This window comes from Bacillus sp. FSL H8-0534 (assembly GCF_038005885.1).
Taxonomy (GTDB): Bacteria; Bacillota; Bacilli; order Bacillales; family Bacillaceae_G; genus Bacillus_A; species Bacillus_A pseudomycoides.
Genome location: NZ_JBBOUC010000001.1, coordinates 3,213,015 through 3,270,685 on the forward strand (window position 1 = coordinate 3,213,015; position 57,671 = coordinate 3,270,685).

Genomic DNA, 57,671 nt, shown 5'->3' on the forward strand with positions numbered 1-57,671 from the left:
AGGGCAGGACTGTCGTGCATCGTTATTATTCCAAACGGGAAGATTGCATACGGTAAATTAGCGCAAGCTGTCATGTATGGTGCTGAGATTATAAGTATGGATGGGAATTTCGATCATGCTTTGCAAATTGTACGTAAGCTTAGCGAATCATCACCAATTACACTTGTAAATTCTGTTAATCCATACCGAATTGAAGGGCAAAAAACAGCTGCATTTGAGATTTGTGATGCGCTTGGGAAGGCGCCGGATATTTTAGCAATTCCAGTTGGTAATGCAGGCAATATTACAGCGTATTGGAAAGGTTTCAAAGAGTATCACGAAAGACTTGGTACGGGTTTACCAGAGATGCGCGGCTTTGAGGCTGAAGGAGCAGCGGCGATTGTGCACGGACATAAAATTGAAGAGCCAGAAACAATCGCAACAGCAATTCGAATTGGAAATCCCGCAAGTTGGGAGCAAGCCGCCCTAACTGCAGAACAATCTCGAGGTAAAATTGACGAAGTAACAGATCGTGAAATTCTTGAAGCGTATGAATGGCTAGCCAAGTATGAAGGAATCTTTGCAGAACCGGCTTCATGTGCTTCTCTTGCAGGTGTTTATAAACAATTGCAAAGCGGGGAAATTACAAAAGGAAGCCAAATTGTAGCGGTATTAACAGGTAACGGTTTGAAGGATCCAAATATCGCCATTGATACGAAGGGAATTCAACCAGTCGTGTTACAAAATGATGAGAAGGTTGTCTTTGACTATATTCAGGGAGCTGTCTTTCGGTAAAATAGATGAAAAAAGCCTATTGTAGCGTTATTCGCTCAATAGGCTTTTTTCATGTGGAGGATTTTTGTACCAATCTGAATAAATGCTTGAATGATCCAGCCTGTTGTAAAGGAAAGGATAATTGTTCCGAAGTAAATAGGCCCATCTAATAAGAAACTGAGTGTCAAAAATAGCAAAGCTAATGAAATTTCTGTTCTGCGAAACGTCCACTTTTTCTTTTCAGACATTGTTAAGACAAAGGCCTCTTGTGGTGCTGCACATAATTGTGTGGAGACATAAATTCCAATTCCAGCGCCAACAAATAGATTTCCGCACACAAGTGTTATATATTTTGGAAGAGAGCGGATTGAATCCATAATGATAGTAATAGAACCAATCCAATCAACAAAAACAGAAATAAGAACCATAGTAACAATTGTTCCGATTGTAATATGCTTCTTATTCAAAAATAGCACAATAAGTGTAAAGGCGAAGTTAATCATAAAAATCCAAAAGCCAATACTTACTCCAAAGTTTTGATATAGCGCAATAAAAAACGAATCATAAGGACTAAGGCCAAATGAAGTAATAGTTGTCATCATGTTAATTCCAAGAGATAGGATGAGTAGTCCGCTAATAAAAAATATATAGTCTAGTTTTAGACGTATCATATGTTTCAAATCCTTTCTGAATGTATTTGCTAGAAAAGGATATATTGTGGAAAGCTTACCAGGTCAAGAAAGAATTTTTTGATGAGGTTTATTTAAATGATGGGAAGGGGAGGAAATAAGATGACAAATATAAAAAAGATTGCGGAAATTGCCGGTGTATCAGTGTCAACGGTTTCACGTGTATTAAATAATCATCCGTATGTAAGTGATAAAAAGAGGCAGGAAATTTTAGCAATCATTGAAGAGCTAAATTACACCCAAAATGTGAATGCGATTCATTTAGTAAGAGGAAAGACGAATGTGATAGGTGTTATTTTGCCGCATGTAAATGATCAATATTACAGTGCAATTATTGAGGGGATTTCTAAAGAAACGGCCAAAAAAAATTATAATATGATGCTCTGTCAGACGAACTATAGTGCCGAAAAAGAACTTGAAATTTTGCATATGTTAAAAATGAAGAAGCTTGATGGTGTAATTATATGCTCGAGAATGAATGGCTGCAAAACAATAGAAGAATATACAAAGTTTGGTCCGATTGTAACATGTGAAGAAATAGAATCTAAGTGTATTTCTAGCGTACATATTGATCACTATAAGGTGTTTTCGCAGGGGATGAAATACGTAATAGAAAACGGACACGCCCACATTGGATATTGTATTGGCAGAAGTCATAGCGTAAATAGTCAAAAACGAAAACAAGCTTATGAGGAAGCGCTTCAGGAGATTTCTATAGAATCTCGAGAAGAATGGAAGTTTACAGAGCATTTTACAGTAGAGGATGGTCGTGAAGTGATAAGAGCGTGGATTAACATGTCTGTGAAACCAACAGCATTTCTCGTTTCTTGTAATCCAATCGCAGCAGGTATGGTAACGGAAGCAAAAAAACAAGGAATTCGTATTCCTGAAGATCTTGCAATTATTGGGTGCGATGACCAAGAGGTGGCTGATGTGTTAGGAATTACAACAATTGCTCATTCTAGTAAAGTAGTTGGTGCGAAAGCATTTGAAATATTATATGAGAAGATAGAGGATGAAAAAATAGATGTGAAGAACATTGAACTTTTACCACAGTTGACCCTTCGTGAAACTACATAATGCATAAAGTATGAAAATCGCTTTTCGAAAAGGCGTTTGGTATAATTAGGGACAATCTATGAGGCTAAAAGGGGTTTTGACATGAGATCCAAATTAGTAAAAGGAATTTTACTCATTACAATTGCATCTTTTTGTTTATTTGCATATGGTTTTATTTCGGGGATTAATGATGTATTAAATCCGAAAGCTTCAAATTTAACTATGAAGACAGCACAAAAACAAGTAAAGGGGAAACAGCACCCTGGAACATTACAAGTTGTCAGTTTAGGCGATTCTTTAACGCGTGGCGTTGGAGATAAAGAAGGAATTGGCTATGTGGGACGAGTGAAAGAAAGTTTGCAGAAGGACTACAAACAAAAGGTAGCGTTAACGAATTTAGCTGTTAGTGGTGCGAAAATGCCGGATTTGTTGAAACAAATAGCAAGTAGTGGTGCACAGTACTCAATTAAGCAAGCGGATCTTATCATTTTAACAATTGGAGGAAATGACTTATTTCCAGGATGGGAATCACTTGGAAAGATAGATCTAGAAACATATCGCCCTAATACAGAAACATTTCAAAATCAGGCAAAACAAATTTTAACAGAAATTCGAAAGCTAAATCCAGATAGCCCGATTTTCTGGCTCGGTTTATACAATCCTTTTGAGGATGTTGAAGATTTAAAAGGTTCTTCATCCATTGTTGTAGATTGGAATGCATCTTTAGAGAAGTTAGCAATAGATAATAAAAATGTATATATAACGCCAACGTTTGATCTGTTTCAAAACCGAGGGAAAGAATTATTATACTCAGATCATTTTCATCCGAATGAAATTGGCTACTCATATATGGCGGATCGCTTATTACAAGGCGTTGTAAGTAAGCTGAAGCTAAATGAAGGAGGGGCGAAATGACGACGGTACTTTCAGTACGAAATGTGAAAAAGGTCATTGGGAAAAAGACGCTTGTTGAAAACATTTCATTTGATGTGAACCAAGGAGAAGTGTTTGGATTTTTAGGACCAAATGGAGCAGGGAAAACAACAACAATTCGGATGCTAGTTGGTCTTATTAAAGCGACTGAAGGTACGATCTCTATTGGTGGTTATAATATTAAAGAGAACTTTCGAGAAGCGATGCGGCAAATTGGTAGCATCGTGGAAAATCCAGAGCTCTATACATATTTAACAGGGTGGGAAAATTTAAAGCAATTTGCACGTATGCTTGGCGGTATATCAGATGAACGTATTTTAGAAATTGCAAAAATGGTTCATTTAGATGAACGTATTCACGATAAAGTGAAAACGTATTCTCTGGGTATGAAACAACGCCTTGGAATCGCGCAGGCTCTTCTTGGAAACCCGAAACTCCTTATACTAGATGAACCAACAAATGGCCTAGATCCAGCTGGTATAAGAGAGATGAGGGAGTTTATACATAAGCTTGTGAAAGAAGAAAACATGAGTGTCTTTATTTCGAGTCACTTACTAAGTGAAGTACAAATGATATGTGATCGTGTCGCTATTATTCATAAGGGAAAAATGATTACAGTTGCACCTATTGAAGAGTTGATTAAAACTGCGAGCGATCGTGTTGAATGGATTGTTACACCGATTTCCCGAGCATTAGAACTTTTAAAAACTTCAAAAGAAGTTAGGGAAATTAGCATAGATGATGAACGTTTATTGTGCCGAATGGATATTAATACAATTAGTGCTTGGAATAAACGCTTTGTAGAAAACGGAATAGATGTACATAGCGTGAAGGAGCTTGTATTTACACTAGAAGATTTATTTATTGAACTCACAGGGAGTGAGAAACATGCGTGAAATTGCGAATCTTGTTTTAAATGAATCAGAAAAAATCTATCGAAAGAAACGTATTGTTGTCGTCATGCTCATATTGGCAATCTTAATTCCTTTGTTTGTTTATGCACAGTATCGTGAAGTGCAGACAACGCAAAAACGCCTTGGTACGAGCGATTGGAAGGTAGCACTTCAGCAGCAAATTGTTGATTCGCAAAATCGTTTAAATAATTCTAGGTTGCCAGAAGAATGGCGGGATTGGCTGAAAGTACGAGTGGAGCAGCAACAATATTATTTAGATCATGATATTAATCCAACAGCACCAGGAGCACCAACGTTTGTACGAGCATTCATTGAACAAGGAATTACATTGTTTATTCCGCTACTTGTAATGATTGTTGCAATTGACATTGTATCGGGAGAACGAAGTGATGGAACGATGAAGATGCTTCTAACGCGGCCGATTCGACGCTTTAAAATTCTTCTCAGTAAATATGTGACGATGTTGTTATTTATCTCACTTATATTGCTCTTGGTGGGGATTTTCTCCTATGTATTATCGGGCGTTGTTTTCGGATATGCCGGGTGGAATTTACCGGTACTGACGGGTTTTGGAATTGATAAAGAAACATTGAATACAAATTTTGTCCACCTCATTCCGCAGTGGCAATATATTTTAATGGCATATGGATTAGCTTGGTTTGTTGCGATTGTTGTGGGAACCATATCCTTTATGGTTTCTGTGTTAATTCGTAATACACCAGCTGGTATGGGAGTCATGCTAGCGGCGTTAATTGCAGGTGGTATCTTAAGTTCCTTCGCAACGTCTTGGGAAGGGGCAAAATATATTTTTAGCGTAAATTTATCGCTCACAGATTATTTATCAGGGAAGTTACCGGCATTGCAAGGTCTATCGATGAGCTTTTCATTGATGAATTTAACAGCTTGGGCTGTAGTTTCTCTTATCATTTCATTTGTCGTATTTACGAAGCAAGACATGGTCAATTAAATGAATAGGAAGTGAAGAGATGGAACATATTTTAAAGAATGATTGGGAGCCGTTACTTGCACCAGAATTCGAGAAACCATATTATCAAAAACTAAGACAGTTTTTAAAAGAAGAATATAGTACCCATGTCATATATCCGAAAGCCAATGATATTTTTAATGCACTACATTATACAAGTTATAAGGATACAAAGGTTGTTATTTTAGGACAAGATCCATATCATGGACCAGATCAAGCGCATGGGTTAAGTTTTTCTGTGCAACCTGGCGTGAAAACACCACCATCACTGCAAAATATGTATAAAGAATTGCATGCAGATCTTGGTTGTGAAATTCCGAATAACGGTTATTTAGTGAAATGGGCAGAGCAAGGCGTATTATTACTTAATGCGGTGTTAACTGTGAGACAAGGGGAAGCAAATTCTCATAAGGGAAAAGGATGGGAGCATTTCACAGATCGTGTTATTGAACTGTTAAATGAACGTGAAAAACCTTTAATTTTCATATTGTGGGGGCGCCATGCACAAGCAAAGAAAAAACTGATTACAAACTCGAATCATCATATTATTGAATCTGTACATCCAAGTCCTTTATCAGCAAGACGAGGTTTCTTTGGCAGCAAGCCGTTTTCAAAAGTAAATGACCTCTTATCTAGTATGGATGAGAAAAAAATTGATTGGCAAATTCCAAATCTATAAAAAAGGTAGCTAACAGTCATTCTGTTAGCTACCTTTTTTAATCACTGCGGTTCATTTTTTAATTTTGCATCTAGTACAAATGTACCAAATGGGATAACGGAAGCAATCAACGCACCTAAAGCCCATAAGATAGACTTACGATGTACGATTGTTACTTGAATCACGGCAAAGATGAATAATATAAATAGAACGCCATGAGCCATACCTGTAATTTTAACTGCTGTTGCAAACCCCGCAAAGTATTTTAACGGCATCGCTACAAATAATAGTAGTAGAAAGGAAATCCCTTCGACTAATCCAATTGCTCTTAATCTTCCGATTGGTGTAGATAACATAAAAGTGCCTCCTTAAACATGCGCTTGTATATAGTAAATTTGTATTCTTATTCCAAATAAAATAGTATGTTTTGTTTCATTATATACAAAAACAAAGTTTACACTACGAGAATGTTGTAAAGTTCAAAATATCTTCACAAAGCTACGTACATTTAAATAAAAACCCATTTGAAGTATTTGACTTCAAATGGGTTTTGTGAATGCATCTATATAAGTACAAAAAACCTTTCCTTTTAGATGGGAGAGAGCATCCGTCCATGCATAGAAGCGGTTAGGTCCTTTTTTAGCCCCATGCCCCAAGTTAAAAAAAGGGGGAAAATGAGTGCAGGTCACCTTTTGTTTTCAAAGCAGTAACTTGTATGTTGAAAAATTTATATATTAAACAAGAACTTCGGTTTTTAGCACAAATTTCTCTACAACTTTAGCAACGCCATCATTCATATTTGTGTCTGTTACGTAGTTTGCAATTTCTTTAATGTCATCTGGAGCATTGCCCATCGCAACACCAAGGCCAGCGAACTCGATCATTGTTTGATCGTTGTAGCTATCGCCCATTGCGATTACTTCCTCACGCTTAATACCAAGTTTTTGAATCAATTGATTTAAGCTTGTTCCTTTTGTTACACCAGCTTCTGTGAACTCTAAGAAGTATGGTTTTGAACGCATTACACTTAGTTTGCCTTCTAGTTGTTTTTGAAGTTTTTTCTCTACTTCTACAAGGCGTTCAGCTTCTTTATTCATTAATACTTTTACAACAGGTTCTTGTACAGCAGTGATAAAGCTGTCTACTTCAATAATTGACATGCCTGTAAGAGTTCCTTCAATTTCTGTATATGGATTATTTTCTTCCGTTATAATATCATCGCCCATATACGTATGAATCCAAACATCTTCTTCTTTACTAATTTCATATAGATTGTGAACGATTTCAGGAGATAGTGTACTGCTGAATAATTCTTCATCCGTTTTACAATTAATAATTTTTGCACCATTAAACGATAAGATGAAGCTTCCATATTCTTCTAGACGAAGCTCCTTTGCAATATGACGCATACCAAATGTTGGGCGGCCAGAAGCAAGCACAACTTTTACACCTTGTTCTTGAGCAGTCATTAAGGCCTGTTTTGTACGTTCTGAAATCGTATGGTCATCACGTAGTAAAGTATCATCTAAATCTAAAACAATCATTTTATAAGACATATAGAAAGTTCCTTTCTTTGTTGAAAGTTGATATTGTTAGAAATTCGTTCTAGCAAAACGATGAGGATTAAATAGTAAGACATCGAACCTCTTTAAAGGTACATAAATTGAAAAAAAGATAGAAACCCTTCCTTTTTAGATGGAAGAGAGTATCCGCCCATGCATAGAAGCGGTCAGATCCTTTTCCTGCCACCACGCCAAGTTAAAACAAAGGAAGAAAATGAGTGCAGGTCATCTTTTGTTCTTAAAGCAGTAATGTATATGTGAAAAACCAAAAACCTGATTGGTGATGGAAGTTTCATTTTATATAGTGAGCCTGATTACTGTATTGTTAGTATATATTATCATGGGCATATTGCCCATGATAATTCTATCCTAACAACTCTGAAAGTAGAGTGCAATAATGGAAGTTTTCCAATTTACGATGGTTGTTTTTCCTTTGAACGGGAAAATAAAACTTCAAGCAAAATAGCCATGACAGAACCAAGTACAAGGCCATTGCTTAAAAATGATGCTAAAAATGGTGGCAGGGTCGAAAATGCCTGCGGCGGGACAAACATAACCCCGATTCCTGTGAAAAGAGACAGACCAGCGACGCGGAATAAACGCTCTTTATTTTCTACGGTGTCATATTCACGGAAGGCAAGACCAATCATACTTGCAAATACAGGATAAATAGCAGCATATCCAACGGCGACAGGAATAGCGGCGAAGAATGATGTAATCTTTGGAAATATACTAATTACAATAATAAAACTTGATCCTAATAGGAAAGGAAGGCGTTTATAAATATTTGTTGTTGCAATAAATCCAGCTGAACCTGAAATAGCTACTGGTCCAATTGCTGAGAAAAGACCACCTAAAAGCTGATTTATGCCCGTTATAATTCCGGCATGTTTGAATCGATTTTGAACTGCACCTTCTTCATATGTAGAAACAACCTTTTGCACAACACGGATGCTTGCCAACATGTTCGTTAAGAGCAACAGTGTGACAAAGACAACGGTAATTGCCATGTTCCATTCGATACGAGGCAATCCAAACACGAATAGAGACGGTAGACGGATGAGATCTGTTACCGGTGTAACCTGATTAGATAATCCGAAGCATGCAAATAGGATCCATCCAAAGACAATGCTGAACAGAACAGAGTATTGTCCAATAATAGGTAGCTTCAGAATAAAAAAAGATAGTAAAATAACAATGAGTGAAAGAATAAAGACGTTTGCTTGTACTTCAGTATGTTGTCCATCAAGGCCGAACATTCCTTTTAGAAAAGAACCGCTGAGCTGGGCAACGAGAAGGAATAAATATGTTCCAATTACTGTTGGTGTAAAATAACGGACAAGTTTATCAATAAGTCCAAAAATACTAAGGATAATACAGATGATGCCGCTTAACAGAAATGCGTATTGTAAGACGCGGAGTGTTTCATTATTTGATCCAAATAATACGACACCTAAACTCGCGTATAGTGAGAAGATTCCCCACCAAAGACCAGCTGGCCCTTCTTGAATCGGTAGCCTATGACCAAATATAGCTTGCAGAAGGCCAGCAAAGCCAAGAACAAATAACGTTCGTTGTACAAATGCAATTGCTTCAGCACCTTCAAGGCCATAACTAGCAGCAACACTAATTGGTACAATGAGGCTACCGGCCAAAATAAATAATGCCCATTGCAAGGCAGAAAGAAATGTTTTCATTATATCAACCTCTTTCGTAGATTCCGCTTCTAGTATATACGTATTTCATTTCCTCTGGCAAAGATTGTAGTAGAGAAAAGAGTTGAAGAATGAGATGAATGCACGCAGGCAATTATGGATTGCAGTTATATGTATGTGTTTTGTTGTAGTTCTTGGAACAATCGGATTTATGATGATAGAAGAGATTAGTTTGTTTCAAGCCTTTTGGATGACAATGATTACAGTATTAACGGTTGGGTATGGAGATGCAGTTCCATTAACACAAGATGGGAAGATTTTTGCGCTTCTTATTATTCCTGTTGGTGTAGGAATTGTTACATATGCAATCGGGGTAGTAGCAGCAATGATTATTGAGGGGAATTTATTTCATGCAGTGCGGAGGAAGAAAATGGGCAAACAAATAGCGCAAATACAAGATCATATTATTGTATGTGGTTGTGGTAGAGTAGGACTTCAAGTTGTACACGAATTACAGGAAAAGAATATTCCATTTGTTGTTGTTGATAAAGAAGAAGAAGTACTAGAGAAAGAAAAGCTTTTATATGTACATGGTGATGCCACGGAAGATCAGGTGTTACGTAAGGCGGGAATTACAAGGGCTGCTGGCTTAGTAGCGATTGTTGCAAATGATGCTGAAAATGTATTCATTACATTAACAGCACGAGGATTAAATAGTACAATTAAAATTGTGGCTAGAGCTGAAAAGCCAGAAACGGAAGGGAAATTACGCCGTGCTGGTGCCAATAAAGTTATTAATCCATCCAGTATGGCTGGAATTCATATTGCAAAAGGAATCGCAAATCCGTTAACGGTTCATTATATTGATACGGTACTTTATGGAACAGATCAGGCTTTTGCAATAGAGGAAGTTCAAATTGGCGAAAGGTCTTTTTTAATTGGAAAAACATTGATAGAAAGCAATGTGAGAAATCAATTTGATGTTACAATTTTAGCGATTTTACGAGATGGAAATATTATTCATAATCCAACAGGGCAGGAAAAATTACAAGAACATGATATGATAATAGTATTTGGTCCAGTAGAGAAGCTGGGGCAATTTGAGAAAGAACTACAAAGTACGAGGTGATTAGGAATGCAAATATCGAGCGATAAAATTTTAAATAAAATGGCAAATGAAGTTGCGAAAGCAAAAAATAGTGAAGGACGAAAGGCAAAAGAACATCTTTTAGTGGTTCGTGCTTTATGTGATTTATTATTAGATGAACAGATTGAAACTTCTGCATATGTAGAGCCAAGGCTACAATCACAAGTTATAACACCACATCCGACGATGACGGTTCAACCGATTGCGGCGGTTTCTGGAGAACCTGTCTATATAAAAGAAGATGGTGCAAATGGTAATTCGTTATTTGACTTCTAAAAGCTAAATTGGTTGGCTAATATGTAAAAATTTCTTATTATAAAGATAAAAAAGGGGAATTCCAATGAAAATTTTCTTCTTATTGGGCTGTATTACAGCCGGGTTATCTGTCGCGTTAGGTGCTTTTGGTGCACATGGTTTAGAAAATAAGGTTTCTGCAAAAATGTTAGAAGTTTGGAAAACAGGTGTTACATATCAAATGTTTCATGCTGGAGGATTATTTGTTGTTGCGTTATTAATGGATAAGATTCAATCTTCTCTTGTAAGCACAGCAGGCTGGTTTATGGTAGCGGGAATTATTATGTTCTCTGGAAGTCTATATGCATTAAGTACGACGGGGATTAAGTTTTTCGGACCGATTACACCACTTGGTGGTGTAGCGTTTATTGTAGGCTGGATTTTACTAGGAACTGCAGTTGTAAAAGGATTATAAAGACAAAAACAAAAGCTGGCAAATGCCAGCTTTTTTTATGGTCTTGGAGCATAGGTTGCTGGTTGGCTAGGTAAATACGTGATTTCTCCAGGGAATTCTACATAATCTAAGTAAATCATAAGTAGTAAGAATCTTTTTCCGGATTTTGGTTCGCTGATGACGATGTGATCACGTCCAGCTGCTTCAATAATACCTGTATAGGATTGTGTGCCAAGTGAACTGCCGCGCTCATATGTCATAACAATAGTTGCTGGTTTTCCTTTGTTTAAGCGAAGGATGTTTTCAATATATGATTGCTCTAGTGGGAGCATACCTTGAGATACTGCAAGTTGTGCTTGGGCAGTTTGTTGCTGCATAGCTTGCTGTTGCATAGCTTGTTGCTGCTGCGGCGTCATTTGTTGTTGTGGTTGCATATATCCCCCTGAAGGTTGATAAAAACCCGTTCCATAGTATGGATTTTGTTGCTGTGCCATTACAAGTCCCTCCTCATTTTCATTCCTTAATATACTGCTGGGCAATCCCCGGCGGATGGTTGAAAGAAGCAGTGTTTTTTAAAACGGCCTGAATTTTGTTGATTATACCAAGTTGGTGGACAAGCACCTTCGGGCCTAAAAAACCATAAAGCAAAATTGGCAGGCCAAAAACGTTGCCCTTCAATTGTACGCCTTGCAAGGGCAATGTCCTGTTCACGGGCTCGTTGATAAAAGTATCCTTTTTGCGTTGCTTCAAAACCACCCGGATTTTGATAAACCATTTGGCGTAAATTCCGTATTTGTTTAAAATCTAAGCAATTTCCTCGAACTCGATTTACACCTACATTTCCAACCATCAGCATGCCTTGTTGCCCTTCGCCTTCAGCTTCTGCACGCATGAGTCTAGCTAATAATTTTACGTCTTCTTCTGTATAGTTGATAACGCCCATTATGTCTCACCTCTCTTTATGGATTGCACTAGAGAAAGAGGTTTATTTCTAGATGAATTGTGGAGCAATTACTAGTTCATACGTATGAGGAAAAGGACCCAGATATGACAACCAAACAAAGTTTTAGGGAGGGGAATTTTAGCGTTAGAGGGAGAAAGATAATGAAAAAGCTAGCAAATGTGCTAGCTTTTTTATGAATTAGAATATTTTTGACCACATATTTGAGAAGAAATCACCGATTGATCGCATTGTTAATACGAACCAATTTTCCTTTTCTACTTCTTCTGTTGTTTTTGCAGCGATTTTCATCTTCTTACTTCCGTCTAAGAAACCGTATTGATCAGTTGATTCTAAAACAAGTGAACCTACTTTAGCATCTTTTTTGATTGGCGCAACTAATTTCCCATCTTCGGCAAGTGATTTATCTGCCTCAGTAGAAACTTTATAAGATGGTTTACTTCCTTTTTTTGAGATCACCGTTATCTCTTTTTCAGGTGTCACAGTTACAGTATCTTCTTTTCCTTTTACAACAGAAATTGTATTGTTTTTATCTATTTTTAATTTCTGCTTTTCAAAGTTATTAAATCCGTAATCAATTAATTCGCGTGATTCTGTGAAACGTTCATCCATTGATTTTGTTTTAATAATAACGGAGATGAGACGTAGATCACCGCGTTTTGCAGAAATTGTAAATCCATACCCAGCTGTATCTGAACTTCCCGTTTTTAAACCATCTGTTCCTTCATAAGCAAAAGCAGCACCTGGTAACATCCAGTTCCAGTTTTCCATGCGAATTGGTTTTGGATGGTTATCTGGAAAGTTTCTAAATCTTTGTTTTGTATCCTCTAGTATTTCTGGATACTTTGTAATAATTGTTCTTGATAGAATACCCATATCGCGAGCTGATAAGGAGTTTTCTCCATTCGGATCTGTTCCTTCCGGATGTTTTCCTTTTAAATCAGCATTATTTAATCCAGTCGCATTTACAAATTTATATTTCTTTAACCCTAGTTTTTTTGCGTGTTCATTTGCAAGGTTTAAGAAATTTTTTTCACTTCCCGCAAGAAGTTCAGCAAGCGCAATGCTGGATCCATTTGCAGAGAAGATAACAATAGAATGATATAATTCTTTAACTGTATATTGTAGGCCTTTTTCGAAAGGAACGTTAGAGAATTCATTATTACGGGAAATTTCATAAGCGTAATCAGAGATGTTTACTTTTGTATCCCATGTTATTTTTCCTTCTTTAATTGCTTCCAAAACGGAGTAAACAACAATAAGTTTTGACATGCTAGCAATAGCTAGTAATTCATCTGGATTTTGCTCATGCAGTATTTTTCCTGTATCTGCATCAAAAAGAATGGCAGCCGCCGCTTCTATATGTATTTTTTCTTCTGCATGGGAGGTTGTTACTCCTAAGGAAGAAAATGACAATAGAAACACTAGTAAAATAGATAAAATTTTCCTCATATACATTATCACCTTCGCATCGTTATTAGCATATAGCTCGTACCATTTTAGCATGATTTTGAATATAAGAAAGTTATAATTTAACAGGGGATTTGACGATTTCTTGTCTAATATTGCTTGAATTTGACGAAAAAAGAGGATTTTGAAGAGTTTTGATAGGATATTAAGAAAAAGGAACGAATTTCGTTCCTTTTTTGTACTATACGTATAAAAATTTTGCTACTTTTTCGCGTGGTAAGATGTTACCAACAAAGAATGTTCCGAATTCACCATAGCGAGCACTTACTTCATCAAAGCGCATTTCGTATACAAGCTTTTTAAATTGAAGGATGTCGTCAGCGAATAGCGTTACACCCCACTCGTAATCGTCAAAGCCGACAGAACCTGTAATAACTTGACGTACCTTACCTGCATATTGACGACCAATTTTACCATGGCTGTACATAAGTTTTTTGCGTTCTTCCATTGGAAGCATGTACCAGTTATCATCACCTTGACGACGCTTGTCCATTGGATAGAAACAAATATGATTTGCTTCTGGTAATTCAGGGTATAAGCGTGCTAGGATTTGAGGGTTTTGGTATGGATCTTCATCAGCTGGAAGGTAGTTACTTAACTCAACAACAGATACGTAAGAGTATGCAGGAACCATATATTCAGCTAATGTTGTTTTATTTAATTCTGTTTCAATTTCATTTAATTCTTCCATTGTTGGACGTAAAATCATAAACATAATATCCGCCTTTTGACCAACGACTGTATACATTGCATGACTACCTTGTTTTGAGGATGCGACCTTGTTCCATTTTTCGATGACGTTTAAAAATTCAAACATTGCTTGTCCGCGTTCGTCACTAGATAATGTTTTCCAAGCTGCCCAGTCGATAGAACGTAAATCATGTAAACAATACCAACCATCTAACGTTTTTGCTGCTTCACTCATTCTATTCACCTCAGTTAATGATATTTTACACGTTAACTATAGCATATATAGGTTTAAAGTCACCTGTGTAAAGCTTGGGTGCATAAAATTGTCACATTTTAAAAATGCTAGGAAGAGAATATGTATAAATCCATTTTGTTTTCACTTGGCATGGGGTGGAAAAATTTCCTGATTGCTTCTATGCATAGCCGGATGCTCTCTCCCATCTAAAAAGAAAGGTTTTTCATCAATGTTTTATAACAAATTAACCATGCTGAATTTTATGAAAATATAATCATTTTTATTTTGCCTATTTTTTAAGAGCTATAAGTTTAAAATATAGATGAAAAGAAGTATTCTTAAAAGTAGAGTTTTTTTAACATTTGTAGGAGGGTTTATTCGTGAGCGATTTATTTACAGCAGTAAAAGAAAAAGTTCAAGGAAAAGGTATTTCTATCGTACTTCCTGAAGGAACTGATGAAAGAATTTTAGGCGCTGCAGAGCGTTTAGCAAAAGAAGAGTTAGTAAAGCCAATCTTAGTTGGGAATAAAGAGGAAATTAGTGCAAAAGCTGCTAGCATGAACTTAACATTAGCAGGTGTTGATATTTATGACCCAGCTACATATGAAGAAATGGATGCAATGGTAGCATCTTTCGTTGAACGCCGTAAAGGGAAAGCGACAGAAGAAGATGCACGTAAAATCCTTAAAGACGAAAACTACTTCGGTACAATGCTTGTATACATGGGTAAAGCACACGGTTTAGTAAGTGGTGCAGCTCATTCTACAGCTGACACAGTTCGTCCAGCACTTCAAATTATTAAAACAAAACCAGGTGTTACAAAAACTTCAGGCGTATTCATCATGGTACGTGAAGATGAGAAGTATGTATTCGCTGATTGCGCAATCAATATTGCACCAAACAGCCAAGATTTAGCTGAAATTGGTATTGAAAGTGCGAAAACTGCTGAGTTATTCGGCATCGATCCACGTGTTGCAATGTTAAGCTTCTCTACAAAAGGTTCTGCGAAATCTCCAGAAACAGAAAAAGTTGTAGAAGCAACTCGCATTGCGAAAGAAATGGCTCCTGAATTAACATTAGACGGTGAGTTCCAATTTGACGCTGCATTCGTACCATCTGTAGCTGAGAAAAAAGCACCAGGTTCTGTTATTAAAGGTGATGCTAACGTATTTGTATTCCCAAGCTTAGAAGCTGGTAATATCGGTTACAAAATTGCACAACGCCTAGGTAACTTTGAAGCAGTGGGACCAATCTTACAAGGCTTAAACATGCCAGTAAACGATTTATCTCGCGGTTGTAACGAAGAAGAAGTGTACAAGCTAGCTTTAATTACAGCAGCTCAAGCACTATAATTAAAAAGCCCCGCTATATAGCGGGGCTTTTATTACTTTTCGAGATCAAGTGCTTTATTATTGCGATCGATGATACGTTGTAAATTCATTTCGTACAAAGGAACTTCATCAACTGTTAATTGTGATGGTGTTAATTTGGGTGCGAAATGCTGTAATGTTTTTAACAGGCGCATCATTAAGTCTTGAACGGTAATCGTTTCACCAAGTAGTTCAGACAATGAGGCCATTGTACTTGGAACAATTTCAGGATACGTGAATCTTGTTTCTTTTCCTTGAATTGCTAAGTTGTAGAAATCACGAACAAGTGCCGCGCGTTCGGAGCCACTGCCTGTAGCACATAAATAAATTTGTACGGCAATCCCTCCGCGAATGCGGCGCTGTGAAATACCTGCGAATTTTTGATCACGAATACTTAAATCATAGCTACCTGGACAATAAGAGCCAACGATTTCTTTTGCCTCGATATCGACATCGTAATCTTTTAACATTTCCTTAATTAAATGCCACATCGTATCGTATCCAAGATCGATATCAATTCCTTTTTCTGTTTCTTGGAATAGAAGTGATATATTTAAAACCCCTTCATCAAGTACGACTGCAAGACCACCTGAATTGCGGACAATGACATGGAAGTTGTTCTTTTTTAAAAAGGAAATCCCCTCATTTAAATGAGGAAGGCGAGAATCTTGAATGCCAAGAACAATTGTATTGTGATGAACCCAAGAGCGCATTGCTGAAGCAGATGTACCATTTCCGATTGTTGTACATAGCGTATCATCCATTGCAAATGACTGTAGAGCATGAAAAGTCTGGCCTAAACTAGACTGATCCACGATACGCCACTCTGGTTGAGATAAAATCGAACGGGAATTGCTCATATAACTAACCCCTTATCTATAAAATGACAATCTTTATTATAGCAAACATGGAGCAAAATGATGTAGTGGTTGACGGAAAGAAAATGAAATATGAAGGTAATGTAATTATTGGCGATGTACGTAAATATGCAGATATGTACGCAATCGTAAGCGATGTAGCATATCAAACAATTAGTCAGTCAGTAAAAACAATTGGGGTAGTAGCATGTAAAGGAAATCCGAAAAAAAGAGATTTCCCAGATATAAAGAGAGAGTCTAAAATATATAAATTCATTTTGATTTTTCAACATATAAGTCGCTACCTCGAAGAACAAAAGGTGACCTGCACTTGCTCTCTCTCACCTAAAGATTAGGTTTTATGTCGGTTTTTCAGTTTGTACTTATATAGAAGAAGCTTATATGATTGAATCAAAATAAAAAGGATGCGTTCATCGCATCCTTTTTATTCTGCAATTTTTTCTAAATTACCGTTTCGATCCATGCGAAATGAGGTTTGCGTTTGCTCTTCATCATCCATTAATGCTAATTTACGAGCACGGTTCATAATATTCATGAGCGTTTCGTAGTCTTCTTGTACTGTATTAGATTGTTGTTCTAGCTTTTCTAGTTTCTTCTCTAATTCTTCATTTCGAAGCATTTGCGCCTTAATTTCTTGTTTCAATCTCACATTCTCATTTTCAAGAGCTGTTACTTTTACGCTTGAAGACCCTACCGTTTGTAAAAAGTAAATTACATCTTGCATTGTTATAGAGGTACTAGATACAGCTGGTTCCGAACGTGGAACGGTGTTATTTACGACTGGCTCTTCATCGACTGTAATTACTGCTGAAGCTGATGGCGTATAAAGCAGGCGTTTTTTCGCATGTTCACCACTAGCAGCTCTCATTTTATCTTTTCGATGTCTTTTTGCTAGTTGCAGCGCCTGTTCATAGCTATAACGAACGACAGCATTCCAACGAAAACCACAAGCAGCTGATGTGCGATTTAACTGATCGCCAACTTCTTCAAATGCATTTAATTGTGTACTTCCTTCTCGAACATGACGTAGTACGGTTTCAGCGAGTAATAGATCATCTTCGTCTGTCCAAGCATCTTGTCTTACTTTCATAGATTCAACTCCCTTTCTTTTTATAAACTTCCTATTTTTATAATGGACAAAAGAAATTGCTTTTATACAAAGCTTTTAAAAATATGGTAGATTTTGATAAAGAAGAATTTCTATACAAATCCATTTTGATTTTCCAACATAAAAGTCGCGGTTATGAAGATGCACTCGTTTTCTCTCTTTGTTTTTACTTGGCATGGGGCAGGAGACCGCGCCTATGCATGGCCGGATGCTCTCTCCTACCTAAAAAGAAAGGTTTTTATATCGTTTTTTTAATTTGTACTTATATATGTGGATGAATTGTGCTTATAAAGAGAGGGATAACGAGAAAATATTAGAAATAAATCGTACAGAGGAAAACTTGCATCAACCTTCAAAGAGCGGTAAAATACCATTTAGTGTTTATTTTTAAATGTACTTGTGAAAAGTTGAAAATAGAGGAAGTGTTATATAGAATGGGAAATGAATTTCGTGTGTGTGATGATTGTCAGGCAACGAATATTAAGACGCTGATACCACGACTCAAAAAGGTAGATTCATGTGCAAATATCGAAGTTGGATGTCAATCATATTGTGGACCGGGACGTAAAAAGTCGTTCGCTTTTGTTAATAATCGTCCAGTTGCAGCACCAAATGAAGATGAACTGATTAAAAAAATTGAAGCAAAACTAAATAAATAAGAAAAAGAAGAGTAAACAATCTACTCTTCTTTTTTTATGTTCTAAAAAAGAAAAATTATTTTTAAATAAGGAAAGGTAGAGGACTGTTATTGGGTCATTTACTAGTGGATAAACTTCCTATTATGATATCGGTTTCGTATGAACTACATTAGTTTTATATTGCAAAATAATGGTTGACAGCCTTTTGTAATGGTAGGTAGAATAGAAAATGTGATTCTGATAATCATTATCAAAAAGGGTGGATACACCCAATTTTCTTTTTGCTGTTTCTTGAGAATAAATCTCATTTTGTTAAATATATGTTGTTGGTTAGGATGGTTGAGGGATGGAAGCTAGTGCGAGGAGTATAGAACAACAAGAAGTAAATGTGAAAGAGATTAAGAGCAGACCGCTTATTGCTTCTATTATTTTAATAGCGGGAACAATTTTATTAGCTTTAAGTATGGCAACTTCAATTTCATTTGGTGCAGCGGATATTAGTTTAAAGACTGTATGGCAAGCTGTCTTTCAGTTTGATGGTTCTTTGACGCATCATAATGTGATTTGGGAGCTGCGCATGCCTAGAGCAATTGGCGGTGTTGTTGCTGGTGCATTTTTAGCGGTATCCGGTGCCATTATGCAAGGAATGACGCGAAACCCGCTCGCATCTCCATCATTAATGGGGATTACTGATGGGGCTGTGTTTGGAATTGCAATTATGTATGCGTTTTTTCCAAATTCACCGTATTTAATGTTTGTTATCGCTTCTTTTGTTGGAGCAGCATTTGGTGCAAGTATTGTATACGGCATTGGAGCTTCTTCACCAGGAGGATTAACACCTGTTAAATTAGCGTTAGCTGGAGCGGCAATTAGTGCTTTACTTGGGGCTATTTCATCTGGAATCGCTTTGTATTTCAATCTTGCTCAAGAGGTGAGTATGTGGAATGCAGGCGGTGTTGCTGGTGTGAAGTGGCAAAGCATTGATATGTTATTGCCGATTGGACTTATTTGTCTCGCTATTGCGATTATGATGTCCAGGTACATTACAATCTTAAGTTTCGGTGAAGAAATTGCGATTGGACTTGGACAAAATACAACATTAATTAAATTTATCGGAACTGTACTTGTTCTTGTTTTAACAGGTTCAGCCGTATCTATGGCAGGATCCGTTGGGTTTGTTGGGCTTGTAATCCCCCATATGACACGTTTTCTTGTCGGTTCAGATTATAGATGGGTTATTCCATGTTCTGCTATATTAGGCGGATTGTTAATTGAATGTGCGGATATGTTATCTCGTATTATTAATCCGCCGTTTGAAACACCAATCGGTGCGATTACAGCACTAATTGGCGTTCCATTCTTCCTCTACTTAGCACGTAATGAAGGGAGAGGAAAAATGTGAGAACAAGCGTCTTAACAAAAAAGAACATTTCAATTGTAACGATTTTGGCTGGATTAATCTTTTCAGTATTCCTTATTAGTTTAAATACAGGAACGTTTAAAATTCCACCAATGGATGTGTTAAAGTCATTGGTCGGGCTAGGAGCAGAAGATCAGTCCGTTATTTTATTCGAATTTCGTATGCCACGTATGGTTATTGCCATCTTAGTTGGTTCAGCATTAGCGGTATCCGGTGCCATTATGCAAGGATTATCACGAAATCCACTTGCTGATCCTGGAATTATTGGTATTAATGCCGGGGCGGGATTGACAGTTGTTGTTTTCGTATATTTCTTTTTTGGAAAAGTCGGGACGGGTACACTTCTATCTGTATTCATTCTTCCATTCTTTGCATTAGTTGGTGCAGTGTTAGCAGCAGTTATCATTTATGCACTGGCATGGAAGGACGGCGTTTCATCAACTCGTTTAATACTTGTCGGTATTGCAGTAGCAGCTGGGTTTAGCGCTGTTAGCTTAATTTTTTCAATGAAAATGACATCGAATGATTTCCGTTTTGCCACGATTTGGTTAGCGGGAAGTTTATGGGGAACAGATTGGAAATTCGTATTAAGCGTACTTCCATGGATGCTCATCTTTTTACCAATTGCGATTCGGAAAGCGCATGTGTTAAATGTAATGAATTTAGGAGATGCAGCGGCAGTTGGACTTGGTGTAAACGTAGAGAAAGAAAGACGCAAATTATTATTCATTGCTGTTTGTTTAGCGGGAGCATCTGTTGCGGTTGCTGGTGGAATTGGTTTTATTGGTTTAATGGCACCGCATTTAGCAAGGCGACTTGTTGGCGGAAAGCATCAAATTATGTTGCCTACAGCGGCATTAATTGGAACGCTCTTGCTGTTATTTGCAGATTTAATTTCACGAAGTGTGTTAACGACATCAGAAATACCGGTCGGTCTTGTTATTTCTGTAATTGGTGCACCGTATTTCATTTATTTACTTATGAGAACAAAATAAAGGGAGGCGTTTTGTATGGCAACTTTAGCGGTTGATTCGGTATCTGTTGGTTATAATGAAGGATTAATTATTGATGGATTGTCAGTTGAAATTCCAGAAGGGAAAATTACAACAATTATTGGGCCGAATGGATGCGGAAAATCCACATTGTTAAAAACAGCTTCTCGTATTTTGAAAGCAAAACGAGGTACTGTTTACCTAGATGGAAAAGCAATTGAGAAACAGCCAACAAAAGAAATCGCAAAGAAAATGGCGATTTTGCCACAAACTGCAGAAGTGCCAACTGGTCTTACTGTGTTTGAACTTGTTTCTTATGGCCGTTTCCCTCATCAAAAAGGGTTTGGCACGTTGAAGGAAGAAGATTATCGCTACATCCACTGGGCACTTGAGGTAACAGGGATGACAGAATTTGCGAATCGTTCAGCAGAAGCCTTATCGGGTGGTCAACGTCAACGCGTTTGGATTGCAATGGCTCTTGCGCAAGGTACGGATTTACTCGTACTAGACGAACCAACTACATACTTAGATATGGCTCACCAACTGGAAGTATTAAATTTATTAAAAAAATTAAATCAAGAAGAAGGCCGCACAATTGTCATGGTTATTCATGATTTAAACCATGCTTCTCGTTTTTCAGATCATATGGTTGCTTTGAAAGCTGGTAAGTTAATGAAGCAAGGGACACCAGATGAAGTAATGACAAGTGAAACGCTTCGCAATGTGTTTGAAATAGAAGCACAAATTGTTCCATGTCCTGTAAACTGTAAACCAATTTGTTTAACATACGATTTAATGATGATTAATAATCAGTTACGTGAGAAAGCATAGATGGAATCTTCCCCTCCTACTTTGATAGAGGGGAGGGATTCTAATGGACGTTGAGCTTCTCATTCGAGCTGGTAAGTTGAACGCCCGTTAGAACGGGTTACATATAACGATTAATAAATATATATTAATAAACTGTTGGTTGTAGTTTCTTATAGTGATATGTAGCTTATAAGAGAAATACATCCAGAAGGAGTGGGAATATGAAGAAATTCAAAGCGACGTTACTAGCAATGGTACTAGTAGTTACTTCTGTACTATTTGCAGCTTGTTCTTCTGATAAGAAAGAAGAAAAGAAAGCAGATGCGAAAGTTGAAGAGCGCACTGTACAACATGCAAAAGGGGAAATTAAAATTCCTGCAAATCCAAAGAAAATTGCTGACCTTAGTGGTTCAACAGAAGAATTATTAATCTTTGGAATGAAACCAATCATTACTGCAAATACGTCTCAAGAGAAAATCGATGCACATATTGCAGATAAATTAAAAGATGTAAAACCAGTTGGCTCTGCATGGGGCGATAAAATTAACATTGAAGCAGTAGCTGCTGCAAAACCAGATTTAATTCTTGTGAACAACCGCCAAGAAAAAATTTATGATCAATTATCTAAAATTGCACCAACAGTTATGTTAAAAACTCCATTAGATCAATGGCGTCCCAAGTTTGAAGAACTAGGTAAAATCTTCGGTAAAGAAAAAGAAACAACTGCATGGTTCAAGGGATATGATGAAAAAGCAAGTAAATTACACGATAAAATCGTTGCAAAAACTGGTGATGCGAAGTTCATGAAGATGGCTGCATATCCAAATGCATTCCGTGTATATGGTGACTACGGTTACGGTAGCGTACTCTTTAAAGATTTAAAATTACCAGCTGTTCAAGGTACACCAACTGATAAACCGCTAGTACAAGTACAAAAAGAAGCTTTAATTGATTACAACCCAGACTACTTATTCGTATTTACAACTGGTGATGGTTCTCAGCGCTTAAAAGAATTCCAAGAAGAAACAATTTGGAAAAACATGAACGCTGTTAAGAACAACCACGTATTCACAATCAAAAACGAAGACCTAAACAAAGGGTACTTCCCACTTGGTAAAGAAATGATCTTAGACGAAATTGCTGAGTTTGTTTTAGGAAAATAATATATACAGAAAAATCACTTTCGTTTTGGCGAAGGTGATTTTCTGTATATAGGGGAATTTTATGCATTTCTATAGTCTTTCGTTTATAATAAAGATAAGAATGTAGTAAGGAAGGAGGGTGTCGATATGGTATATTTAAACGACAAACTCAGCGAAACAAAAGTGTTTAAAGACCCAGTACATAAATATGTGCACGTGCGTGATCGCGTAATTTGGGATTTAATCGGAACGAAGGAATTTCAACGTTTGCGCCGTATTAAGCAGCTTGGAACGACATTTTTTACATTTCATGGTGCGGAACATAGTCGCTTTACTCATTCATTAGGTGTATATGAGATTATTCGTCGTATGATTGATGATGTGTTTGATGGCAGACCAAATTGGAATGCAGAAGATAGATTATTATGTTTATGTGCAGCGCTCTTGCATGATGTTGGACATGGTCCGTTCTCACACTCCTTTGAAAAAGTTTTTTCATTAGATCATGAGAAGTTCACACAAAAAATTATTGTTGGTGATACGGAAATCAATGATGTACTCGGCCGCGTAGACCGAGAGTTTCCACAAAAAGTAGCAGATGTTATTGCGAAAACGTCTGATAATAAATTAGCAATTAGTATGATCTCTAGTCAAATTGATGCAGATCGTATGGATTATTTATTAAGAGATGCCTATTTTACTGGTGTGAAGTACGGGAATTTTGATATGGAACGTATATTGCGTGTTATGCGCCCATACGGAAATCAAGTAGTAATTAAAAATAGCGGTATGCACGCTGTTGAGCATTATATTATGAGTCGCTATCAAATGTACTGGCAAGTGTATTTCCATCCGGTAACGCGCAGTGCAGAAGTTATTTTAACAAAGATTTTACACCGTGCGAAAACATTGCATGAGCAGTATTATACATTTAAGTATCATCCTGTTCATTTCTATTCTTTATTTGAAGAAGAGGTAACAGTAGAGGATTATTTAAAGCTAGACGAGAATGTAATGTATTATTATTTCCAGGTATGGCAAGATGAAGATGACCAAATTCTAAGTGATTTATGTCGCCGTTTTATGAACCGAAATCTCTTTAAATATGTAGAGTTTACAGAGAATCATGGTTTAGATAATTGGATGGAATTAAGTAGTTTATTTAAAAAGATTGGACTCGATCCAGAGTACTATTTAGTTGTTGATTCAACATCGGACTTACCGTATGACTTTTACCGTGCCGGAGAAGAAGAAGAGCGGCTTCCAATCTTGCTTCTTATGCCAAATGGAGATCTCAGAGAGCTTTCGCGTGAATCTGATATTGTAGAAGCGATTACTGGTAAGAAGAGAAGGGATCAAAAACTTTTCTATCCGCATGATTTAATCTATGAAGATGGAAGAAAAGGAAAATATAAAGAGAAAATTATTGAGTTATTAGAAGGAAAGAAATAAGAAGCAGTCATAGGACTGCTTCTTAGTAAAGAAAACTGAAATTATTTGTCGCTTAAGCGTTTTCCGCCAACTGCATAATGATTTTTAGACATTTCTTCGATGAAAACAACGATGTTTTCTTCTGGAGCACCAGTTGTTTCGCTTACTGCTGTTGTTACTTTCTCAGCAAGAGCTTTCTTTTGTTCTTCTGTGCGTCCTTCTAGCATTTTCACTGTTACGTATGGCATGTACAATCGCTCCTTTTATGTAAGTTACAATCTTATTATAACGGATTCTAAGGAAGAACAATCGAAAAAACAAATATTTTCTTTTTTTGACATAATGAAGAGGAGATGAAGTATGGATCAGTTATTTAGATATCCACTGCACCAAATTCCACTGGTAGCAATGGCTATTATTATCGCGTTGTCTATGCATGAATTTGCACATGCATATGTTGCATATAAGTTTGGTGATGATACAGCGAAAAGGCAGGGGCGTTTAACTTTATCACCAATGTCTCATTTAGACCCGATCGGAATGATTGCAGTATTAATTCTTGGGTTCGGTTGGGCACGTCCGGTACCTGTTAACCCTTATAACTTTAAAAGACCACGTCTTGCTGGTGTACTAGTTTCTATTGCAGGACCGATTAGTAACCTAATCTTAAGTGCTATCGGTTTAATCATTTGGTACAGTTTGTTAAGGTTTGGAGTACTAGATGCCATCCCATTTGCGGTGGCGGATACATTAGGTCAATTCTTCCAAATTTTTATTGTTCTTAATATCGTTTTATTTGTTTTTAACTTATTACCGATTCCACCGCTGGATGGATATCGTGTAATTGAAGACTTAGCACCGGCAAATGTTCGTGCGAAAATGACGCAATATGAGAAATATGGAGCAATTGCTTTATTGATTCTTGTTATTACACCGCTTGACCGTTATACAATTCAACCAATTTTCAGTGTAGTAATCCCGCACGTACTAGGATTTTTACAAAGTATTATTGCACCTATATTTGGGCTAATGTAATACATGAGTGAGGAGGAGTTTACATATGACAGAGAAAAAGAAAAAAATCGGTTTTAATATTGTGAAGAATGATTCAACAGATGGGCATGGTGGCTTTGGTGTTGGGGCGTTAAGTTTAGAAAATATTTCACCTGTTTTTGTAGATGTATTAGAGCAAACTGCATTTGTTGATATTGGTGCGATGCATGCGCGTAGTACTGTGGAAAAAGGGATTAAGTTTTTAACAAATAAAGATGAAGTTCCAAATGGAAAACCGTATTGGCTTGTGTGGGTAACAATTGAGAGAACGGCAAAAGGTGCTTACTATGCAGGTGTAACAGCTTGTGAGATGACAGTTGATCGTGAAATTCGCCGTGGTTATAAATCACTTCCAGAGCATGTAAACAAGATGGATAAATCATTAAAACGTTACATCATGGTTGACCATATGGATGAACCATCTAAGAAGGTGCTTGGTACATTCTTAAAAGAGCATAATGAAGCAATTTGGAACGAGTCTAGTGAAGAATTGCGTCATGCATTATTAGGAGAATAATTTTAAGGCTACCGGGAGAAATTCTGGTAGCCTTTGGTGTTTTTGGGGTATGGTAGTATTTCTCTTTATGTCGTATATTGTCGGAACGTCGATATGTTGTGTCGAAGCACCGATATATTGATGCTACAAATAAGATAAGTATTTACCATGGAAAGTATTTTTTCCACCAGCTCTCTTTTTTCTTCTCTTTGCTAGCCTTCTCGAATTCTTCTTTATCATCAATATGATCCATGCAGTATTCAGTCGGTTCTGTTCCTTTTGCAAAATACATTTTCACGGAAACTGGACAGCCTTTCGTTGCGATTTTTCCATTTTCAGGATTGATATTTACAGCAATAATATCACTTGGTTGCTTGAATTCCTTTTTAGGCTGACCCTCTAGTCCTTTTTCCATCGTATCGGCCCATATTTTTTTTGCGTAGCCTTGTTCTGCTGGGTTTGTGATGGATTTTGGCTGATCGTATCCGACCCATACACCTGTTACTATTTGCGGAGTGAAGCCGATCATCCAGCTATCTGTTTCTGTGGAACCAGATTTTCCTGCATACGTACGTGATAGTTTTGGAAGCAGGGATTGTCCTGTAACAGAAGCATACCCACTTAGTTTTTTATTGAACATTCCTGTCATCATTTCTTCCATTACAAACGTATTATTTTTATCGAGCACTTGTTTACTTTCTAAATGTGCATCATATAAAATATTCCCTTCATGATCGACAACGCGGCGAATAAAGGTTGGTTTTACTTGTTTTCCCCCATTGGCAAACATACTGTACGCACCTACCATTTCAATTGGTTTTACAGGAGACGTACCAAGGGCAAGGGATGGTACATCTTTTAATGAACTTATAATCCCAAATTGCTTAGCGGTTTTTGCTAAAGAGTCCTCTCCTAAAAATAAATGTGTTTTCACGGCATATACGTTATCTGATACAGCAAGGGCTTGCGCCATCGTCACAAAATCATCGGCATAGTAGTCTTTATAATTTTTCGGTTTATATTTAGAAACACCGTCTCCTAATGTAAATACTGTATATTCGCTTTTTAAGCGAGTCGCTGGTGTAAATCCTTTTTCGAGTGCAGCATAATATAAAAAAGGTTTAAAGGTGGATCCTGGTTGGCGAGATGCCTGAATCGCTCGGTTAAATTGACTTTCTTTATAATCTTTTCCACCAATAAGAGCTGCTACTTCTCCTGTTTTCGGATTCATTGAGACAAGAGCCGTTTGTATATTAGTTGTTTCTGGAATCGTATCTTTTACAGATTGCTCGGCTATTGTTTGTAGTTTTGGGTCTAGTGTTGTGTAAATATGGAATCCACCGCGCTGTAATGTTTGCTCATCGAGTCCAATATCATGCAGGAGAGAGGAGTGTACAGCGTGTTGGAAATAAGGTGCTATTTCTGCGACTTCTTTTGTTTCTAATGAAGCAAATGTAAGCTTTTCCTTTTTGGCAGAGGAAGATTGCCCTTTCGTAATATAGCCCTGCTCTACCATTTCATCTAAAATGATTGATTGTCTTGTTTTTGCTCGTTCCTCCTTTAAATAGGGAGAATATACGCTAGGGCCTTTTGGGATACCAGCTAACATACTAGCCTCTGCTAATGTCAAGTCACTAGCAGATTTATTAAAGTAAAGACGGGAAGCGGCTTCAATACCATAAGCGCCGTGTCCGTAATAAATCGTATTTAAATATCCTTCTAAAATATGATTCTTGCTGTAATTAACCTCAAGACGAATGGTATATATTGCTTCTAACGCTTTTCGTTTCCAAGTTTTATCATGATCTAAATATAGATTGCGGGCATATTGCTGCGTAATCGTACTAGCACCTTGGACCTTTGCCATTGCTTTTATATCTGCAATGATTGCACCAGCAATTCTTTTTATATCGAAGCCATGGTGATCATAGAATCGTTGGTCTTCAATAGAGAGTGTCGCTTCTCTCACATAAGGAGAGATTTGGTCGAGAGATACGTTATAGCGCTTTTGCATCCCGTTGCTTTGTCCTATTACAGTATCATCATTGGCATAAAAGGTGCTCGTTTGCGGGACAGCGATGGGAGGCGGCCCCATAATCTTTGCTACTATGATGATGATAAAAAACGAAAAAACGAAAAAAAGAATGCATGAAAAAAGTGCGGTGAAGAAAAGACGTTTATATTTTTTCAGTTTTGGATTCACAGTTTGATCCATCTTTTTCATCCCCTCATCGTATACTTTTATTAGTATTGAGGGTTTTTTCGTATTTTAAACACAAAATGAAAAAGAGCCCTTTCAATTAAGAAAGAAGCTCAAAAGCGCGCATTGGCCAATCCGTAATAATTACATCTACACCGTAATCGATCATTGTTTGTAAGTCTTTATTTTCATTGATTGTATAGGGACGGAAAACATAGCCTTGCTGCTGTGCAGTTTGCACAAATTCTTTTGTTAGTAACTGAAAATTTGGGTGTAATCCGGACGCCTTCCTTTTCTTGGCTGCAGCAATTGGATCACTGAGTGGTTCATCGTATAAAATAGCTCTTGGAATTTCAGGTGCAATTTCCGCGAGTAGGGAAACGGAATCATGGTTAAAAGATGAGAATATAATTTGGTTTGAAAGATGATATTCACGAACGAGGTCGACAACCTTTTCTTCGATACCTGGATAGTGGATTACGTCTGTTTTTAATTCAATATTAAGTTGTAAATTTGTCGTAGAGAGCCAAATGAATACTTCGCGTAAGGTTGGAATCTTTGCTTCATGAAAAGAAGGGTTTTTATGGCTACCGGCATCAAGAGACTGTAATTCCACTACTGTTTTTTCAGAAACAAGTCCAATTCCACTTGTTGTGCGATCAACAGTTTCATCGTGAATCACAACAATCTCACCATCTTTCGAAAGGTGAACATCAAGTTCAATGCCATGGGCACCAACACGCTCTGCTTCTTGGAAAGCAATCATTGTATTCTCCGGATGTGTTCCTTTAACTCCGCGATGGGCAAAAATAAGTGGTTTTTTCATCTGAAAATCTCCTTATGAGTTCATTTCTTCCATTATGAAACTGCGACGAGAAAAATACAATCCATATGCCAAACATTTACAGAAGTATAACACTTGCATAAAAGTTAACGTTAACGTAAAGTGTAATAATGTGATGAGGGGAGGAATAAACATGTATAAGATTGATGAGGTAACGAAGCAAGTTGGATTAACAAAACGTACACTTCGTTATTATGAGGAAATTGGTTTAATTTATCCGCCGGAGCGTAGCGAAGGGAATATTCGTCTTTATACAGATGAAGATATTGTACGTATTAAAAAGATTGTAGAAGCGAAAGAAGTATTAGGAATCACACTTCAAGAAATGCAGCATTTCTTATCATTAAAAGAACGCATGGAACAAAGACGAAATAGTGACAATCCACGTGACCGTGAAGTGATTCAAGAAATTAAGGATATGCTTGAGAACCAAGTGCAAACGCTGGATACAAAAATGAAACAAATGGAGCGCGTGAAAGCAGAATTAGAGAATAGTTTAGGGCGTGCACGTAAATTCTTGGAGGACACAAAAGGAGAGTAATGAATATGGAGAGCAAACAAAAATTGGGAAGATTGATTACAGTGCTGGCTACTTTTCTTGCCTTTTCAGGCATCGGAGTAGTTGATCCTATATTGCCGATTATCGCTGAGAAGATAGGGGCAACGCATTGGCAAGTGGAGATGTTATTTACAGCTTATATTTTAACGATGGCAATTATGATGCTACCGGCTGGTTTATTCGCAGCACGGTTTGGTGATAAGAGAATGATGACAATTGGTTTATCAATTGTAACTGTATTTGCTTTTATATGTGGTATATCACAAACGATTGCCCAGTTATCTCTTTTCCGTGCTGGCTGGGGGCTAGGTAATGCGATGTTTTTCGCAACAGCGATGACATTATTAATTGCTCTTAGTAAAGAAGTACATGAAGCGGTTGGTTTATATGAAGCTGCGATTGGTTTAGGGATGGCCGGTGGACCATTATTAGGAGGACTACTAGGTGGACATTCTTGGCGTTACCCATTTTTTGCGACAAGTCTTTTAATTTTATTAGCATTTATTCTTGTTTTCTTTTTTGTAAAAGAGCCGGAGCGAAAAGTACAGCGAAAAGCAGCTGGAGTGGGGGAGTTACTTAACCTTATTAAGTATAAACCGTTTATGCAAGGTGCAATTTCAGGTATGTTATATTATTACGGATTTTTCGTTGTATTAGCATATTCACCACTTATTATGCATTTATCGGCAATTCAGTTAGGTTTCGTATTTTGCGGTTGGGGACTTGCTTTAGCATATGGATCTGCAATATTAGCGCATAAATTAGAAGGGAAATATGAACCGAAAGCATTGTTACGATTTAGCTTACTTGTATTTGCAATTCTGCTAATCGCATTATTTTTTGTTAAAGTTATGTGGTTACAAATTGTTCTTATCGTCTTATCTGGATTAGCATCGGGACTAAATAACGCTTTATATACAAGCTATGTCATGGATATTTCACCTTATGAAAGATCTATTACGTCCGGTGTATACAATTTCGTTCGTTGGCTTGGCGGGGCAATTGCACCAATTTTATCAGGAATTATCGGCCATGCGATTTCACCGCAAAGTCCATTTTTAGTTGGGGGAATTGTTGTATTAGTTGGTTGTGTTATGATTTTGATTCCTGTTCGAGAAGGTTCTAAATTAGAATCAGAAACCCTTTCTTAAGAAAGGGTTTTCTTTGTTGTTAAATATAGTGTTTAAATAATATATGAATAAAAATACTTTTACCAAAATATATTTTCGGTATTTTTGTACTTTTAACTATACATTTTGTATGTTTTGTTTTATTTTTGTTAGGGGACATTAATGATGTCCCTATTATAAATTTGCAATGAAAGGCGTGATTGTACGATGGAACTATGGTTCACTGAAAAACAAACAAAACATTTTGGAATTACGGCGCGTATTAACCGCACATTACATACGGAGCAAACAGAATTTCAAAAGCTTGATATGGTTGAGACAGAAGAGTTCGGAAACATGCTTATTTTAGATGGCATGGTTATGACAACAGAGAAGGACGAGTTTGTGTATCACGAAATGGTGGCACACGTACCTTTATTTACACATCCAAACCCTGAGAACGTATTAGTTGTTGGCGGTGGTGATGGTGGTGTAATCCGTGAAGTATTAAAGCACCCAAGCGTAAAGAAAGCAACACTTGTTGAAATCGACGGTAAAGTAATCGAGTACTCTAAACAGTACTTACCATCAATTGCAGGTGCGTTAGATAACGAGCGTGTTGAAGTAAAAGTAGGAGACGGTTTCCTACACATCGCAGAAAGCGAAAATGAGTACGATGTAATTATGGTTGACTCTACAGAGCCAGTAGGCCCAGCAGTAAACTTATTTACAAAAGGATTCTACGCTGGAATTTCAAAAGCGTTAAAAGCAGATGGGATTTTCGTTGCTCAAACGGATAACCCTTGGTTTACACCAGAATTAATTTCAACTGTGTTTAAAGACGTAAAAGAAATCTTCCCAATTACACGTTTATACACAGCGAATATCCCAACATACCCAAGTGGAATGTGGACATTTACAATTGGATCTAAAGAATATGACCCATTAGAAGTAAGCGAAGAGCGTTTCCACGAAATCGAAACGAAATATTACACAAAAGAACTGCATAAAGCAGCATTCGTATTACCGAAGTTTGTTGGAGACTTAATTAAATAATAATTAAAAGCGGAAGCGGCTCGTTCAGAATGGGAGGGGGATGGAGCTTCAGACGTAGAGGCGTCTTTTGCCCTCGTAGGAAGAAGCGAAGCCACCGAGCGTTCTAGCCGCTGTAGCTGGACAAAAGAAAAGCGGAAGCAGCTCATTCAAGGTGTGCGATAGAACGGACATGCTAGCTGCTGACGCTATTATAATAAAATAATCTTCTATCGCTAAAAGAAGATTGAGGTAAATCGAGAAAGAGGAGTGTAGCACTCCAAATTTGAGAAATAATGAAAGGTTGGGATACCTTAAGTTCCACATAAGGAGGAAAAGAATATGCGTTTTGATGAAGCTTATTCAGGTAAAGTATTTATTAAAAGTCATCCAAGTTTTGAAGATGCAGAGGCAGTAATTTATGGGATGCCAATGGATTGGACAGTAAGTTACCGTCCAGGCTCTCGTTTTGGTCCTGCACGTATTCGTGAAGTATCGATTGGACTAGAAGAGTACAGTCCATATTTAGATCGTGAACTAGAAGATGTAAAATATTTTGATGCTGGTGATATTCCGCTACCATTCGGAAATCCACAACGCAGTATAGACATGATTGAAGAATATGTAACAAAACTATTAGATGCCGGTAAGTTTCCACTAGGTCTTGGCGGTGAGCACCTAGTGTCTTGGCCAATTTTTAAGGCAATGGCAAAAAAATATCCGGATTTAGCAATCATTCATATGGATGCTCATACTGATTTGCGTGAGTCATATGAAGGGGAGCCTTTATCTCACTCTACACCCATCCGTAAAGTGTGCGATTTAATTGGTCCGGAAAACGTATATTCTTTCGGAATTCGTTCTGGAATGAAAGAAGAATTCGAATGGGCAAAAGAAGTGGGCATGAACCTATACAAATTTGACGTATTAGAACCGTTGAAAGAAGTATTACCAAAGCTTGCAGGACGCCCAGTTTATGTCACAATTGACATTGACGTGTTAGATCCAGCACATGCTCCTGGAACAGGAACACTAGAAGCTGGTGGTATCACATCTAAAGAATTATTAGATTCCATCGTAGCAATTGCAAATTCAAATATAAAAGTAGTTGGAGCAGACTTAGTAGAAGTAGCTCCAGTCTATGATCATAGTGATCAAACACCAATCGCAGCAAGCAAATTCGTGCGGGAAATGCTTCTTGGTTGGGTGAAGTAAAAGCGGAGGCAGTTTGCTCAGAATCGCAGGTCATTGGAGCACTCGAACGAGAAGCGCTTTTGGCTTCGACCGAGAGTGTGAAATGGCCAGAGATTCTAGCTGGCGCAGCTGGATGAAGTAAAAGCGGAAGCGGCTCGTTCAGAATGGGAGGGGATGGAGCTTCTGACGTAGAGGTATTTTTGCCTCGTAGGAAGAAGCGAAGCCACCGAGCATTCTAGCCGCTGTAGCTGGATAAAGTAAAAGCGGAAGCCGGCTCGCAGCATCCATATATCGACGCTTCTGCAAAATTCGACATCCGTTTACAAAACGTATAAGAAAAAAGGAGCTAGTCCAACCTGATGGAACTAGCTCCTTTTTCTTATGCAACTTTTTCTTCCGAAGCGATTCCGCGAATTTCATCAGCGGAACGAATTGGATACTTACGGAAAATAATTGTTCCGATATAACCAATAATTGTGGTCACGATTCCACATAATATAGCTGCAATGGCTACTTTCATTACATCGTTGAACCCAAAGAGAACAAGGAGTCCTGGAATTGGTGATGCTGTACCGGGGGCATTGTTCACAAGTTGGAATAAGGATGTAATAATACCAGCAAGTGCACCACCCACGAAGTTTGTCGTATAGATTGGAATGGGATTTGCTGCTACGACATCGGCTTGTGTTAATGGTTCAATTGCTACAGCAATTGTATCTTTCTTTGAGCAGATCTTTAAACGTTTAAAGAAAATAAAATTCATTGGAGCAGAGGCTGCTACTGCAAGACTACCAATAGCCATTGGTAAACCTGTTAATCCAAGCATAGCAGTTAGCGCCATGGAGCTTAATGGAGATGTAGAAATAACTGTTATGAGTCCACCAAGCATAATTCCCATAATAATTGGGCTTTCTGTGGTTGCGATTGAAATAATAGAGCCGATTTTTCCAAGTGTAGCATTTACAACGGGGTCCATAAGCATAGCCATTCCGCGAGAAAGTGGTGCTGCAACGAATAAAATGGCAAGAAATTCTACACCAGCTGGCAATTTCTTTTCTAGAAATTTAACGACAAAGGCGCATACATATCCAGCAAAAAATCCTGGTAAAATACCAAATCCACTAGTGGCGATACCGATTAAAACAGCATATACAGGAGATACACCAATTGCGAGTGCTACTAAAATAGCAGCCGCGACACCGCTCATACTACCGGAAGCTTGTCCAACCGATTGTAAAAAGTTGTTATGAAACATTTCGCCGCCGATGTATCGATGAAATGCTTCAATAAGAAAGCTTGCGATTGCAGCATTAGCCAGGGCCCCCATTGCTTTCATTCCGTAAGGAGCACGAAAGCTAAACAGTGTAAAAAGAAAAAGTACAACGAGTAGTAGTGCTAAACCTTGCAAGATAGCCATTTGAAAAATGTCCCCTTTTTAATTTTGTTTATAAAAATTTGTATTATTCAATAATAATACAAAAGTTGTTTAAACGGAAAATTTTTTTATTGGGAAAATACTGCGAGCACTTTCCTTACAATAGTGTAAGGAAAGTGTAATACATTTCAATAGTATATAGTATGCCCTTATCTGTATAATACAGATATAAATATGTGACTGATAAGAATAAACAGGAGGCCATATATGAAATTGGTAATAAAAGTGTTAGTCGTCTTTGCCATTCTTTTAGGTGGTACGGCATATTATTTACAATCAAAAACAGAAGGTGTAGAGGCTTTTGTCGATAACTTCTTTTCAAATAAAGAAATACAAGATTATTACGCAGTTATAAATAAGGGTGAGAAAATAGACGATGAATATTTGTATACATTCAAAGGGTATACAGAGGATGGAAAGCAACAAACGATTAAAAAGATCATGAATCGTCAGCTAAATTCAGGTGCTTTTATAAAAATTTATGCTAAGGGCATGCAAGGAAAAGGCTGGGCTGAAATTTCAAAAGAAGAAATTCCAGAAAAAGCCTTAAAACAATTACAGAAAGTGTAAAAGGAGCGAATTGTTCGCTCCTTTTTTTAATGTTTTAAAATTGTAATCGATGTGTTTGTTTGAGTAGAAACAATTTCTACACGTCCGCCAATTGGGAAAGTGAAGATTGGAGTTGTATGACCAAAGTTGGCATTTGCAATTACAGGAATGTGGGAAAGCTCTTGTTTTGAATAAATCATTTCTTGAATATCTTCTATGACAGCTTCAGAACCTTTTTGTAGTCTTCCAATTACAATACCTTTTATATGTTCAAAATCTGGTTGTTGGATGAGAGAGTGTAAGTAACGATCAAAAGTCTTAACTGTAGCTTTTCCTGTAAGAGCATCTTCTTCTAAAAATAATATTTTATCTCGTAAGCTCGGCATATATGCTGTGCCTTGTAGTAAATTAAAGGTACTCATATTACCGCCAATAATTTCGCCAACTATTTCACCTTCATGTAAGGAAATATAACCTTCATTTTGGAAGAAAGTGCGATTTTCTTGGTCCATATACCAAGAGTCATCGCTCCACGTTTCAGCAGGTTGTATTTCTATTGGCTCTTCAGAAGTCATGCATTTTAAAAAGTAATCTATCGTATAATCGAGCCCTGTCTCCATTCCAAAAGAAGAAAAGTGAGGACCTGAATATGTAATAAGACCAGTCTTTGCATAAATTGCATTGCCTAGAGCTGTAATATCAGAATAACCACATAAAATTTTTGGATTGCTACGAATTAAGTCGTAATTTATATGGTTTAGTAGCCCATTGGAATTATATCCTCCAAGTGTTGTTAAGATTGCTTTTACATTGGAGTCTGCGAAAGCTTCATGGAGGTCTTGAACTCGAGAAGAAACGGAAGAAGAAGCAAAACGATCAATTTCTTCAGCGTTTTTTGAAAATGTAACACGAAATCCCATATCTACTATTCGTTTCATAGCAAGCTCACGATTATAATCTGAGACAATACTTAAACTACAAGAAGGTGAAATGACTCGAATTTCATCACCTTGTTTTAACTTTGGTGGTATCATTTGGAGCACTCCTTTTAATGAAAGAAAATTTAGATTTAAAAGACATTTTATCATAGGAGATAGATCTTTATAAATTGTTTTTTCGAAACAGGGTTTTCCTGATTTTTCAGCAGACAGACATAGGTTTTTTTTGATATGATAGGAAAAGTGATTTATTATAAAGTTTATTTAATATCTATAACATATTGAAAGGTGTGCAAGACGTGGAGAAACAACTTGCAGGCTTGCCAGTACACGTTCATTTCGTAACAGAAATCCGTGAAGGGGCACGAAAGGAGACCGTTGCTTTTGAGGCAAATGGTCAATACTATGTAAAAGGTCAAGGTACATATGTAACGTTTCAAGAGCCGAACGAACAAGGCGAAGTAAAGACAATCATTAAAATTCAAGGTGAACAAGTTCTCATTATGCGTTCAGGTGCTGTTTCTATGCGTCAGACGCATGCGAAAGGTGAATGGACAACTGGTACGTATACGAGTGAACTTGGTACGTTTGCATTGCAAACGAAAACTGATAACGTTCTTTTTAAATGGTCGGACGAGAAGAAAAAAGGACAACTCTTTTTAACGTACGCATTGCTTCTAAGTGAACAAGAAGCGGGCCGATATACAATTACGATTAATTTGAAGGAGGCAAAATAATGAACTCTTTAGAACAAGTAAAAGAATTGATTAAAGAAGAAATTAAAGCTGCCGTATTAAAAGCAGAGTTAGCAACAGAAGAACAAATTCCAAACGTTGTATTAGAATCTCCAAAAGATAAAACGCATGGTGATTTCTCTACAAACATGGCGATGCAGCTTGCACGCGTAGCAAAAAAAGCTCCTCGTATGATTGCAGAGGAATTAATTGCAAACTTCGATAAAGCAAAAGCTTCTATTGAAAAGATTGAAATTGCTGGTCCTGGTTTTATTAACTTCTATATGGATAATAGCTATTTAACAGACTTAATTCCGGTAATTGTTACAGCTGGCACGAATTATGGTGAAACAAACACTGGTAAAGGTGAAAAAGTACAAGTTGAGTTCGTATCTGCAAACCCAACAGGTGACCTTCACTTAGGACATGCACGTGGTGCGGCAGTAGGTGACACATTATGCAACGTATTAGCAAAAGCAGGATACGATGTATCTCGTGAATACTACATTAATGACGCTGGTAACCAAATTCATAATTTAGCGCTTTCTGTCGAAGCTCGTTACATGCAAGCATTAGGGCTAGAAAAAGAAATGCCAGAAGATGGATACCATGGTGCGGATATCATCGGAATCGGACAACGCTTAGCTGAAGAGTTTGGCGATCGTTATGCAAAAGCTGATGAGAAAGAAAGCTATGAATTCTACCGTGAGTACGGTTTGAAATACGAATTAGCAAAACTTCAAAAAGACTTAGAAAGCTTCCGTGTTAAGTTTGACGTATGGTTCTCTGAAACATCACTATACAAAAATGGAAAAATTGATCAAGCTCTTGCGGTATTAAAAGAGCGCGATGAAATATTTGAAGAAGACGGAGCAACTTGGTTCCGTTCTATGACTTATGGTGATGATAAAAACCGCGTATTAATTAAAAATGATGGTTCTTACACATACTTAACGCCAGATATCGCGTATCACCGTGATAAATTAGAGCGTGGATTTGATAAATTAATCAACATTTGGGGCGCTGACCACCACGGTTACATTCCTCGTATGAAAGCAGCGATTCAAGCGCTTGGTTACGATAAAGAGACGTTAGAAGTAGAAATCATCCAAATGGTACAACTATACCAAAACGGTGAAAAAGTAAAAATGAGTAAGCGTACAGGTAAAGCTGTTACACTTCGTGAGCTAATGGAAGAAGTAGGCGTGGACGCAATGCGTTACTTCTTTGCAATGCGCAGCGGTGACTCTCACTTAGACTTTGATATGGATTTAGCGGTATCAAAATCTAACGAAAACCCTGTATACTATGCACAATATGCTCATGCACGTGTATGCAGTATCCTTCGTCAAGGTGAAGAACTTGGATTAACTGCAGGTGGAGATATCAATTACAAACTTGTTGCTTCTGAAAAAGAAGTAGACTTACTGAAAAAACTGGGTGAATTCCCAGCAGCAGTTGCAGAAGCAGCGCAAAAACGTCTGCCACACCGCATTACAAACTATGCGTTTGAATTAGCAGCAGCGCTTCATAGCTTCTACAATGCAGAAAAAGTATTAAACCCAGATAACTTAGAATTAAGTAAAGCTCGTTACGACTTAATGCGTGCAGTACGCATTACACTTCAAAATGCATTAGCATTAGTTGGTGTATCTGCACCTGAGAAAATGTAATAGGCAAAAGAAAAGATGCTTATTTTTGTTTAAAAGTGATATACAGGTTGATAAAAAAACATCTGATCAGTCTATAGACTGATTAGATGGCAAAGAAAGCAGACCATCGAAAAGCCGTATGGGGGAGAACCTCACGTACGGCTTGATGAGGGGAAGCTGGGCAGAAAAAGAGATAGCAAAGCTATCTCTTTTTCTGTTTCAGTTTTCTACTCTAAATATATGTTATGGTGATGAAGTGAAAATAGAAAAACATCAATTAACTATTGATTTTTTAGAACAATTCTAGAATAATAGGTTGTCGGGGGTAAAATTATCAAAAAGCTATACATGTAGTATTAGTAGATGAAATGTTACCAGTAAATGGTGTGATTGTTATAAATGATATTGTTACAACTATGCCAAATACTAAACTAACACTTCATCTAACCGAGTATCTACACAATTAGTAATTAATCTTGAAAACTTCCAACCTAGTCAAAAACTAGGGATTTTATGTCTAAAATAGTACATATAGTCCAACTAAAGTTTTCATGATTTGATAAAAATAATGAAAGGATATAAATCTCTCGATTTTGATATTATCATCACTTATATATATAAATCTCTCGATATTAAAATGTAATGTCGCCCTAGAAAAGCTAACTCTTCTTAGCGAGTAAGTGAAATGTATGTATAAGTTCATTTTAATTCTTCGACATAGCCATAGATCCATTAGGCAAATTACTTTTTCTCGACACTCATTTATAGACTCCAAAAATGAAAAGGCTGAATTTCATATTTCTGCACGATTCACATGAAATTAGTTGCCCAGTACACTCTTTTTTATTTACCCCCAAATTCGTTCCACTGTATTCAGATTTGGAGAATATGACTTTTATCTTCATAGGCAAAATACTTCGTCCGGAGCATTTTTAATCATATAGCGTTTATATTGGAACATTTCTTGTCTGATTGTTTCGGTGTGTAGTTCAGTTGTGCAACGAAACATAAAACGTTTTAACATATGGCTAATTTCACTTCGACTCATGATGACAGAAAACGAAGACATATCTTCAATGACATCCTTTAGAATACGAGTATCCTAGCACGTTTCAAAGCCATAACTCTCTTCGGCTGGGGTGCTAAATTCGATTATACGCTGTACTTCTTGTTATTCTTTATGAGGATAATTATGGGGGTTGACCAAATGCATATTTGCTGTGAAGTAGCTCGTCTATACTTGCTCACACTAAAATTTTTTGCGTATGGAGCAATCGTTTGCGCTAGATATGAAGAAATTTAGGAAACTCTACGGCATAATAAGACGAATGACTGTCATGAGTTTTATCGTGAATGCTTGTTGAATTGTCTTCTCCTGACTCTGAAGTTGTTCTATGGCCCATTCATGTGTATTTGTAATTGGAATTCCTTTATCAAAGCTTGTCCTTTCCCTTATCTATTTTTGGTAAACAATATAGACCAGAAATAACACAGTTTAGACATGTGGGAGAAATTAGATGAATCTATATAAAAAGCAAATTTCAAGTTTCTAAACAATAGAAGAGTTGAAAAAAGAGAAAAAGATGATAATAGCTATCAAACATATTTAAATAAAATAGCTTAATGACATTGAATAATAGAATCTTTGTCATAGTATGTTTGTACCAGAATCTAGCAACATTTAATTTTATAGGGAGGATAACATAAAGCATGTATTTAAAAAGAATAACTTCGATTTTTTCGATTATAATGATTTTTATGTTTACTATAGGTCAGAGTTTTTTAGGTATAGTAGCAAATGCACAAGAGTTAAATACAGCAGGGTTTGTGGATAGTTTTCAGATTGGTAAAACAAATCTACAGACCACAGAACGGACTAAAGTAACTGTAAACTTCAGTGAAAAAAATGGACTTAGGCTGAAGCCTGGAGATACACTAACATTAACGCTGCCTCCAGAATTAAAAGGATTAGATAGAGAGTTTCTATTAGATGACTATGGTACTTGTAAAGTCACTGCAGGTACTGTGGTATGTACATTTAATGATAGAGTGAGTACACATCAAAATATTAAAGGGTATTTAAACTTTTACGTGGAAGCCGCTAATGTAGGAACGGATCAAAAGAAAGAGATTGAAACCAATTTCGGTACAAATGTAGATAAGCAATCTGTAACAATTACCGGCCCAAGCGGTGGTGGTGGTACAGATCCTGGAAAGCCACCGTTTTTTTATAAAACTGGTGATATGAACTCAGGTAAGGACAATGAAGTACGTTGGTTCTTGAATATAAACTTAAATAAAGAAGAGTTAAGTCGCGATATTGTTGTGACTGATAATTTACAGGAAGGTCAAACACTTAATAAGGATAGTTTCTATATAATTATTGATGATTATATAGGTCGTCGATCTTTAACTCTACAAGAGTTTGAAAAGCAACGTTACGGAACGATTACCTTTACTGGTGACAAATCATTTAAAGTTGTGCTTTATAAGGATAAAGCACGTCTTGCCTCCTTTTCGATTGGTTATACATCTACTATAACGGAAGCCGGAAAGAAGCAAGAGTTTTTTAAGAATGATTATACGATTGATTACCAAGTTCTGCACAAAGACCCAGTTACTGAATCGGGTAGTTACCCAGTCGAAAATATGACAGCTGGCGGTGGTGCTGAAGGTGACTTGCCTTCAAAAGGAACGCTAAAAATTGTTAAGTATCTTGAAGGGAATGAAGATAAATTCATACCGAATGTTTCATTTAAGTTGTATAAAGAGTCGGGTGAACAAGTTGGAGATGTATATACAACAGATGGGCAAGGTATAATCGAAATTCCTAATTTACAACCAGGTAAATATTATGTGCAAGAGGTTTCAGCTCCAGACTATGTTGATTTCGATCCTCAAGCAAAAGTAAGTTTCGAAGTTAAATCAGGTGTTGTAAATGGAGTTAAGTTGCCAATTCCAAATAAAGTGAAAACTACATCCATTGCAGGAACAAAAACATGGAAAGGCGATAATACGAAAGATCGTCCGAAAACAATTAAAGTCGACTTACTACAAAATGATAAAGTGATCGCAACGCAAGAAGTAACAGAAGCAAGCGGTTGGAAATATGAATTCAAAGATTTAGCGGCATATGATGCCGAAGGTAAGGCGTATAAGTATGAAGTAAAAGAACAACCGGTAGATGGATATCAAACAGAAGTAAATGGTTATGATATTACGAATACAAAAGTGGTACAAACAACAAAGGTAGAAGGAACGAAAACATGGAAAGACGATAACGCACCAGATCGTCCGAAGACGATCAAAGTAGAATTACTACAAAACGACCAAGTAATCGCAACACAAGAAGTAACAGCGGAAAAAGGTTGGAAGTATGAATTCAAAGATCTAGCGGTATACGACGCCGAAGGAAAAGCATATAAGTATGAAGTAAAAGAACAACCGGTAGATGGATATCAATCCGAAGTAAAAGGTTATGACATCACGAATACAAAAGTAAGCCAAACAAAAGTAGAAGGAACGAAGACATGGAAAGACGACAATGCGAAAGATCGTCCAGCAATGATCAAAGTAGACCTACTACAAAATGGTAAAGTGATTGCGACGCAAGAAGTAAGCGAAGCAACAGGTTGGAAATATGCGTTTACAGACTTAGCGGCATATGATGCCGAAGGTAAGACATATAAGTATGAAGTGAAAGAACAACCGGTAGATGGATATCAATCCGAAGTAAAAGGTTATGACATCACGAATACAAAAGTAAGCCAAACAAAAGTAGAAGGAACGAAGACATGGAAAGACGACAATGCGAAAGATCGTCCGGCAATGATCAAAGTAGACTTACTACAAAATGGCAAAGTGCTTGCGACACAAGAAGTAAGTGAAGCAAGCGATTGGAAATATGCATTTACAGACTTAGCGGCATACGATGCTGAAGGAAAAGCATATAAGTATGAAGTAAAAGAACAACCGGTAGATGGATATCAATCAGAAGTCAAAGGGTATGACATTACAAATACAAAAGTGGCGCAAACAAAAGTAGAAGGAACGAAGACGTGGAAGGACGGAAATGGTGAAGGACGTCCAGAAACAATCAAAGTAGACCTACTACAAAATAATAAAGTAATCGCAACGCAAGAAGTGAGCGCAGCAAGCGGTTGGAAATATGCATTTACAGATTTAGCGGCATACGATGCCGAAGGAAAGGCATACAAGTATGAAGTGAAAGAACAACCGGTAAATGGATATCAATCCGAAGTAAAAGGTTATGACATCACGAATACAAAAGTAAGCCAAACAAAAGTAGAAGGAACGAAGACATGGAAAGACGATAATGCGAAAGATCGTCCGGCAATGATCAAAGTAGACCTACTACAAAATGGTAAAGTGATTGCAACGCAAGAAGTAAGCGAAGCAAGCGGTTGGAAATATGCATTTACAGATTTAGCGGCATACGATGCCGAAGGAAAGGCATACAAGTATGAAGTGAAAGAACAACCGGTAAATGGATATCAATCCGAAGTAAAAGGTTATGACATCACGAATACAAAAGTAAGCCAAACAAAAGTAGAAGGAACGAAGACATGGAAAGACGATAATGCGAAAGATCGTCCGGCAATGATCAAAGTAGACCTACTACAAAATGGTAAAGTGATTGCAACGCAAGAAGTAAGCGAAGCAAGCGGTTGGAAATATGCATTTACAGATTTAGCGGCATACGATGCCGAAGGAAAGGCATACAAGTATGAAGTGAAAGAACAACCGGTAAATGGATATCAATCCGAAGTAAAAGGTTATGACATCACGAATACAAAAGTAAGCCAAACAAAAGTAGAAGGAACGAAGACATGGAAAGACGATAATGCGAAAGATCGTCCGGCAATGATCAAAGTAGACCTACTACAAAATGGTAAAGTGATTGCAACGCAAGAAGTAAGCGAAGCAAGCGGTTGGAAATATGCATTTACAGATTTAGCGGCATACGATGCCGAAGGAAAGGCATACAAGTATGAAGTGAAAGAACAACCGGTAAATGGATATCAATCCGAAGTAAAAGGTTATGACATCACGAATACAAAAGTAAGCCAAACAAAAGTAGAAGGAACGAAGACATGGAAAGACGATAATGCGAAAGATCGTCCGGCAATGATCAAAGTAGACTTACTACAAAATGGCAAAGTGCTTGCGACACAAGAAGTAAGTGAAGCAAGCGGTTGGAAATATGCATTTACAGACTTAGCGGCATATGATGCCGAAGGTAAGGCATATAAGTATGAAGTGAAAGAACAACCGGTAGATGGATATCAATCCGAAGTAAAAGGTTATGACATCACGAATACAAAAATCAAAGACGAAACAGGTGTAGATCCAAAAGATCCAAAAGATCCAAAAGATCCAGAAGATCCAGAAGATCCAAACACAAATAACGATTCAAAAGTTCCACCTACTGAAGAAAATGATAAGCCGACATCAATGCTTCCTAATACAGGAGGAATATCAGCGGAAATGATTTCAATCGTTGCAGGTATGATATTATTCGTTTTAGGTGGAATTCTATTCACTCGACAACGAATAAAATAATAAAAAAGCTTTAGATTATTGATTACACTGTAATCTGAGTAGCAGACAAATTAAAAAATTACTATTGATATTACTCCCTTTAGGTAGATATTCAAAAAAACTTCACGATAAAGTGAAGGGAAGAATGCAACCTGAAGGGGGTTTTTCTATGGCGAAATTAGAAATAGTATTTTGTGAAGCTTTGTTCTTGAATGGTGGCAGCAGTAGCTCCTGTCCAGCAAAAGTTAATACACCTACAAGAATCGTTTTTTTTAATAATAGAAATGCCTTCTTATCAAGTATAATCATTATTGTTATATTTGTTTATCGTTATATTTAGTATTATACATGATAATACCTTGAAATAAATATGCTTTTATGCATATTTATTTTATTTTTTTACAAAAAAGCCACCACTTTGGAGTGAGTGGCTTTGGTGATAATTAAGCAGCTTTCTGCCCTGTTTGTACCGCCGGTTTTTGCAGAACATCATAAACACCAGTGCCAATGACATCTAAAGCCATTTTCATACGTTCAGGTGAGATGTTTTCTAGAACGTTATCTTGCGGCGTATGGTATACCTTTTCAATATGATAGATGAGTGGATCCCAACTATCTACTCCCATCCAGATGAATAGAGCGGCAGGGATGCCAGCGTAAGCGAATGGCACATGGTCACTAGAACCAAACTTTCCTTGCAGAACAAGATCATTATTTAATTGTTTCCCAGCATTTAATGCTGCGTCTGTTACAAGATTCGTAGAACCATCTGGCGTCATTGCATATAAATTTTTTGCTTTATCATAGTTTGTAGCAACCATATCAGCATTAAAAACGCCTAGAATACGATCGCGTTCTTTTTGAGATAAGTTGTCAACGTAGTGCTCTGAACCAAGCAACCCCATTTCCTCTGAACCGAAAGCAATAAATTGGTTTTCTTTGTCAGTTTCTACATTTTGAAATGCGCGAGCTAGTTCTAATACTAACCCTGTTCCAGAAGCGTTATCATTTGCTCCTGGTGCCCCAGCAACGCTGTCATAATGTGAACTTACAATAACAGCTTTCTCATTTCCAGTGCTCTTTTTCGGTTTCTTTTTCGCGATAACATTTAGAGATTGTAAGTTTGATTCATGTCGTGCTTTTAAAGAAAGGATTGTACTTCCCTTTTTTGCTAATTCTTCTTTGAAGGCATTACCTTGTGCATAAGCAAGACCAAATACAGGGATGGACTGTTTTTTCGTTAATCTTGGATTGAAAGTTTGGCCATAGTTGCCGCGGCCGCCAATTAGGCTATATAAGAGAACGCCTTTTGCACCCTTTGCAACGGCATTTTCTACTTGTTTGTTGTAGTCTGCTACTGTTGCACCTCTTTCAAATAAGACAATTTTTCCGTTTACTTCATTTGGAATCTCCTCTAATTTTGTCCCATTCGGCACAAAAATAAGAGGAGCGGTGACAGCCTCAGTAGAAATTAAAGCGTTTGGGGCGGCGCCTGCTTGCCAATTTTTTGAACGTGATAAAGGAGAATCAATAAATCCTACATATTGATCGGGTACAGCAAATGGCTGATATTCTACTTCATATCCCATTGACTGTAATTTCATCCCAACATAGCGAGAAGCCCATTTTTCTGATTGTGTTCCACCAGGGCGCGGGCCAATTGTTTCTGATAAAAAACGGACGTGTTCGATTGCACGGTTAGCATTAACTTGCCCTGTAATAGGTGGAGTTTTGATCGTTTCTGGCGGGGAATCAGCTTTTGCTTGTCCAATTGGAGCTAAGCTGACAGCGAGTGTTGCAGCAAGTAAAGAGCTTACTATTTTTTGTTTCAATGCTCTCTTCATATATTCCTCTCCTATTCTTCTATTCTATCTGACTGACAAAAGAAGACGGATAACGACTCTATTCTATCTCCTGTTTTTTGTATTTTCAATTAATTCAAGTTGAGAAATAAAAGTAGAATCATTTCATATGCATATATGCATATTTTTAGAGAGGATGTATGTGCTATTATTTTAGACAAAGGTTCGCTTTCTTGTTTTGAAAGCCCCTAAATTGCATGTCTAGTGTACCCAAGCTTTAGAATATGTAGAGAAAAAGAAATCTATGGTGAGATTTCTTTTTCTCATGCTTGAACCTTTTGAACATGATAATTGTCATGTTTCCACATTTCATGATAATTATCATTAGATGTAAGGCATCCATATGAAAAGAAGAGAAATCAGTGTGATTTCTCTTTTTTTTGTATAGAAAAAGGAATGCCACTTGCATTCCTTTTATCCCTTACAGTTCAGTTAAAATAATCGGCTCACCGCGTGTTACGACGACTGTATGTTCACATTGTGCAACAAGGCTTTTATCTGGTGTTACAAATGTCCAACCGTCATCGCCGCGTTCAATAATATGGTCAGCCTTCATAGAAATGAAAGGTTCTACAGCGATAACAAGACCATCTTTAAGAAGTGCATTATCCATTGGATCGTAGTAGCTTAGAATGTGATTTGGTGCTTCGTGTAAGCTAAGACCGATGCCATGCCCTGTTAAGTTTTGGATAACGGCATAGCCATTTTTATGAGCAAAGTTAGAAACTGCACGACCGATTTGGTTTTGTTTCGAACCAGCTTTTACTTTTTTCATTGCTGCCCAAAATGCATCTACTGCTGCTTGGCAAAGTTTTTCTTTTTCTTCATCTTGCCCAAGAACAAAAGAGATACCTGTATCTGCATAATAACCGTCAAGTGCCGCAGATACATCAACATTTACTAAGTCGCCTTCTTTTAATACTTGATCTTTTGGAATACCGTGTGCAACTTCTTCATTTACACTAATACAAGTTACACCTGGGAAATCATATTCTTTTTCAGGTGCAGAAATAGCACCGTGCTCATCTAATACTTTTTTACCGATCAAATCAAGCTCTTTCGTTGTCATACCTGGCTTTGCTTGTTTTTTCATCTCTTCGCGTGCAAGCGCAACAACGCGGCCGATTTTTCGTAAACCTTTTAAATCCTTCTCATTACGGATGATCATAAAAAAAACCACTGTCCTTCCTCGAATATATATCTTACACGATTGTATCATGTTTATTTTTGTCCTGCTACTGGCGTACGGTTAGTATACTTTTTAAGGAGCTTTGATGAGTTTCATAGGAACTTCATGACAATTGTCATATTCATATCATGACGTATTTTACTGTTTTCCAGCTCTTCCAATTTATACAATGTAAATATAAGGAACAGTGGAGGTGGCAAGATGGAAAAGATTATTGAAGTAAATGGTGTTTCAAAAACATTTAAACATAAAAAGGCTGTAAATAACGTTTCATTTCATGTAGAGAAGGGGCAGATTGTTGCACTTCTTGGGCCAAACGGTGCAGGGAAAACAACAACAATCTCAATGATGCTTGGATTAAAGGATCCATCAGAAGGAAGTGTTTCTATATTTGGAAAGAGTCCCAAGCAGCGAGCAGTTCGTAATCGCCTCGGTGCAATGCTACAAGAGGTGAGTGTTATCGATAGTATATCAGTGGAGGAAGCAATTGATCTATTTCGCAGCTATTATACGAATCCAGTTGCAAAAGAAACATTACTTCAGTTATCAAATTTAGAATCGGAAAAAAGGCAGCGTTGTGAAAAATTATCAGGTGGTCAAAAAAGAAGATTAAACTTTGCACTCGCACTTGCTGGAAACCCAGATTTATTATTTTTAGATGAACCGACTGTAGGAATGGACATTACATCTAGAAAGGCTTTCTGGGAAACGATTCGAAAGCTAGCGAGTGAAGGGAAAACGATTATTTTGACAACGCATTATTTAGAAGAAGCAGATGCGTTAGCAGATCGAATTTTACTATTTGCAAACGGAGAAATCATTGCTGATGGAACTCCAGAGGAAATGAAAGCAACGATTTCTCGAAAAACCATTTCATTTTACACAAAAGAAAAAATTCCAACAGACTTGCTGAAGGGGTTACCGCATGTTACAGCAGTACAGTTTCATGAACCGCGTGTTATTCTCACAACAGATGATACGGATGCTACGTTGCAAGCAATTTATAAAGAGAATTTACCTGTTACAGATATCTCAGTTGAACGAGGAAGTCTTGATGAAGCGTTTGAACAGTTTGTCGCAAATCAGAAGGAGGGAATTGTATGAAAGCCTTATGGATGCAATGTAAAATAGAAATCTTACGTACGTTTCGCAATAAATTATTTATCTTTTTCTCATTATTAATGCCAGTTCTGTTTTATTACATTTTTACAAATGTCATTCAAGTACCGCAGAACGGAGATGCTTGGAAAGCGCACTATTTAATTTCGATGGCTACTTTCAGTATTGTAGGAACAGCACTTTTTAGCTTTGGTGTGAGACTTTCTCAAGAAAAAGGGCAGGGATGGACACATCTTTTGAAAATTACACCACTTCCAGAGGGAGCATATTTAACAGCTAAAATTATTTCTCAAACAGTGGTAAATGCTTTTTCAATACTTGTGATCTTTATTGCAGGTATGCTAATCAATAACGTGGAATTAACGATCGGGCAATGGATTGGTGCTGGATTATGGCTATTAATAGGTGTGACGCCGTTTTTAGCACTTGGAACGATTGTAGGTTCAATTAAGAAAGCAGATGCAGCTTCTGGTCTCGCAAACATTTTAAATATGAGTTTAGCAGTACTAGGCGGTTTATGGATGCCGATTGAAGTGTTTCCGAAAGTGCTAAGAACAATTGGAGAGTGGACACCAACATATCACTTCGGAAGCGGGGCATGGGATATTGTAGCGGGGAAATCTATAGGATGGGAGAATATCGCGATTTTAGGAGGTTATTTCCTTATATTTGTTGTAATATCAATATATATAAGAAAAAGACAGGAAGCGGTATAACATGATAGAGAAGAAGTTTGAGATTTTTCCGAAACATATGGGATTCTTCCCGTATATATGGCTTGTATATTTAGCGTTTCCAATCTACACATTACTACAAGAAACTGGTTGGAAACTATTGTTAGGAAGCGGTATGCTAGTAATCTTTGTTTTGGCATACCGACAACTTTATTTTGTGCAAAAGACATTTATGATGTGGGCATGTATACAAATGATCATCGCATTTGTGTTAGGTTTTTTTTATAATCCATATCTTATTTATTTAGGCTTTTTTACTGCAAATGCAATAGCATTTGCACCTACAAAGAAATCATTCCGAATACTATTTTCTTTATTAGTACTAACCGTTATCACATTCATATTTGTATACAGAAATGATTTTTCGTTGACATCTTTTTTAGGTGCTGTACCAATGTTTATTATGATGCTTCTGATGCCTTTTGCTATGCGTAGTTTTAATCAAAAAAAGGTGTTAAGGAACCAGTTAAGTGAAGCAAACGAACAAATTAAAGATCTAGTAAAACGTGAAGAACGTCAGCGAATCGCCAGAGACCTTCACGATACTTTAGGACATACGTTATCCCTCATTACTTTAAAAAGCCAGCTTGTTGAGAAGCTGATTGTAAAAAAACCAGAGCGTGCAAGTATAGAAGCGAAGGAGATTACGCAAACATCGCGCACAGCCTTAAAGCAATTGCGTGAATTGATTTCCGATATGCGGATGATTACTGTGGAAGAAGAGCTTGAGCAAATAAAGGCTATCCTGCAAGCTGCTAATATTTCACTAGAGGTAAAGCAGAAAGCAAGTTCTGGTGCATTATCACCACTTGAGCAAAATATTGTAGGTATGTGCTTGCGAGAAGCGGTAACGAACGTTGTAAAGCATAGTAAGGCGACGGAATGTATGGTTTCCTTATTTGAAACGCAAGGAGAACTGATTTTGCAGGTGAAAGATAATGGAGTAGGATTACAAGCACAAAGTCATGATGGGAATGGCATTTTAGGTATGAAAGAACGGCTTGCACTTATTGATGGAGCACTTGAACTAGATGAAACGCATCCTGGGACGATGTTAACGGTGAAGGTTCCAATTGTAATTAGGACAGGAAAAGATGAGGTGAGAGCATGATTAGAATCATCATTGCTGAGGATCAACGAATGCTTAGGGGAGCGCTCGGAGCTCTGCTTGATTTAGAAGACGACATTGAAGTGGTAGGGCAGGCGGAGAATGGTGAAGAAGCTTTAAAATTAATTGAAAAGTTGCAGCCAGATATAAGTATTATGGATATTGAAATGCCGATTCAAAGTGGTTTAGATGTTGCAGAGGAATTGCAAAAGAAAAAATTACTATGCAAAGTAATGATTTTAACAACATTCGCACGTCCAGGTTATTTTGAAAGAGCAATGAAAGCAGGAGTTCATGGATATTTATTAAAGGATAGCCCAAGTGAAGATTTAGCGGCAGCGATTCGCAATGTGATGCAAGGGAAACGAGAGATTTCCCCTGAATTAATGTTTGGACTATGGCAAGAGCAAAATCCGTTATCAGATCGTGAGAAAGAAGTACTTTTGTTAGCGAAAGAAGGAAAAACAGCAAATGAAATTGCCAAGACACTGTATCTTTCATCTGGTACTGTACGGAATTATATTTCAGATGTGTTAACAAAATTAAATGCGAAAAACCGAATTGAAGCAATTGCGATTGCGGAAGAAAAGGGCTGGATATGAAAAAAGATGTTTACCGGTTATAGTGGTAAACATCTTTTTATTCTTTTTTTTGAACCTCTATCACTAAAATGTAAAGTCTGTGACATAATATAGATTTTACTTCATTTTTCGACAAAAAATTTGTTATAGTAAGATTAGGTTGCTGTTCTAGATTTTGGGTAACTTTACCACTAATTGTCTTAATTACCCCATGTTTATCTACTTGAGCAATGATGTCTTGGTCATATATTTCATCATTTTTATATGATTGGGAAAGACATACTTCGGTTTGATTTTCTTGTAGGTTGAAATTCAACATCTTTTCAGTGGTAACTTGTTTTTGTTACGCGTTAACCGCTTGTACTTCATCTTTTAAGTATTTTTAGCAATATTTCCTATTGTTACGTTTTGTGGTTCAGTTTATTTACTAATTATCAAGCTAGGTTGAGTAACTTCAATGTTCACTTCATTGTTATTAATTTTTGGGGCACGATAATTGCTGCTACATGATAAGGGATAGAATAGAACAGAAGTAAGGAATATACTAGCAACTTTTATATTATTCATCTCTAACATTTGGAGTCTTGTATGTGTATAAGATGATTTATAAGAAAAGTGTGCTAAATGATATATATTATGCAATATTTCATGTTTAAAAGTGCCGGAAAACTATTATTGTAGTGGTATGACAACTTGAAAAGTTAGATTTCTGTAATGGGATGGTGAGCTATTATGCACGCAGAAAAGCTGGGAGCTGAAATAAAGAAAATTAGAATGTTAAGAGGTTTAACACAAAAGCAGTTGTCTGAGAATATATGTCATCAATCAGAGGTAAGCAGGATTGAGTCAGGAACGGTATATCCAAGTATGGATATACTGCAAGGGATTGCAGCAAAGCTAAGGGTTCCCATTATTCATTTTTATGAGGTTCTTCTTTATTCTGACCTCGAAAGAAAGAAAAAGTTTAAGAATCAAATTCAATTATTGTGTAAGAAGAAGCAGTATGATGAAATTCATAAAATTGTTTCAGAGGAGTTAAAGAAAGAAGAATGTCATCCTGAATTTAAGCAATTTCTTCTATGGTATTATCATTTATCTTCTTATGCTTTAAAGAAAGTCAATTTTGAATACTGCATCTCAGAGCTGAAAAATATAATCCATCGGCAATATGGTGGGGTAGATGTGTTTCAAAATTTATATATCGAAAATTCGATTGCTATTATTTATGCAGAAAATAACCATTTAGAAAAAGCTATTACATTATTTCAAGATATTTTACAACAGCTGGAGTCATTGCAGAGTGATCAAGATTTTGTTGTTAAGGTTCGATATAATTATGCGAAAGCTTTATGTTTAAATAATGAATATGCAAAGTCGCTTCAGCAAGTAGATAAAGCAATTGAAACGTCGCGACTTATTGGGAGTATGCAGCTTCTTGGGCAACTGTATTATCAAAAGGGAGAGTGCTTAGAGAAATTAATTTATCCACCAAGTGAAATTACAGTTGTTTATGAAAAGGCTTTATTCTTTTTTGATTTACTAGATTTACATTCTAACAAAGAGATATTATTAGCAAAAATGGGATTAGCTGATCGTAATGAACAGACAATATTCTCTAGCTAATTAAATTGATCCCGCTATTCGTGGACAGTAATTCCCCCACTTCAAGATTAAAAGAGAAAAGAGGAAGATAGGTGGACGATAACTGCCCGTAAAAGCCCAGTCGGTGAGGGCTAACAATCAGTGCGGAATGAAGAGTACTCCCACTGATGGAAGTTTCATTTTATATTTTTAAATAATGAAACCATAAGAGAATATGCATAATTGCATTTTTAAAAGAAATTATTTCATGATATATTTAGAGAAAATAGAGCATAGGGTGATGAGTGATGAAAAAAATTCTTGCATGCGGTTTAATGGCAATGGCAATGCTAGCTGGTATTGCATTCGGAGTGAGTCAAGATCACGCATTAACAAATCAACAGGAACAAGTACAATTAGCTTCAGATATACCATTTGAACATTAAGATAAAAAAAGAACCCAAGTGAGGGTTCTTTATTTTTGTTAGGGATAAAAGTGTTAGATAATTCAAAGCTCTTGAATGTAGTCAAAGGTTTAGGTATGTAAGAATGATTATTATTCCTTGCTCTTAACACCTTCGGCAATTACACCAAAGAGAAGAGAATCGTGAAACAGCGTTACAATTACCATTGTAACGCTGCACCGCTTATTCGTCTCACCCCTCTTATAGAAGCAAGTTCATCTACGAACTGAAAAAGTGCTAAATCTTTTTGTTTACTCTCAATCATAATATCGAAATCTTGATTTAGTTCTCTCATGATGTGTAAAAAGGGTTTTATAAATGTAGCATCAATATAATTAGCGTGTGACCTGAATTCCTTCTCTGATTTTGGTGAAGAAATATGAACCTTAGGAATGGTATTTGTATGATCCCACGTTTTGAAAATAGCTGGTAGCAGTGCTTCTAACGGTTCATCACAAAGATTTGCCATGTGATGATGATAATCAAATATAAAAGGGATTCTTTCTAGCTTACAAACGGCTAATGTTTCAGAAGCTGTATATGTTTTATCATCATTTTCAAGTGTCATTTGCTGCTTGATATGAGGGGGGAGCTTTTTTAAGTTTTCATGAAAGCGTAGTAAAGCTTTCTCTTTGTTGCCGTATGCACCTCCAATATGGATATTAATGTAGGAAGAGTCTGCTAATCCCATTGCATCTAATACGTTATAGTGATATGTCATATCTAAAACCGCATTATCTGTAATATGAGGTTTTTCACTTGTAAATAATGTGAACTGGTTTGGATGAAAGCTGACTCGTAAGTTATGCTCTCGAATTAATTTCCCCATCTTACGCCAAAAGGGTGTAAATATATCGATATAATCAAAATCAACTTCAGGATGGGTTGCGAGTGGGACGATAGAAGATGATAATCGGTATAATGGAATTTCATGTGCGATATTGTAATGCAGGGTACGTAATGTATGCATAAGGTTTTGCATTGTAATATTATATAATTTTTCTTCTCGTTCCTGTTTACCAAGCTTTTTCCACGTTGTAAATGTCATTGTTTTAGCAGGGGAGCAGTCCCACAAAGCGACTGCATGTGAGACATACCCAAAGCGCATAATCATCTGTCCTACCCCCGTTATTTATTATTTAATTATAAAAGTTTCATTTCATAAGAAAAACGCTAGTAACGTCCCAATCCATTCTTTTCCTTTATCGACAAGGGAGAGAGAGGAAACATCTTTCCAAGTAAGCAATGTAGACCCCTCAATATCTTTGCTAATGTGCACCTTAATTTCTTGTATAAAAGCTGAGTCATACAGGAGACAATTTATTTCATGATTGACATATAAACTCCTCATATCAAAATTAGCTGTTCCGATATCACAAATATGATTATCTACCATAATAATTTTCGCGTGAAAAAATCCTTGTTGAAATTCATAAATATGACACCCTGCCCTCATCAATTTCCGGCAGTATGGTAATTTAGCTTCGCGAACGAGTGGGTGATCTGCTTTTTTAGGAACGAGAATCGTAATGCGAACACCTCGTTTTTTTGCTTGTAATAATGCATTCATTACTATTTTTCCCGGAATGAAATAGGGTGTCCCAATATATAATTCCTCTTTTGCACTTTCAATAAGTGATACAAATGTTTCCTGTAAATAGGCACCGTCTGTTGGGATAAAGCGGTGTAGCATAGGGCCTGGAAACTGTTTGGGAAAAAATGATGCTTCTTCTAATAAATCTTCATTTGTATCATCGCGCCAATCGTGCAAAAATTGTTTTTGTAAATCTTGTACGCCTTCGCCAGTCAGGCGTAAATGATAATCACGCCAAAGGCCCAATTCAGGATCATGCCCCAAATATTCTTCTCCGATGTTGAAACCTCCAATATAGCCAATTTTCCCATCGATAATCGTAATTTTTCTATGATTTCTTTGGTTTGCAGAAAAAAAGAGAAAAGGGATCTTGATTTTATGGCAATATGAAAAAGATACACCATGTTGCCTGAGTGAGCGAATGGCTTCATCTGATAAACGATGGCTTCCTATACGATCGAGAAGGAGGCGTACTTCTATACCTTGTTTGGCTTTTTCAGTGAGAAGCTGTAAAAAGGTTTGACTAATTTCATCATTTTTGACAATGAAAAATAAAATATGTATATGATGCTTTGCCCCCTTTATATCCAGAAATAAATCATTGTATAAATTTGTTCCCCATGTATACAATTTAAAATTGCTACGTCGTAAGGGAAAGGGGCGGGACTTTATTTTTTTTAAATGATGTTTTCTTCCAAGTAAAAAGTCGAGTGAGACCCATATGACTAAGCATATTAGTAAGAGAGATAAAAAGACCATTATCAAATTACCTCCTGAGAATTCATTCTTATAGTTTCACCTAAATAAACAGCTTTATGAAAAAATGTTGTGTTGTATAACAAAAAACTGTTGACTGAATGCTCACTCATTATATAATGGGGATAGGGGATATAATTCAGAAAATTATTTATTTTCGAAGATTCTAAAAGAAAGAGGGCTTACAAAGAGAGGGGTATCATAAAAATGAATAGTTTACTGATCATTAATTGGCTGGCTGCCATTGCTGTTATTGCTTATGCTGGATATTTGTTTGTATATTTGATACGAACAAGGATGGCCTACATACAGTTAGGAAAAAAAGTAGAATTTGATCGCCGCTTTAAAGAGAGGTGGGATATTCTTAAGGTTAACGTTTTCGGTCAAAAAAAATTGCTGAAAGATAAGAAAAGCGGTATCATGCACGTTATGTTTTTTTACGGATTTATTCTTGTCCAATTTGGAGCAATTGACTTCGTTTGGAAAGGATTAGCACCAGGATCACATCTTCCACTTGGACCACTATACCCTGCATTTACATTCTTCCAGGAAATTATCACACTTATGATTTTAATCGCAGTTTTTTGGGCTTTTCATAGAAGATACGTTGAAAAACTTGTTCGTTTAAAACGTAATTTTAAATCAGGCCTTGTTCTTATTTTTATCGGAGGCTTAATGCTTTCTGTACTAATTGGTAACGGAATGGGCATTATATGGCACGGCGAAGAGCTTTCGTGGAGCGAACCAATCGCTTCTGGAATCGCTTACGTTTTCTCAGGAATAAATGAAACCGCAGCTATTTCTGTGTTCTATTTCTCTTGGTGGGTGCATCTACTTATTTTGTTAACGTTTTTAGTTTATGTACCACAATCAAAACACGCACATTTAATTGCCGGACCTGCTAATGTATTCTTTACTCGCCTTTCTAATCCAGGGAAACTTGAAAAAATTGATTTTGAAGATGAGACACAAGAAACATTCGGCGTTGGGAAAATTGAGGATTTCAAACAGACGCAGCTTATTGATTTATACGCTTGTGTAGAGTGCGGGCGCTGTACAAATATGTGCCCAGCAACAGGAACGGGTAAAATGTTGTCACCAATGGATTTAATTTTAAAACTTCGCGATCACTTAACGGATAAGGGGGCAGCGGTAACATCACGGGCTCCATGGGTTCCTGCGGTTGCGTTTAACAATACACAAGGAAATCAGTTAGCGATGATGGCAGCAGGGCAAGGGCAACAAGAATCGGCTGCTACAGCACTTGCTTATGATCCAAGTTTAATCGGAGACGTCATTACAGAAGAAGAGATTTGGGCATGTACAACGTGCCGTAACTGTGAAGATCAATGCCCAGTTATGAATGAACACGTTGACAAAGTTATTGATTTACGTCGTTATCTCGTTTTAACAGAAGGAAAAATGGATCCAGAAGCGCAGCGTGCGATGACAAATATTGAGCGCCAGGGGAATCCATGGGGGCTGAACCGTAAAGAGCGTGAAACGTGGCGCCAAGGCGATGATGAAGTAACCGTTCCAACTGTGAAAGAGAAAACAAAGGCTGGCGAAGAGTTCGAATATTTATTCTGGGTAGGATCAATGGGATCTTATGATAACCGCAGTCAGAAAATTGCGATATCATTTGCGAAGCTAATGAATAAAGCGGGCATTTCCTTTGCGATTCTTGGTAATAAAGAAAAGAACTCGGGAGATACGCCGCGCCGCCTTGGAAACGAATTTGTATTCCAAGAGATGGCCACAAAGAACATTGAAGAATTTGAAAAAGCAGGCGTGAAGAAAATCGTTACGATTGATCCGCATGCCTATAACACATTTAAAAATGAGTATCCAGACTTTGGCCTACAAGCAGAAGTCTATCACCATACAGAATTATTAGCACAGTGGGTGAAAGAAGGACGATTAGAGCCGGTTCACCGTATTGAAGAGACGATTACGTATCATGACTCCTGTTATTTAGGAAGATACAACGACGTATATGAAGCACCGCGCAGTATTTTAAAAGCAATTCCAGGTGTGAAAGTTGTTGAAATGGAGCGTAATCGTGAAACAGGCATGTGCTGCGGTGCAGGCGGCGGACTTATGTGGATGGAAGAAACAACAGGTTCGCGCATTAACGTTGCACGTACAGAACAAGCACTTGCTGTGAAACCGTCAATCATTGGTACGGGATGCCCGTACTGCCTAACGATGATTAGTGACGGTACGAAAGCAAAAGAAGTAGAAGAGCAAGTTCAGACACTTGATGTAACAGAGATTTTAGAACGCTCTGTAATTGGGTCTAAAAAAGAAGTTATGTAATAAGTAAGAATCCATACAACTTTAGAAAGAGGTGCAAGATTTGCACCTCTTCTCAGCGTAGGAGTATCGAGCGGGCGCTCAGCGCCGAAAAAAGAAATGGGGGGAATAAACGTGGTAAGAACAGTTATTTTAAGTGCTGCAAGAACACCGGTTGGAAAGTTTGGGGGATCTTTAAAGGATGTAAAAGCAACGGAACTTGGGGGAATTGCGATTAAAGCTGCGCTTGAGCGAGCGGATGTTGCTGCAAATGATGTTGAAGAAGTTATATTCGGAGCGGTGATTCAAGGAGGACAGGGGCAAATTCCTTCGCGCCAAGCGGCGAGAGAAGCTGGACTTCCTTGGGAAACTCGTACAGAAACAGTGAATAAAGTTTGTGCATCTGGTCTTCGTGCTGTAACAATGGCTGATCAAATTATTCGTACTGGAGATCAAACGCTTATTGTAGCAGGCGGAATGGAATCGATGAGCAATAGTCCTTATATTTTACAAGGTGCACGATGGGGATACCGGATGGGACATAATCAAGTTGCCGATCTAAATGTAGTAGATGGCTTAACGTGTTCATTTTCTGGCGTACATATGGGTGTGTATGGCGGAGAAGTCGCGAAGGAGGACGGAATCTCTCGCGAAGCGCAAGATGAATGGGCATATCGCAGTCATCAGCGTGCAGTTTCTGCGCAGAAGGAAGGTCGATTTGAAGAGGAAATCGTACCAGTATCTGTACCGCAGCGAAAAGGTGAGCCGATTGTTGTTACAAAAGATGAAGCGCCGCGCGAAGATACAACAGTTGAAAAGCTAGCAAAGCTAAAGCCTGTATTT

54 protein-coding genes and 1 pseudogene (2 of these 55 cut by a window edge) are annotated in these 57,671 nt (G+C 37.2%); 36 read left to right on the forward strand and 19 right to left on the reverse strand.

Annotated elements, in window-relative coordinates; translation table 11 throughout:
- Positions 1-774 carry the 3' portion of a threonine synthase gene (gene thrC, locus MHH71_RS16480; protein WP_006096716.1) on the forward strand. 285 nt of this gene lie to the left of the window's left edge, so 774 of the gene's 1,059 nt are visible here — the last part of the coding sequence; its start codon lies beyond the left edge, outside the window; its stop codon occupies positions 772-774.
- Positions 775-809: 35 nt separating this feature from the next.
- On the opposite strand, the gene MHH71_RS16485 is transcribed toward thrC, so the two are convergent.
- A complete protein-coding gene (locus MHH71_RS16485) occupies positions 810-1,424 on the reverse strand; it encodes a YczE/YyaS/YitT family protein (RefSeq protein WP_026008491.1) in 615 nt (204 codons plus the stop codon).
- A gap of 120 nt (positions 1,425-1,544) precedes the next feature.
- On the opposite strand from MHH71_RS16485, the gene MHH71_RS16490 reads away from it, so the two are divergent.
- From MHH71_RS16490 to MHH71_RS16510, 5 genes are all read left to right on the forward strand, one after another.
- A complete protein-coding gene (locus tag MHH71_RS16490) occupies positions 1,545-2,522 on the forward strand; it encodes a LacI family DNA-binding transcriptional regulator (protein WP_018764878.1) in 978 nt (325 codons plus the stop codon).
- Between the two features lie 81 nt (positions 2,523-2,603).
- A complete protein-coding gene (locus MHH71_RS16495; RefSeq protein ID WP_003202379.1) occupies positions 2,604-3,416 on the forward strand; it encodes an SGNH/GDSL hydrolase family protein in 813 nt (270 codons plus the stop codon).
- Entirely contained in the window at positions 3,413-4,330 is a 918-nt protein-coding gene (locus MHH71_RS16500; RefSeq protein ID WP_018782402.1) for an ABC transporter ATP-binding protein, read from the forward strand. The genes MHH71_RS16495 and MHH71_RS16500 overlap by 4 nt, the downstream gene beginning before the upstream one ends.
- On the forward strand, positions 4,323-5,315 hold the full coding sequence (locus MHH71_RS16505; protein ID WP_033799268.1) for an ABC transporter permease: 993 nt from the start codon (positions 4,323-4,325) through the stop codon (positions 5,313-5,315). The genes MHH71_RS16500 and MHH71_RS16505 overlap by 8 nt, the downstream gene beginning before the upstream one ends.
- 19 nt (positions 5,316-5,334) lie before the next feature.
- Entirely contained in the window at positions 5,335-6,012 is a 678-nt protein-coding gene (locus MHH71_RS16510; RefSeq protein WP_006096715.1) for a uracil-DNA glycosylase, read from the forward strand.
- Positions 6,013-6,053: 41 nt separating this feature from the next.
- On the opposite strand, the gene MHH71_RS16515 is transcribed toward MHH71_RS16510, so the two are convergent.
- From MHH71_RS16515 to MHH71_RS16525, 3 genes are all read right to left on the reverse strand, one after another.
- Positions 6,054-6,347: a DUF3817 domain-containing protein gene (locus tag MHH71_RS16515; protein WP_003202389.1), complete on the reverse strand. Its 294-nt coding sequence runs from the start codon at positions 6,345-6,347 to the stop codon at positions 6,054-6,056.
- Between the two features lie 378 nt (positions 6,348-6,725).
- The gene (locus MHH71_RS16520; RefSeq protein WP_003209257.1) at positions 6,726-7,547 is read right to left on the reverse strand and encodes a Cof-type HAD-IIB family hydrolase; all 822 of its coding nucleotides are present in this window, start codon (positions 7,545-7,547) and stop codon (positions 6,726-6,728) included.
- Positions 7,548-7,966: 419 nt separating this feature from the next.
- A complete protein-coding gene (locus MHH71_RS16525) occupies positions 7,967-9,250 on the reverse strand; it encodes a purine/pyrimidine permease (RefSeq protein ID WP_006096712.1) in 1,284 nt (427 codons plus the stop codon).
- A gap of 94 nt (positions 9,251-9,344) precedes the next feature.
- Between MHH71_RS16525 and MHH71_RS16530 the strand changes: the two genes are divergently transcribed.
- The 3 genes from MHH71_RS16530 to MHH71_RS16540 all read left to right on the forward strand — a co-directional run bounded on the left by MHH71_RS16530 (position 9,345) and on the right by MHH71_RS16540 (position 11,064).
- Positions 9,345-10,337, forward strand: coding sequence for a potassium channel family protein (locus MHH71_RS16530; protein WP_006096710.1), 993 nt, complete (start codon positions 9,345-9,347; stop codon positions 10,335-10,337).
- 6 nt (positions 10,338-10,343) lie between these two features.
- Positions 10,344-10,631 (forward strand): YwdI family protein, encoded by a 288-nt coding sequence (locus MHH71_RS16535; protein ID WP_006096709.1) that lies wholly within the window; start codon positions 10,344-10,346, stop codon positions 10,629-10,631.
- A gap of 64 nt (positions 10,632-10,695) precedes the next feature.
- Complete coding sequence (locus MHH71_RS16540) at positions 10,696-11,064, forward strand: DUF423 domain-containing protein (RefSeq protein ID WP_003202398.1); 369 nt, start codon at positions 10,696-10,698, stop codon at positions 11,062-11,064.
- Positions 11,065-11,099: 35 nt separating this feature from the next.
- Here the strand turns inward: MHH71_RS16540 and gerQ are convergent, their stop codons facing one another.
- From gerQ to hemQ, 4 genes are all read right to left on the reverse strand, one after another.
- The gene (gene gerQ / locus MHH71_RS16545) at positions 11,100-11,537 is read right to left on the reverse strand and encodes a spore coat protein GerQ (RefSeq protein ID WP_003202400.1); all 438 of its coding nucleotides are present in this window, start codon (positions 11,535-11,537) and stop codon (positions 11,100-11,102) included.
- 26 nt (positions 11,538-11,563) lie between these two features.
- Positions 11,564-11,986 carry a cell wall hydrolase gene (locus MHH71_RS16550; protein WP_003202402.1) on the reverse strand — a complete coding sequence of 141 codons (423 nt, stop codon included), beginning with the start codon at positions 11,984-11,986 and terminating at the stop codon, positions 11,564-11,566.
- Positions 11,987-12,184: 198 nt separating this feature from the next.
- Entirely contained in the window at positions 12,185-13,462 is a 1,278-nt protein-coding gene (locus tag MHH71_RS16555) for a serine hydrolase (protein ID WP_006096707.1), read from the reverse strand.
- A gap of 193 nt (positions 13,463-13,655) precedes the next feature.
- Positions 13,656-14,399, reverse strand: a complete 744-nt coding sequence (gene hemQ / locus MHH71_RS16560; protein ID WP_006096706.1) for a hydrogen peroxide-dependent heme synthase — start codon at positions 14,397-14,399, stop codon at positions 13,656-13,658.
- 380 nt (positions 14,400-14,779) lie between these two features.
- Between hemQ and pta the strand changes: the two genes are divergently transcribed.
- The gene (gene pta / locus MHH71_RS16565) at positions 14,780-15,751 is read left to right on the forward strand and encodes a phosphate acetyltransferase (protein ID WP_003202407.1); all 972 of its coding nucleotides are present in this window, start codon (positions 14,780-14,782) and stop codon (positions 15,749-15,751) included.
- Between the two features lie 32 nt (positions 15,752-15,783).
- Here the strand turns inward: pta and MHH71_RS16570 are convergent, their stop codons facing one another.
- Positions 15,784-16,629 (reverse strand): lipoate--protein ligase family protein, encoded by an 846-nt coding sequence (locus MHH71_RS16570; RefSeq protein WP_033799267.1) that lies wholly within the window; start codon positions 16,627-16,629, stop codon positions 15,784-15,786.
- A gap of 41 nt (positions 16,630-16,670) precedes the next feature.
- On the opposite strand from MHH71_RS16570, the pseudogene MHH71_RS16575 reads away from it, so the two are divergent.
- Positions 16,671-16,892: pseudogene (locus MHH71_RS16575) on the forward strand (lipoprotein BA_5634 family protein); the annotation flags it as partial.
- A gap of 179 nt (positions 16,893-17,071) precedes the next feature.
- On the opposite strand, the gene MHH71_RS16580 reads toward MHH71_RS16575, so the two are convergent.
- The gene (locus tag MHH71_RS16580; protein WP_006096703.1) at positions 17,072-17,737 is read right to left on the reverse strand and encodes an RsfA family transcriptional regulator; all 666 of its coding nucleotides are present in this window, start codon (positions 17,735-17,737) and stop codon (positions 17,072-17,074) included.
- 452 nt (positions 17,738-18,189) lie between these two features.
- Here MHH71_RS16580 and MHH71_RS16585 point away from each other — a divergent pair, with 452 nt between their 5' ends.
- The 6 genes from MHH71_RS16585 (at position 18,190) to MHH71_RS16610 (ending at position 24,209) form a co-directional block, all read left to right on the forward strand.
- Positions 18,190-18,414 carry a DUF1450 domain-containing protein gene (locus MHH71_RS16585; RefSeq protein ID WP_003202417.1) on the forward strand — a complete coding sequence of 75 codons (225 nt, stop codon included), beginning with the start codon at positions 18,190-18,192 and terminating at the stop codon, positions 18,412-18,414.
- Between the two features lie 325 nt (positions 18,415-18,739).
- The gene (locus MHH71_RS16590) at positions 18,740-19,795 is read left to right on the forward strand and encodes a FecCD family ABC transporter permease (RefSeq protein ID WP_006096699.1); all 1,056 of its coding nucleotides are present in this window, start codon (positions 18,740-18,742) and stop codon (positions 19,793-19,795) included.
- On the forward strand, positions 19,792-20,808 hold the full coding sequence (locus MHH71_RS16595) for a FecCD family ABC transporter permease (protein ID WP_018764889.1): 1,017 nt from the start codon (positions 19,792-19,794) through the stop codon (positions 20,806-20,808). Before MHH71_RS16590 ends, MHH71_RS16595 begins: the two co-directional genes overlap by 4 nt.
- A gap of 15 nt (positions 20,809-20,823) precedes the next feature.
- Complete coding sequence (locus MHH71_RS16600; protein WP_003202423.1) at positions 20,824-21,636, forward strand: ABC transporter ATP-binding protein; 813 nt, start codon at positions 20,824-20,826, stop codon at positions 21,634-21,636.
- A 200-nt stretch (positions 21,637-21,836) separates the two neighbouring features.
- Complete coding sequence (locus MHH71_RS16605; RefSeq protein ID WP_006096697.1) at positions 21,837-22,778, forward strand: ABC transporter substrate-binding protein; 942 nt, start codon at positions 21,837-21,839, stop codon at positions 22,776-22,778.
- A 126-nt stretch (positions 22,779-22,904) separates the two neighbouring features.
- Entirely contained in the window at positions 22,905-24,209 is a 1,305-nt protein-coding gene (locus tag MHH71_RS16610; protein ID WP_016112734.1) for an HD domain-containing protein, read from the forward strand.
- Positions 24,210-24,250: 41 nt separating this feature from the next.
- Here the strand turns inward: MHH71_RS16610 and MHH71_RS16615 are convergent, their stop codons facing one another.
- A complete protein-coding gene (locus MHH71_RS16615) occupies positions 24,251-24,436 on the reverse strand; it encodes a 2-hydroxymuconate tautomerase (RefSeq protein WP_001147172.1) in 186 nt (61 codons plus the stop codon).
- 112 nt (positions 24,437-24,548) lie between these two features.
- Between MHH71_RS16615 and MHH71_RS16620 the strand changes: the two genes are divergently transcribed.
- Both MHH71_RS16620 and MHH71_RS16625 read left to right on the forward strand, forming a co-directional pair.
- A complete protein-coding gene (locus MHH71_RS16620; RefSeq protein WP_003202430.1) occupies positions 24,549-25,223 on the forward strand; it encodes a site-2 protease family protein in 675 nt (224 codons plus the stop codon).
- A gap of 25 nt (positions 25,224-25,248) precedes the next feature.
- Positions 25,249-25,758 carry a YwhD family protein gene (locus MHH71_RS16625; protein ID WP_003202432.1) on the forward strand — a complete coding sequence of 170 codons (510 nt, stop codon included), beginning with the start codon at positions 25,249-25,251 and terminating at the stop codon, positions 25,756-25,758.
- 142 nt (positions 25,759-25,900) lie between these two features.
- Here the strand turns inward: MHH71_RS16625 and MHH71_RS16630 are convergent, their stop codons facing one another.
- Positions 25,901-27,952: a transglycosylase domain-containing protein gene (locus tag MHH71_RS16630; RefSeq protein ID WP_018782392.1), complete on the reverse strand. Its 2,052-nt coding sequence runs from the start codon at positions 27,950-27,952 to the stop codon at positions 25,901-25,903.
- An 85-nt stretch (positions 27,953-28,037) separates the two neighbouring features.
- Positions 28,038-28,763, reverse strand: coding sequence for a glycerophosphodiester phosphodiesterase (locus MHH71_RS16635; RefSeq protein ID WP_006096695.1), 726 nt, complete (start codon positions 28,761-28,763; stop codon positions 28,038-28,040).
- Positions 28,764-28,914: 151 nt separating this feature from the next.
- Between MHH71_RS16635 and MHH71_RS16640 the strand changes: the two genes are divergently transcribed.
- The 4 genes from MHH71_RS16640 to speB all read left to right on the forward strand — a co-directional run bounded on the left by MHH71_RS16640 (position 28,915) and on the right by speB (position 32,696).
- Positions 28,915-29,322: a MerR family transcriptional regulator gene (locus tag MHH71_RS16640; protein WP_018764893.1), complete on the forward strand. Its 408-nt coding sequence runs from the start codon at positions 28,915-28,917 to the stop codon at positions 29,320-29,322.
- Between the two features lie 5 nt (positions 29,323-29,327).
- Positions 29,328-30,491: an MFS transporter gene (locus MHH71_RS16645; RefSeq protein ID WP_006096692.1), complete on the forward strand. Its 1,164-nt coding sequence runs from the start codon at positions 29,328-29,330 to the stop codon at positions 30,489-30,491.
- Positions 30,492-30,677: 186 nt separating this feature from the next.
- Complete coding sequence (speE, locus tag MHH71_RS16650) at positions 30,678-31,505, forward strand: spermidine synthase (RefSeq protein ID WP_003202439.1); 828 nt, start codon at positions 30,678-30,680, stop codon at positions 31,503-31,505.
- Positions 31,506-31,823: 318 nt separating this feature from the next.
- Positions 31,824-32,696: an agmatinase gene (speB, locus tag MHH71_RS16655; RefSeq protein WP_003209245.1), complete on the forward strand. Its 873-nt coding sequence runs from the start codon at positions 31,824-31,826 to the stop codon at positions 32,694-32,696.
- Positions 32,697-33,054: 358 nt separating this feature from the next.
- On the opposite strand, the gene MHH71_RS16660 is transcribed toward speB, so the two are convergent.
- Positions 33,055-34,092 (reverse strand): PTS sugar transporter subunit IIC, encoded by a 1,038-nt coding sequence (locus MHH71_RS16660; RefSeq protein WP_003209243.1) that lies wholly within the window; start codon positions 34,090-34,092, stop codon positions 33,055-33,057.
- A 225-nt stretch (positions 34,093-34,317) separates the two neighbouring features.
- Here MHH71_RS16660 and MHH71_RS16665 point away from each other — a divergent pair, with 225 nt between their 5' ends.
- Positions 34,318-34,680, forward strand: a complete 363-nt coding sequence (locus MHH71_RS16665) for a YxeA family protein (RefSeq protein WP_033799265.1) — start codon at positions 34,318-34,320, stop codon at positions 34,678-34,680.
- 26 nt (positions 34,681-34,706) lie between these two features.
- Here the strand turns inward: MHH71_RS16665 and MHH71_RS16670 are convergent, their stop codons facing one another.
- The gene (locus tag MHH71_RS16670; RefSeq protein WP_006096690.1) at positions 34,707-35,693 is read right to left on the reverse strand and encodes a S66 family peptidase; all 987 of its coding nucleotides are present in this window, start codon (positions 35,691-35,693) and stop codon (positions 34,707-34,709) included.
- A gap of 203 nt (positions 35,694-35,896) precedes the next feature.
- Here MHH71_RS16670 and MHH71_RS16675 point away from each other — a divergent pair, with 203 nt between their 5' ends.
- The 4 genes from MHH71_RS16675 to MHH71_RS16690 all read left to right on the forward strand — a co-directional run bounded on the left by MHH71_RS16675 (position 35,897) and on the right by MHH71_RS16690 (position 43,885).
- A complete protein-coding gene (locus MHH71_RS16675) occupies positions 35,897-36,334 on the forward strand; it encodes a DUF1934 domain-containing protein (RefSeq protein ID WP_016112723.1) in 438 nt (145 codons plus the stop codon).
- Entirely contained in the window at positions 36,334-38,004 is a 1,671-nt protein-coding gene (gene argS, locus MHH71_RS16680; protein ID WP_003202452.1) for an arginine--tRNA ligase, read from the forward strand. The genes MHH71_RS16675 and argS overlap by 1 nt, the downstream gene beginning before the upstream one ends.
- Before the next feature lie 1,689 nt (positions 38,005-39,693).
- Positions 39,694-43,566, forward strand: coding sequence for a Cna B-type domain-containing protein (locus MHH71_RS16685; protein WP_340724457.1), 3,873 nt, complete (start codon positions 39,694-39,696; stop codon positions 43,564-43,566).
- 148 nt (positions 43,567-43,714) lie between these two features.
- Positions 43,715-43,885, forward strand: coding sequence for a hypothetical protein (locus MHH71_RS16690; RefSeq protein WP_157753633.1), 171 nt, complete (start codon positions 43,715-43,717; stop codon positions 43,883-43,885).
- 103 nt (positions 43,886-43,988) lie between these two features.
- Here MHH71_RS16690 and MHH71_RS16695 read toward each other — a convergent pair whose 3' ends face one another.
- Together MHH71_RS16695 and map are read right to left on the reverse strand one after the other, a co-directional pair.
- The gene (locus MHH71_RS16695) at positions 43,989-45,389 is read right to left on the reverse strand and encodes a M28 family metallopeptidase (RefSeq protein WP_078211620.1); all 1,401 of its coding nucleotides are present in this window, start codon (positions 45,387-45,389) and stop codon (positions 43,989-43,991) included.
- Between the two features lie 439 nt (positions 45,390-45,828).
- Complete coding sequence (gene map / locus MHH71_RS16700; protein WP_097814687.1) at positions 45,829-46,626, reverse strand: type I methionyl aminopeptidase; 798 nt, start codon at positions 46,624-46,626, stop codon at positions 45,829-45,831.
- A gap of 171 nt (positions 46,627-46,797) precedes the next feature.
- Between map and MHH71_RS16705 the strand changes: the two genes are divergently transcribed.
- The 6 genes from MHH71_RS16705 (at position 46,798) to MHH71_RS16730 (ending at position 52,165) form a co-directional block, all read left to right on the forward strand.
- Entirely contained in the window at positions 46,798-47,700 is a 903-nt protein-coding gene (locus MHH71_RS16705; RefSeq protein WP_006096684.1) for an ABC transporter ATP-binding protein, read from the forward strand.
- Complete coding sequence (locus tag MHH71_RS16710; protein ID WP_018764904.1) at positions 47,697-48,431, forward strand: ABC transporter permease; 735 nt, start codon at positions 47,697-47,699, stop codon at positions 48,429-48,431. The genes MHH71_RS16705 and MHH71_RS16710 overlap by 4 nt, the downstream gene beginning before the upstream one ends.
- A 1-nt stretch (position 48,432) precedes the next feature.
- The gene (locus MHH71_RS16715; RefSeq protein WP_006096682.1) at positions 48,433-49,560 is read left to right on the forward strand and encodes a sensor histidine kinase; all 1,128 of its coding nucleotides are present in this window, start codon (positions 48,433-48,435) and stop codon (positions 49,558-49,560) included.
- The gene (locus tag MHH71_RS16720; RefSeq protein WP_033799264.1) at positions 49,557-50,159 is read left to right on the forward strand and encodes a response regulator transcription factor; all 603 of its coding nucleotides are present in this window, start codon (positions 49,557-49,559) and stop codon (positions 50,157-50,159) included. The genes MHH71_RS16715 and MHH71_RS16720 overlap by 4 nt, the downstream gene beginning before the upstream one ends.
- 711 nt (positions 50,160-50,870) lie before the next feature.
- Complete coding sequence (locus tag MHH71_RS16725; RefSeq protein ID WP_006096680.1) at positions 50,871-51,761, forward strand: helix-turn-helix domain-containing protein; 891 nt, start codon at positions 50,871-50,873, stop codon at positions 51,759-51,761.
- A gap of 266 nt (positions 51,762-52,027) precedes the next feature.
- Entirely contained in the window at positions 52,028-52,165 is a 138-nt protein-coding gene (locus tag MHH71_RS16730) for a quorum-sensing peptide PapR (protein WP_018781170.1), read from the forward strand.
- A 178-nt stretch (positions 52,166-52,343) separates the two neighbouring features.
- Here the strand turns inward: MHH71_RS16730 and uvsE are convergent, their stop codons facing one another.
- Together uvsE and cls are read right to left on the reverse strand one after the other, a co-directional pair.
- A complete protein-coding gene (gene uvsE / locus MHH71_RS16735) occupies positions 52,344-53,297 on the reverse strand; it encodes a UV DNA damage repair endonuclease UvsE (RefSeq protein ID WP_006096678.1) in 954 nt (317 codons plus the stop codon).
- 45 nt (positions 53,298-53,342) lie between these two features.
- Entirely contained in the window at positions 53,343-54,536 is a 1,194-nt protein-coding gene (cls, locus tag MHH71_RS16740) for a cardiolipin synthase (protein ID WP_033799263.1), read from the reverse strand.
- A 204-nt stretch (positions 54,537-54,740) separates the two neighbouring features.
- Here cls and MHH71_RS16745 point away from each other — a divergent pair, with 204 nt between their 5' ends.
- Both MHH71_RS16745 and MHH71_RS16750 read left to right on the forward strand, forming a co-directional pair.
- Positions 54,741-56,852: a (Fe-S)-binding protein gene (locus tag MHH71_RS16745; protein WP_033799262.1), complete on the forward strand. Its 2,112-nt coding sequence runs from the start codon at positions 54,741-54,743 to the stop codon at positions 56,850-56,852.
- Positions 56,853-56,861: 9 nt separating this feature from the next.
- Positions 56,862-57,671 carry the 5' portion of an acetyl-CoA C-acetyltransferase gene (locus tag MHH71_RS16750; protein WP_097814688.1) on the forward strand. It continues 474 nt past the right edge of the window, so the window shows 810 of its 1,284 coding nt (coding positions 1-810); it begins with the start codon at positions 56,862-56,864; its stop codon lies off the right edge, out of view.

Bases quoted from the DNA above. Each gene is read 5' to 3' on its own strand.
- MHH71_RS16485 (WP_026008491.1), bottom strand. From the start codon at position 1,424: ATGATACGTCTAAAACTAGACTATATATTTTTTATTAGCGGACTACTC.
- MHH71_RS16490 (WP_018764878.1), top strand. From the start codon at position 1,545: ATGACAAATATAAAAAAGATTGCGGAAATTGCCGGTGTATCAGTGTCA.
- MHH71_RS16495 (WP_003202379.1), top strand. From the start codon at position 2,604: ATGAGATCCAAATTAGTAAAAGGAATTTTACTCATTACAATTGCATCT.
- MHH71_RS16500 (WP_018782402.1), top strand. From the start codon at position 3,413: ATGACGACGGTACTTTCAGTACGAAATGTGAAAAAGGTCATTGGGAAA.
- MHH71_RS16505 (WP_033799268.1), top strand. From the start codon at position 4,323: ATGCGTGAAATTGCGAATCTTGTTTTAAATGAATCAGAAAAAATCTAT.
- MHH71_RS16510 (WP_006096715.1), top strand. From the start codon at position 5,335: ATGGAACATATTTTAAAGAATGATTGGGAGCCGTTACTTGCACCAGAA.
- MHH71_RS16515 (WP_003202389.1), bottom strand. From the start codon at position 6,347: ATGTTATCTACACCAATCGGAAGATTAAGAGCAATTGGATTAGTCGAA.
- MHH71_RS16520 (WP_003209257.1), bottom strand. From the start codon at position 7,547: ATGTCTTATAAAATGATTGTTTTAGATTTAGATGATACTTTACTACGT.
- MHH71_RS16525 (WP_006096712.1), bottom strand. From the start codon at position 9,250: ATGAAAACATTTCTTTCTGCCTTGCAATGGGCATTATTTATTTTGGCC.
- MHH71_RS16530 (WP_006096710.1), top strand. From the start codon at position 9,345: ATGAATGCACGCAGGCAATTATGGATTGCAGTTATATGTATGTGTTTT.
- MHH71_RS16535 (WP_006096709.1), top strand. From the start codon at position 10,344: ATGCAAATATCGAGCGATAAAATTTTAAATAAAATGGCAAATGAAGTT.
- MHH71_RS16540 (WP_003202398.1), top strand. From the start codon at position 10,696: ATGAAAATTTTCTTCTTATTGGGCTGTATTACAGCCGGGTTATCTGTC.
- gerQ (WP_003202400.1), bottom strand. From the start codon at position 11,537: ATGGCACAGCAACAAAATCCATACTATGGAACGGGTTTTTATCAACCT.
- MHH71_RS16550 (WP_003202402.1), bottom strand. From the start codon at position 11,986: ATGGGCGTTATCAACTATACAGAAGAAGACGTAAAATTATTAGCTAGA.
- MHH71_RS16555 (WP_006096707.1), bottom strand. From the start codon at position 13,462: ATGTATATGAGGAAAATTTTATCTATTTTACTAGTGTTTCTATTGTCA.
- hemQ (WP_006096706.1), bottom strand. From the start codon at position 14,399: ATGAGTGAAGCAGCAAAAACGTTAGATGGTTGGTATTGTTTACATGAT.
- MHH71_RS16570 (WP_033799267.1), bottom strand. From the start codon at position 16,629: ATGAGCAATTCCCGTTCGATTTTATCTCAACCAGAGTGGCGTATCGTG.
- MHH71_RS16580 (WP_006096703.1), bottom strand. From the start codon at position 17,737: ATGAAAGTAAGACAAGATGCTTGGACAGACGAAGATGATCTATTACTC.
- MHH71_RS16585 (WP_003202417.1), top strand. From the start codon at position 18,190: ATGGGAAATGAATTTCGTGTGTGTGATGATTGTCAGGCAACGAATATT.
- MHH71_RS16590 (WP_006096699.1), top strand. From the start codon at position 18,740: ATGGAAGCTAGTGCGAGGAGTATAGAACAACAAGAAGTAAATGTGAAA.
- MHH71_RS16600 (WP_003202423.1), top strand. From the start codon at position 20,824: ATGGCAACTTTAGCGGTTGATTCGGTATCTGTTGGTTATAATGAAGGA.
- MHH71_RS16605 (WP_006096697.1), top strand. From the start codon at position 21,837: ATGAAGAAATTCAAAGCGACGTTACTAGCAATGGTACTAGTAGTTACT.
- MHH71_RS16610 (WP_016112734.1), top strand. From the start codon at position 22,905: ATGGTATATTTAAACGACAAACTCAGCGAAACAAAAGTGTTTAAAGAC.
- MHH71_RS16615 (WP_001147172.1), bottom strand. From the start codon at position 24,436: ATGCCATACGTAACAGTGAAAATGCTAGAAGGACGCACAGAAGAACAA.
- MHH71_RS16620 (WP_003202430.1), top strand. From the start codon at position 24,549: ATGGATCAGTTATTTAGATATCCACTGCACCAAATTCCACTGGTAGCA.
- MHH71_RS16625 (WP_003202432.1), top strand. From the start codon at position 25,249: ATGACAGAGAAAAAGAAAAAAATCGGTTTTAATATTGTGAAGAATGAT.
- MHH71_RS16630 (WP_018782392.1), bottom strand. From the start codon at position 27,952: ATGGATCAAACTGTGAATCCAAAACTGAAAAAATATAAACGTCTTTTC.
- MHH71_RS16635 (WP_006096695.1), bottom strand. From the start codon at position 28,763: ATGAAAAAACCACTTATTTTTGCCCATCGCGGAGTTAAAGGAACACAT.
- MHH71_RS16640 (WP_018764893.1), top strand. From the start codon at position 28,915: ATGTATAAGATTGATGAGGTAACGAAGCAAGTTGGATTAACAAAACGT.
- MHH71_RS16645 (WP_006096692.1), top strand. From the start codon at position 29,328: ATGGAGAGCAAACAAAAATTGGGAAGATTGATTACAGTGCTGGCTACT.
- speE (WP_003202439.1), top strand. From the start codon at position 30,678: ATGGAACTATGGTTCACTGAAAAACAAACAAAACATTTTGGAATTACG.
- speB (WP_003209245.1), top strand. From the start codon at position 31,824: ATGCGTTTTGATGAAGCTTATTCAGGTAAAGTATTTATTAAAAGTCAT.
- MHH71_RS16660 (WP_003209243.1), bottom strand. From the start codon at position 34,092: ATGGCTATCTTGCAAGGTTTAGCACTACTACTCGTTGTACTTTTTCTT.
- MHH71_RS16665 (WP_033799265.1), top strand. From the start codon at position 34,318: ATGAAATTGGTAATAAAAGTGTTAGTCGTCTTTGCCATTCTTTTAGGT.
- MHH71_RS16670 (WP_006096690.1), bottom strand. From the start codon at position 35,693: ATGATACCACCAAAGTTAAAACAAGGTGATGAAATTCGAGTCATTTCA.
- argS (WP_003202452.1), top strand. From the start codon at position 36,334: ATGAACTCTTTAGAACAAGTAAAAGAATTGATTAAAGAAGAAATTAAA.
- MHH71_RS16685 (WP_340724457.1), top strand. From the start codon at position 39,694: ATGTATTTAAAAAGAATAACTTCGATTTTTTCGATTATAATGATTTTT.
- MHH71_RS16690 (WP_157753633.1), top strand. From the start codon at position 43,715: ATGGCGAAATTAGAAATAGTATTTTGTGAAGCTTTGTTCTTGAATGGT.
- MHH71_RS16695 (WP_078211620.1), bottom strand. From the start codon at position 45,389: ATGAAGAGAGCATTGAAACAAAAAATAGTAAGCTCTTTACTTGCTGCA.
- map (WP_097814687.1), bottom strand. From the start codon at position 46,626: ATGATACAATCGTGTAAGATATATATTCGAGGAAGGACAGTGGTTTTT.
- MHH71_RS16705 (WP_006096684.1), top strand. From the start codon at position 46,798: ATGGAAAAGATTATTGAAGTAAATGGTGTTTCAAAAACATTTAAACAT.
- MHH71_RS16710 (WP_018764904.1), top strand. From the start codon at position 47,697: ATGAAAGCCTTATGGATGCAATGTAAAATAGAAATCTTACGTACGTTT.
- MHH71_RS16715 (WP_006096682.1), top strand. From the start codon at position 48,433: ATGATAGAGAAGAAGTTTGAGATTTTTCCGAAACATATGGGATTCTTC.
- MHH71_RS16720 (WP_033799264.1), top strand. From the start codon at position 49,557: ATGATTAGAATCATCATTGCTGAGGATCAACGAATGCTTAGGGGAGCG.
- MHH71_RS16725 (WP_006096680.1), top strand. From the start codon at position 50,871: ATGCACGCAGAAAAGCTGGGAGCTGAAATAAAGAAAATTAGAATGTTA.
- MHH71_RS16730 (WP_018781170.1), top strand. From the start codon at position 52,028: ATGAAAAAAATTCTTGCATGCGGTTTAATGGCAATGGCAATGCTAGCT.
- uvsE (WP_006096678.1), bottom strand. From the start codon at position 53,297: ATGATTATGCGCTTTGGGTATGTCTCACATGCAGTCGCTTTGTGGGAC.
- cls (WP_033799263.1), bottom strand. From the start codon at position 54,536: ATGGTCTTTTTATCTCTCTTACTAATATGCTTAGTCATATGGGTCTCA.
- MHH71_RS16745 (WP_033799262.1), top strand. From the start codon at position 54,741: ATGAATAGTTTACTGATCATTAATTGGCTGGCTGCCATTGCTGTTATT.